This window comes from Halomonas caseinilytica (assembly GCF_001662305.1).
GTDB lineage: Bacteria > Pseudomonadota > Gammaproteobacteria > Pseudomonadales > Halomonadaceae > Halomonas > Halomonas caseinilytica.
In genome coordinates, this window is record NZ_BDEP01000024.1 from 1 (window position 1) to 55,662 (window position 55,662).

Genomic DNA, 55,662 nt, shown 5'->3' on the forward strand with positions numbered 1-55,662 from the left:
GCCAGGCGACTGTCGGATGCCACCCTGCCGCATCCCCTCCAGGGGCTGCTGGCGGCGTTGCGTTCCACTTCATCAACCGCATCTACGACGACCGACACCAAGAGGCTCAACCGATGACGTTCCCCGTTTCCCATCACGAGATTCGTGACCGTTTTTCCAGGGCCATGTCGGCCATGTACCAGGCCGAGGTGCCCCAGTACGAAACCCTGCTCGAGCTGGTCGCGGAGGTGAACCGCGAGACGCTGGCGCGTAACCCCGAACTGGCCGCGCGGCTCGAGGCCCACGACGAACTGAATCGCCTCGGTGTCGAGCGGCATGGCGCCATCCGGGTCGGCAGTGCCGAGGAACTTGCTATGCTGCGTCGACTGTTCGCGGTGATGGGCATGCACCCGGTGGGCTACTACGATCTCTCCGAGGCCGGCGTACCGGTGCATTCCACCGCCTTTCGCCCTATCGACGACGAGGCCCTGGCGCGCAATCCGTTCCGGGTCTTCACCTCGTTGCTGCGCCTGGAACTGATCGAGAGCGCCGAGCTGCGCGAGCGCGCCGCCGGCATTCTCGCCGAGCGCGATATCTTCACGCCCGGCGCCCGGGAGCTGATCGAGCTCAGCGAGCGGCAGGGCGGTTTGACCGACGAGCAGGCCGACCGATTCGTGGCCGAAGCCCTGGAGACCTTCCGCTGGCACCAGGATGCCACCGTGGACCTGGAGACCTATGAGGCGCTGCATGCCGAGCATCGGTTGATCGCCGATGTGGTCTGCTTTCATGGGCCGCACATCAATCACCTGACACCGCGGACCCTGGACATCGACGAGGTCCAGCGACGCATGCCGGCAGCAGGGATGAATCCCAAGGAGGTCATCGAAGGTCCTCCGCGTCGCGATTGCCCGATCCTGCTGCGCCAGACCAGCTTCAAGGCCCTGGAGGAACCGATCCGCTTTGCCGGCGAACGGCAGGGTACCCACACCGCACGCTTCGGCGAGATCGAGCAACGTGGCGTGGCGCTCACGGCAGAAGGACGGGCGCTCTACGATCGGTTGCTCACCGAATCGCGTCGGCGCACCAAGGGACTGGCCAATGCCGAGCACCAGCGCGTGCTGGCCGAGGTGTTCGCCGACTTCCCGGATACCGAGACTGAGCTGCGCCGCCAAGGCCTGGCCTTCTTCGAGTATCAACTGACCGAGGCCGGGCGCGAAGCCGGCACAGTCGCCGAGACCGAGCTGGAAGCGTTGATCGAACAGGGCCTGGTGACGGCGCGTCCGATCACCTACGAGGATTTCCTGCCGGTCAGTGCGGCCGGCATCTTCCAGTCGAATCTCGGTGGTAGCAGTAACGAGGCCTATGCCGGCAATGCCAATCGGGAGGCCTTCGAAGCGGCGCTGGGGGCCGAGGTGACCGACGAACTGGCCCTCTATGGCGAGCGCGAGAGGTCATCTCGTGAGGCGGTGCTGGAAGCGCTCGTCGGCTGATCGACTATATTGCCGACAGGGGGCGGCATGTGGTCGGAGGTGAACGGATGGCGCGGGACGATGCACCGGCGGGCAGGATCTCGCTGGACGTGGTGGAGGCGCAGGCAGGAGGGGACATCGGCCGCGTCGTCATGAGCGGAGTGGCTGGCCTGCCTGGAGGCAGCGTCGCCGAGTGTGCGCAGTTCCTGCAGCATGATGCCGATGGGCTGAGGCGCTGCTTCATATCGGCGCCCCATGGCACGCCATCCCACTGCCTCAACCTGATCGTGCCGCCGTCCGATGAACGGGCCGATGTCGGGTTGATCATCATGGGCACCATGGGCTATCCGGGATTCTCCGGATCAAACGCCATGTGTGCCGTGGCCGCTCTGGCCGAGGCGGGGAGGTTGCCGACCACCGAGGACGAACAGCGGCTGGTGCTGGAAACACCCGCCGGCCTTTCCACGCTGGACGTCGGCTGTCGGGCGGCGCGAGTGGAAACGGTCACGTACGAGGCCGTACCGGGCTTCGTCGCGACCGGGGAGCGGCGTCTGGACGTCGAGGGGTGGGGCACCGTGCCGGTCGAACTGGTCTATGGTGGCACCTCCTATGTAGTGGTTCGGGGTGCGGAGGTGGGCATCGACCCCGCTACGACCACCATCGAGTCGCTGAACCATTTCTGTGGGGCGCTCCTGGCGAGCCTGGATCCGGCGTGGCGCATCCACCATCCGTTGCTTGGCGACTTGCCGCCCCCTGCCCTGGTCTTGCTGGCGGGGGAACTCGAATCCTCGGCCGTCAAGGGAGTGCATGTGCCGCTTGCCGTCTACATGCACCCTGGCGTGATCTGTCGTGGGCCGACGGGGACGGGGACGACGGCCCTGCTGGCCTATCTGACGAAACGCGGTGAGCTTCCCCCCGGCACGACGGTGCGCACGCTCTCGCCGTTCGGTAATGCCTTCGAGGGAACGCTGCTGGGAGGCGCGCGAATCGGTGACTTCACTGGAGTGAGAACCGCGATCCGCGGGCATCCGCGCGTCCTGGCGCGTAGCCAGGTGTTCCTGGACGACGAAACCTTCTCCGGTGACGAACAAGGGTTCCGGCGGCTGTTCGACACCCCATCCGGCGAACGGTCGCCAATCTGACGTCATGAGGGATAAGGCATCTGTCCGGCCTTTATCGCACGGAACTCTGAGCATAACCTCGACGGATACAGCGCTTCGCAAGGACGTGCCATGCCGCTACTGGATAGCCTGTCGCCGCTCGATGGCGGCATCGACCTTCTGTTGATCCTGCTTTCGGTCCTGACGTCCATGATCAGTGCTTCGATGGGCGTCGGTGGCGGAACCCTGCTGATCATGACCATGGCACAGGTGATGCCCGGAGCAGCGTTGATCCCGGTACATGGCATGGTGCAACTGGGCTCCAACGGCGGCCGGGCGTTGATGATGCTACGTCACCTGACCTGGCCGATCCTGGCCGCCTTCGTTCCCGGTGCACTGCTCGGCGCCCTGGCGGCCAGCTGGATGTTGGTGCGCCTGTCGACCGGCGTGCTGGAGTTGACCATCGCCGGCTTCGTGCTCTTCACCCTCTGGGGACCTGGCCTGCCCAAGCGAAGTCTGGGACGGCTCGGCACCGCCATCGCGGGAGCCATCACGACCCTGCTGTCGAGCCTGGTCGGGGCCAGCGGGCCGATGGTCGCGGCCTTCATCAAGCAACACGGCGGCTCGCGCCAGGCCACTGTGGCGACCTTCGCTGCCTGCATGACCCTGCAACACCTCACCAAGGCCTTCGTGTTCGGCGTCGCCGGCTTCGTGTTTCATGATTGGCTCTGGCTGATCGCCCTGATGATTGCTGCCGGAGTGGTCGGCACCTGGCTGGGATTGCGGCTGTTGGGCCGGCTGTCGGAGCACCGTTTCGATGGCCTGTTTCGCTGGGGCCTGACGCTGCTGGCATTGCGCCTGATCTGGCTGGGGTTGCAGCGCCTCGGCGTCATAGGGTGACAGGCGGGGTGGGTCGTGAAGGCGACCAAGAACGAAGCCCGCGGCAGGGGCGGCGGGCCCGAAGGACGTCTAAAAAACGTGGATCTCATGAAAACGTCGATTTTTGTGGCCTTTTCCCCTGTACAGGGCGCTATTGTGGGTCATAATGCGCTTGTGTAGGGAAGCCACAAATTCAGGGGACACCCATGGGGCTCATGATGACACGGCGATGGTGCCTCGCCTTCATTCTGCTGTTGGCCGCTGCATTGCTGGCCGGCACCGCCCAGGCAAACAATCCGCGTTATGCCGGTATCATCATCGATACCGATACCAGTGAGATCCTCTACGCCGAGAACGCCGATGCACCGCGCTATCCGGCTTCTCTGACCAAGATGATGACACTCTACATGCTGTTCGAGAAACTCGATCAGGGTCGCATGACGCTGGGGCAACGCTTGCCCGTGTCATCCACCGCCGCCGGGATGCCGGCCACCAAGCTCTGGCTGAAACCGGGCGACAGTATTCCGGTGGAAAAGGCCATCCAGGCGCTGATCGTGCGTTCTGCCAACGATGTCGCGGTGGTGGTGGCCGAGGCGCTCGGTGGTAGCGAATCGCATTTCGCGCGGATGATGACCTCACGAGCCCATGAACTGGGCATGCAGAATACCACCTTCCGCAACGCCTCCGGCCTCCCGGACGACCGTCAGGTCACCACGGCCCGGGACATGGCACTGCTTGCCAGGCGTCTGATGCTCGATTTTCCCCAGTATTACCCCTACTTCTCCCTGGATCGCTTCACCTGGCGCGGCAAGACGCTGACGGGCCACAACAATCTGCTGAACAGCTATCCGGGGGCCGATGGCCTGAAGACCGGTTTCATCCGCGCCTCCGGCTTCAATGTGGCAACCTCGGCGAAGCGTGGCGACCGACGCATCCTCTCGGTGGTCATGGGGGGGTATACCGCCGCCTCCCGGGACGAGCACATGGCCAATCTGCTGGATCGTGGCTTTCTGCGTGCCTCGCTGCGCGACGGGCGTGGTTTCCTGGCCGATACCCGGATCACCAATGATTATCTATTGCCCGATGCGCAGCGTCCGATGTCACCGCCGTCCGGTCAGATGCTGGCGAGTGCCGACAATGCCTCCGCGGCCGACTCGCAGCCTGCCAGCTCGCCTTCCCAGGATGAGGTCATCGCGACGGCCGATACGGGCGTTGGGGGAGTGACATCGACACCCGAGCCGGTCTCGACCTCTGAACCGGCCATGGCGTCGGCGTCCGAGCGGAGTGCCTCGCCACGGCCGGCATCCACGGTGTCTGTTGCCTCGACGGCGCGCCATGATGCTGACCCGATCCGTCGCGTTGTCGATCAGCAAGAGGCGGCGTCGGCGAGCCCGGGAGGTTGGGGCGTACAGGTCGGTGCCTTCAGCAATGCCGATCATGCGCGGAGTCTGGCGGCCCGGGCCGCGGAACGCCTGACCGCCGAGCTGGCCGATGCCCGTGTGGCGGTCCCGCATGTCGCCGAGGCCGGCGTCTATCGGGCGCGACTGGTGGACATGCAGGAAGGGCAGGCGCGTAGCGCTTGCAGACGCCTGCAGGCACAGGGGATGGATTGCATGGTCGTGCAGGCCTCTCTCTAGTCAGGCAGCCCCTTCGGTAAGCGCTGAACGTCCATGGGCGGGGTTGTCGCCACCCGCCGAAGCCATTAGCTTGGTAGCCAAGTTGACATCGCCCCGCTGGCCTCGCCGGCGGGGTGGTTTTTTTGGTTCATCCACGAGGCCCGGCGCGGGGCAACAATGCTAGGGAGGTGAGATGTCATCATCGTTCAAGGGCATCTTGTGCATGTGCGGTGGGGTTCTGTGCCTGGCGCTGGGCGATGCCATTACCAAGTGGCTCGGCGAGACGCACTCTCCGTTGCAGATCATCTTCTTTCGTACCCTGGTGTCGCTGCCGCTGATTGCGCTGATCGCCCGTTTCAATGGCGGACTACGCAAGTTGTCGACGCGCCGCCCCGGCATTCATCTGATGCGTGGCCTGATCTTCACCGGGACCATGATCTGCTTCATGTGGGGGCTGACCCTGCTGCCGCTTGCCGAGACCACGGCCATCGCCTTTGCCGCACCGTTGTTCGTGAACCTGCTGTCGGTGCCGCTGCTCGGCGAGCGGGTCGATCGAACCACCTTGCTGGCCACTTGCCTGGGGTTTGTCGGCGTGCTGGTGGTGGTACGACCGGGAGGCAGCAGCTTCCAGCCGGCGGCTCTGATCGTGGTCGGGGCGGCGATCTTCTATGCCCTGACGATGATCACCGCGCGTCGTTATGGCGACCGCGAGCACCTCTGGGCCATGGTCTTCTATACCACCCTGGTGCCGATGCTGGTATCGGCGGTCACCCTGCCCTGGGTATGGCAGATGCCGGCGCCCATTCACTGGCCGTTCTTCCTGCTGGCTGGCGTGCTGGGGGTCGGTGCCATGATCGGGCTGACCCTGGCGTTTCGTTATGCGCCGGCGGCACTCGCCGCTCCCTTCGACTATACGGCGTTGCTCTGGGCCGTGCTGCTGGGCTGGTGGCTGTGGGATGAGGTGCCGGACCTGTGGGTGTTCGTCGGTGGTACCCTGATCATCGTCAGTGGTCTGGCAATCGCCTATCACGAGCGGCGGGTCGCTCTGAACCGCCGACCCACCGCCTGACGGCGAAGTCAGCGCCGGGGCATGCTGGAGGCCGCGGGCTGAAAGAAGTCCCGGGCCGCGGCCTCCGGGTCCGGCTTGCCGCAGATCGCCGAGATCACCGCCAGGCCATTGGCGCCGGTCTGGCGCACGGCCTCGACATGTTCGGCCTTCAGGCCGCCGATGGCCACCGTGGGCAGGGGGCTGGCATCGACCAGGGCGGCCAGGCCCTCGAAGCCGAGGGGGGCGGCGTGATCGTGCTTGCTGGGTGTGGCGAAGACTGGCCCCAGGCCCAGATAGTCGAGTTTGCCCGCTTCGATCCTGGCAAGCTGTTCGTGAGTCTGTACCGAGAGGCCGAGGGTGGCGTCCGGACCAAGGGCGGCCCGGGCGTCGTCGACGTCGCCGTCGTCCTGGCCGATGTGCAGGCCATCCGCGCCACTTGCCAGGGCCACTTCCAGCCGATCATTGATCAGCAGGGGAACACCGCTGCCCGCCAGGACAGTCTTCAAGCGTCGTGCCACCGGCACCAGCTCGGCATCGCTGGCGTGCTTGTCGCGCAGTTGCACCAGGGTCACGCCTCCGCGCACGGCGGCAGCAACGGTGTCTTCCAGCCCCCGTTCGGCGCACATTTCGGGGTCGGTGACCAGGTAGAGAGAAAGGTCAAGTCGCATGGGTGATCTCCAGTTGGGCACGGGCCGTCAGGGTGTTGGCGTCGAGGGCATGCAGGGCATCGAGGAAGGCCACGGCGAAACTGCCGGGACCCGAGGCATGCTCTCCGGCGATGCTGCCGGCCACGGCGTAGCTGGCCAGTGCCGCCACACAGGCGTCGAATGGCTCCTCGCCGATGGCCAGGTGGGCGCCCACCACGCCGGTCAGGGCACAGCCCAGTGTGGTGACGAGTGGCATGAGGGCATGCCCGCCGGCCACACGGGCCAGGCGCTTGCCGTCGGTGACGAGGTCGGTCTCGCCGGTGACCGCGACGACCGCGCCGGTACGTCGGGCCAGCACCACGGCGGCACGCTCCGCCGCCTCGGTGGTGTCGGTGCTGTCCACGCCCTGGCCACCACGGCCTTGTTCGGCCAGGGCCATGATTTCCGAGGCATTGCCACGCACCGCAGTCGGTGACAGTGCCAGCAGCCGGGCGCCGGCCTCGCGGCGCAGGGCCGTGGCTCCCACCGCCACCGGATCGAGCACCCAGGGCGTTCCGGCGTCAGTGGCGGCGCGGGCGGCATCTTCCATGGCATTCACCCAGTCGGGCGACAGCGTGCCGATGTTGAGCGTCACGGCGCCGGCCAGGGCGGCAAACTCCCCGACTTCCTCGCGCGCATGAGCCATGGCCGGCGAGGCCCCATGCGCCAGCAGCACATTGGCCATGGTGTTCATGGCGACATGATTGGTGATGTTGTGAACCAGTGGGCGGGTCTCGCGCACGCGGCCCAGGTGGTGAGCGAGATCGATGGTATGCATGGCGCCTCCCGGGCGGCGGGAGGTGCTGGCCCCGGAAGGGCCGGCACGACTCCCTCCGCCGGCATTATCCGGGTCAGGTGATGAGGGTGCGTCTCAGCCGGGCGGCATGGCGTCCGGCGCCCCTGTCGTCGACCTTCTACTATCCGTGCCCGGTCGGGGCCTGTAAAGAGGGGTCAGGCCAGTTGCAGGACGGCCAGGGTGAGCAGGCAGGCATGCGTGAGGCTGTGCAGCAGGGAGGCGGGGTTGGTGCTCGGGGTATCGGTATCGCCGTCTTCATCGGTGAAAAGCAGGATGGCAACGGCCGAGGCCAGGCCCAACAGCCCTAGCGGCAGACCACCGACTTCCCAGCAGGCGATCACCCAACCCAGGGCCAGCGTCAGGACGCCGGCCAGGATAAGGCCTCCGGCGCGATAGCGAGTTGCCTCGGAGGCGGGTAAAGCATGATGCGTCATCATCGTGCGTTCCTCACGCGTTGCAGCAAGGGAGCGCAAGCATAGCCCCCATTGTTTTAACGGGGCTTGAATGTTCAATGACAGCGTCATGAAACGGTGGCGACCTCGGCCGCCACCGTGTCGATCAAGAGCGCTTGGGCTGCTTGACCAGGCGCAGATAAGGCTTCTGCTCGTCCCAGCCTTCCGGGAAGAGCGTCTTGGCTTCCTCGTTGCTCACGGCGGGAACGATGATGCAGTCGTCGCCGTCCTGCCAGTTCACCGGGGTGGCCAGCTTGTGCTCGTCGGTGAGCTGCAGGCTGTCGAGCACGCGCAGCACCTCGGCGAAGTTGCGGCCGGTGCTGGCCGGGTAGGTGATGGTCAGGCGGACCTTCTTGTTCGGGTCGATGATGAAGACGCTACGCACCGTCAGGGTGTCGTTGGCATTGGGGTGAATCATACCGTAGAGGTTGCTGACCTTGCGGTCGCTGTCTGCCAGCAGCGGGAAGTTCAACCCTTGGCCCTGGGTTTCCTGAATGTCGCCGGCCCAGGCTTCATGATCCTCGAGCGGGTCCACGGACAGGCCGATCGCCTTGGTGTTGCGCTTGTCGAACTCTGGCTTGAGCCGCGAGACTTCGCCGAGCTCGGTGGTGCACACCGGGGTGAAGTCCTTGGGGTGCGAGAACAGGATGACCCAGTTGTCTCCGGCCCACTCGTGGAAATTGATGGTGCCAGCGGTGCTTTCCTGGGTGAAATCTGGCGCGATGTCGCCGAGTTGCAGTGACATGTCAGGCTCCTATCAGTTGAGTTGATGGCATCGAGAGACGGTGCCGGTTCGACGGCTTCAAGCATTGCACGATGAAGGCGCCGGTGGAAACAACCGCTGGCCATATGCTCAGTCGAATTCACGCTTAGCTTCGAGACGGCAGAGCGCAAGATGTAAGCGCAAAGAGGTCGTTTACGTGCGCCAAATGAGCCCCTCGAGCTGCAATTCAGCGCCGATATGGCCGAGCGAAGTCGTTCATAGACGCTCGCTAGGGCGCTGGGGCGGCGGCGCCGAGATATCGCTTCTGCCAGTATTCCAGCCCCACTGGTGTGGTCGTGACGCGTCGCCCGCGGCCGGGGGCGTGGATCATCTGGTCATGGCCCAGGTAGATGCCCACGTGACTGGCATCGCCGTCTCCGGCGGTGTCGAAGAACAGCAGGTCGCCCGGGCGCGCCTCATCGATCGGCGGCAGGGTCTCGAATTGCCGACGGGAGGTGCGCGGGACACTGATGCCCGCTCGGGCGTAGGCGAGTTGCACCAGTCCCGAGCAGTCCAGGCCTCTCGGTGTGTCGCCGCCGAAACGATAGGGCGTGCCGAGTGCCTGGCGCGCTTCGGAGAGGATCATGGCGCGCTCCATGGAGAGGTTGCCGTCATCGCGGGTGGCCAGGTCGGGGCCGGCGCAACCGGCCAGCCACAGGAGGAGCAACAGCGCCAGGGGCCATCTCGGCAGGTGTGGCGCGGAACGGTGCAGGTAGGTGGATCGTCGCGGCATGTGTGCTCCGAGCAGGGCTATCCAGATGTTTCGGCCGGTCGTCCCGAAACAGATTAGCCCGTGATGTCGGCGCTGGCGAGTATTAGCGGAAGGCGATGCGCGTGCCGTGAGTCAAGCGTTCCTCGGGTGTCATGGCGTGTCCTGGCACGCCGATCATTTCGTCGCCGCATTGATCGTCCCAGGTCAGGACGCCATGGGTCAGCCCGAGTTCGCCGAGGCGTTCGCGAATCTCACCGGTGCCCGAATAGGTGCAGGTATGCCCTGCCTTGTCGGTGAGGGTGGATACGCCGTTGGCATGGTGGAGGCGCACCGTGTAGATCCCATCCTGGGATTCCACCTCGACGATGGGCGAGAACCCGTGAGCCAGGGCGTGGGAGAGTTGCTTGTAGGTGATGCGATCACCCGGGGAGAGGTCGCTGGCGGCCATGATGAGCCCCTTCGCATGGTGGTCTCTTCCCTCAATGTAGAATCCCGTCGGGCGTATCGCCATTCTGCTCCTGGGGTGGAAATTCTGGTGTCTTGCCCCCATTCAGGCATCTCGATCCATATGCGAAGGAGAAGACCATGAGCTTCCAGGGTGAGCAATATCCCGGCGTGAAGTCGCCGGCTGCCGAGACCGATGGCTTCCGTCTGAATCACACCATGCTGCGCGTCAAGGATCCCCGGGCGGCGCTGGACTTCTACTCGCGTGTCTTCGGCATGCAGGTATTGCGCAAGCTGGATTTCGAGGAGATGCAGTTCTCCCTGTACTTTCTGGCCAAGCTCGAAAAAGGCGATGAGGTGCCGGAAGACAAGGCGGAGCGCAGCGTCTGGACCTTCAGCCAGAAGGGGCTGCTGGAACTGACCCACAACTGGGGTACCGAGGATCAGGCGGATTTCGCCTATCACGACGGTAACGCCGAACCTCAGGGATTCGGACACATCTGCTTTGCGGTGCCGGACCTGAAGGCCGCCGAGGCTTGGTTCGATGCCAATGAGGTCGAGTTCATCAAGCGCGCCGACCAGGGCAAGATGCCGGATGTGGTCTTCGTCAAGGACGTGGACGGCTACTGGATCGAGGTGGTCGAGGCCGCGCGGATGGCCGACAAGGGCGACTGACGCCAGGCGCCGAGAGGCGGGCTGCGAGGCCCGAACCGCCGCACCTGAACGCCACAGAGGCCGCCCGAGATAGGGCGGCCTCTTTCGTCGTACGGCTCTGAGTGGGGATCAGTGCTCGTGTTGTGACTCGGGCTTTGAAGCGCCTTCGGCTTCCGGGTCGGCCAGGGCGTCGTGCAGCACGCGAGCGTTGTGGCGCATCATGCCGATATAGGTGCTGGCTTCGCCCTCGGGCGACAGGGCGCCGGAGTAGAGTGTGCCGGCCACCGGGCGGCCGGTTTCCTCGGCGAGCTGGTCGATGATCGCCGGGCTGGTCATGCTCTCGTGGAACAGAGCCTGAACGTTGTTGGCTTTGATCACGTCGATCAATTCGGCCATATGGGCGGCGCTGGGTTCGGTGGCCGTCGTCAACCCAGCTGGTGACAGGAAGCTGACCCCATAGGCTTTCGAGAAATAGCCGAAGGAATCGTGGCCGGTAATGACGCTGGTGGATTCGGGCAGTGCCGCCATCTGCTCATGGATCTCGGCATCCAGGGCGTCCAGGTCAGCCATGTACGCTTCGGCACGTTGGCGATAGGCCGCTTCATGTGCCGGATCTGCGGCGATCAGGCCGTCGCGGATATTGGCCACATAGCGTTTGCCGAGCACCGGGTCCAGCCAGGCATGCGGATCTTGGCCGCCGTGATCATGATGGTGGTTGTGCTCGGCGTGGGCGTGGTCTGCATGCTCGTGACCACCATGGTCATGGCCCGAGTGGTCATGTTCGGCGTGGTCATGGCCAGAGTGATCGTGTCCGTCATGACCATGATCCGAGTGATCATGGTTGTCGCTGCCAGTGGCCTCCTGCCGAGAGGTGATGCCTTCCGTGGCCACGACCCGGGGGCCTTCGTAGTCGCCGGCATCCAGCAGACGTTCCATCCAGCCTTCGAAGTGCATGCCGTTGAACACCACCAGGTCGGCATTCGTCAGGTTCCGGGCATCGTCGGGGCGCGGTGAATAGACATGGGCATCGCTGTCCGGGCCGACCAGTGCGTCGACCTCGACGTATTCACCGCCGACCTGTTCGACCATGTCGGCCAGGATGCTGAAGCTGGCGATGACCTGCACGCGCTCCTCGGCCAGGGCGCTGGGCATGGCCAGGAGGGCGGATAGGCCGGCGATCAGTGCGGTGCGACGCTTGACGGGAGTGGCGGATGACATGGGGAGATCTCCTGAACGGTCAGTGGGGCTGGGGCGCGTTGAGAGGGGCGGCTCGACGGCGGTGACGAGCGATGAGGCTATGGTGGCGCCCGCACAACGCCGAGACGATGTAGGCAAGCCCCGCCAGCAGGATGATCGCCGGGCCGGAGGGCAGGCTGAAATGGTACGACAGCAGCAGGCCGCCCAGATTGGCGATCAAGGCGATGGCGATGGCGATGACGATCAAGCCCTCCAGGCGCTGACTCCAGAAGCGTGCGGTGGTGGCAGGCAGCATCATCAGCCCCACGGCCATCAGGGTGCCGAGGGTCTGAAAGCCGGCAGTGAGGTTGAGCACTACCAGGCCCAGGAAAACGCCATGCACCAGTCCGCCGCGTACGCCCTGCCCCCGGAGGAACAGCGGGTCGAGGCACTCGACCACCAGGGCGCGGAAGATGCCCGCCAGCGAAAGTACGATCAGTGTGGCGATGCTGGCGATCAACAGCAGGGCCGTGGTGTCCACGGCCAGTATCGAGCCGAACAGCACATGGGTCAGATCCACGCTGCTGCCGCCCAGTGATACCAGCATGACGCCCGCGGCCAGCGAGATCAGGAAGAAGCTCGCCATGGCGGAGTCTTCGCGGTGGCCGGTCATCTGCGAGACGCTGCCGGCCAGTACCGCCACGACCAGCCCCGACAGAATACCGCCCAGGCTCATGATCGGCAGCGAGAAGCCGGCGAACAGGAAGCCGAGCGCAATGCCGGGCAGGATGGCGTGCGACATGGCGTCACCGATCAGGCTCATGCCGCGCAACATCAGGAAGACCCCCAGCGGCGGGGCGGCCAGTGACAGGGCCAGGCCAGCGACGGCTGCCCGCCCCATGAAACCGTAATCGAAAGGTGCGAGCAGCCAGGCGTCAAGCAGTGCCAGCATGGGGAATATCCGAGAAATCGATGGGCAGGCGTGGGGCGCGGGCGGGCTGCCCCGTGTGGTAGTCGAGCAAGGCCTCGGGGCCGACCCAGCGGCCATGGCCGCCGGCCAGCAGCAGGACGTCATCGGCCAGGCGCGACAACTGTTCCATGTCGTGCAGTACCACCAGGATGGTCGTACCGGCGGCGGCCATGTCGCGCAGGACTTCCATCAGCACCTCGACGGTTTCGCCGTCAACGTTGGCAAAGGGCTCGTCTAGCAGCAGCAGCTCGGCTTCCTGCATCAGGGTGCGGCCGATCAGGGCACGCTGGCGTTGGCCGCCGGAGAGTTCGCCCAACTGGCGGTGGGCCAGGTGGGAAATACCCAGCCGGGCCATGATCTCCCGGCCCCGGCGATAATGCGCGGCACAATATCCCTTGAAGGCACCGTGGCTTGGCCAGGTGCCTGTCATGATCAGTTCCTCGACGCTCATCGGAAAGGTCAGGTCCAGGGCAAGCTGCTGGGGCAGCCAGGCGCAGCGCTCCCGTGATACGCCACATTCCACTCGGCCTGCGACCGGTGGCAGCATGCCCATGATCGCCGAGATCAAGGTGCTCTTGCCGGCACCATTGGCGCCGATCAAGGCGGTAATCGCGCCGTCCTGGAAGCGGCCATCCAGGTGTTCGAGAACGGTCTGCCCGCCTCGGGCCAACTGCAGGTCGTGGAGCTGCAGGCGCGCCATCAGCCCGCTCCTCCGAGTACCCAGGCCACCGCCAGCCATAACAGGGCCAGCGGTGCCGTGGCGAGCAGCAGGCGACGCGTCGCGGACAGCGACATCAAGGAAAAGTGGCACGGCCCTTCGGGGCGGTGACGGTGATTGCGATGCGCCATGGCGAGAAACCTCCGATAAGGCGCAGAAGTTATAACATAACATAACAGTCGAGGCCAATCGGACGGGGCTCTCGTCAGTGGCAGGCGGCCGCTGGTGATCCGTGCCGACAGTGGAGCTGCGTTGACATCATCAGAGAAAATTGTTGCGATGCAGCGCCTTTGGCCGGGTATAGTCTGGCCATGCGGCTATCTTTAGCCTGCATTCCCCCCTTTTCTTCCAACAAGATGAGTTCACTCTATGACCACGGATACGCACAAGGAGGTCGAAGAACGCGATCGTCTCAACCCGATCGTCTTCTACAGCTCCGTCGTCGGTATCGTCGTCTTTTCGTTGTGGACGATGCTGCGCACCGAGCAGGCCAATGCTGTAATCGGCGCCGTACTGGGCTGGATTGCCCAGACCTTCGGCTGGTATTACTTCCTGACCGTCGTGATCTATCTGGGCTTCGTGATTTATCTGGGCTTTTCTCGCTACGGCAAGATACGCCTCGGCCCGGAACACTCCCGACCCGACTTCAACCTTTTCTCTTGGTCCGCCATGCTTTTCTCGGCGGGTATCGGCATCGGGGTCATCTTCTTTGCCCTGGCCGAGCCAGTCACCCAGTTCTACAGCGCGCCGGAAGCCCCCGACGGACAGGTTGCCGCGGCACGTCACGCCATGCAGTTGACCTTTCTGCATTGGGGCCTGTCCGGCTGGGGCATCTATACCCTGGTAGGCATGTCGCTGGCGTTCTTCAGCTATCGCCATAATCTTCCGTTGACCATTCGGAGTGCCCTGTATCCGATCTTCGGGCAGCGCATCTATGGCATCATCGGGCATGTCGTCGATACGGCGGCCGTGCTCGGCACGGTATTCGGTATCGCCGCCAGCCTGGGAATCGGTGTCATCCAGCTCAACTTTGGCCTGGATTACATGTTCGGCATTCCCGAGAGTACCTGGACCCAGGTCGTGCTGGTGCTGGGCATCGTGCTGTTCGCCACCATTTCGGCGGTCACCGGGGTAGAACGCGGCATTCGACGTCTTTCCGAGTTCAACATTCTGCTGGCCGTACTGCTGCTGTTGTTCGTGCTGTTCGCCGGCAAGACCGTCTTCCTCCTCAATGCATTGGTGATGAACATCGGCGATTACCTCTCCGGTTTCGTCAGCATGTCGTTCAACACCTATGCCTTCGACCCGCCCGAGACCTGGCTCAATGCCTGGACGCTTTTCTTCTGGGCCTGGTGGATTGCCTGGGGGCCTTTTGTCGGTCTCTTCCTGGCACGTATCTCGCGCGGTCGTACTATCCGTACCTTCGTGTTGGGTACGCTGACGTTGCCGATCATCTTCATGATCCTGTGGATGTCGCTGCTGGGTAACAGTGCCATCGACATGGCCATGAACGGAGCGACCGACTTCGGCCAGCGCATCATGGAAAATCCGCCGGCGGGGATCTATCTGTTCCTCGAGGAGTACCCGGCTCCCATCGTCACCACCATGGCGGTCAGCATCCTGGCCATCGTGTTCTTCGTTACCTCGGGGGATTCCGGTGCCCTAGTACTGTCTAACTTCACTTCGATACTGAAGAACGTCAACTCCGACGCGCCGGTCTGGATGCGTATCCTCTGGTCGATGGTGATCGGGGTATTGACGCTCTCCTTGTTGCTGGCCGGTGGGCTGGGCGCCTTGCAGAGCGCCGTGGTCATTACCGGTCTGCCCTTCTCGATCGTGCTGTTCTTCATGATTGCCGGGCTGCACAAGGCGTTGAAGATGGAGGCCATCAAGGAGGACAGCCGCCTGCTCAGCCTGTCGGGCCACCTTTCCGGTCGCACTGGCGGCGAGCGTGGCAAGCGTGACAATTGGCAACACCGTCTCAGGCGAGCCATGAGCTTCCCCAACGAGAAGCAGGCCAAGCGCTTCATGAACGAGACGTGCCTGCCGGCACTGGAGGCCGTGCGTGACTCCCTGAGCGAGCAAGGTGTCGAGGTGGAGGTCAATCAGGGTGTGCAGAACGGCTACGACTACATGTCGCTGAACGTCGATCTGCAGGACGAACAGAACTTCACCTATCAGGTGTGGAGCCAGGGCTTCCCCACGCCAGGCTTCGCCATGCATACCCCTCAGGCGGGCAAACGCTACTATCGGGTCGAGGTTTATCTGATGGAAGGCAGCCAGGGATACGACCTGATGGGCTATAGCCGGGAGCAGGTGATCGAGGACGTGCTCGACCAGTACGAGCGGCACATGCAGTTCCTCCACCTCAACCGGATGGAGCCTGGCCATATCAACATGCCGGACAGCCCCGAGCAGCCACCGGCCTGATCCGCGCCGGCTCGTCCCGCTTCGCCGTCAGTCCTGCCCGGGGCTGGCGGCGTTTTCATGATGACTGTCGATGGGGTGGGGTTGCTAAACTGTGCGTCCACTTTTCTTTTCAAGGATGACGCGATGTTCCTCGAACGCGTAGTGCCGACGCTCGGCGCCCTGGGCGTGGCTGGCCTGCTGGCCCTGGCGGCCCCCAATGCCTTCGCTACCGGCAATACTGGCCTCTACCTCGGTGGCGGTGTCGGTCAGACGCATGGTGATGGCAACTTCGACGACGAAGCCGAGCACTGGAAGCTGGTGGGAGGGTACAACTTTGGCTGGTTGCCCTTCCTGGACGTGGGCGCGGAGCTGGCTTACGTCAACGCCGATACCCTCGACGGCGAGGCGAACGGCGACTCGGCCAGTCTCGATGTCGAGAGCGTTCAGGCCACCGGTGTACTGGGTTGGAGCCAGGGGCCGCTGGGCTTCTATGCCAAGGCGGGCATGGCCGATTGGGACGCCGAGCGGCACGGCCGTGGTGTCGGCGGCGACCTCTCCGGCACTGATCCCGTCTATGGTGTGGGGGCGCGATTCGGCCTGTTCGGCCTGACCGGACGCCTGGAGCTCGAACGTCTCGATACCGATGACATCGGCAATCTCGACATGGTGACGGCTGGCGTGGTCTACACGTTTTAACCCCGGCTCATCGATCGGTCCTGGAAGGCTTCAGGACCAGAGGATCCAGGAGGCCAATGACTCGCGGTTGGCGATCTCGATCTGCTGAGCGCGGGGATTGGCCTCCGCATGGTGCGGGTTGATGCCCAGTTCGCGCAGGGCATAGCGCACCAGGGGGCCGCGACAGTGCAGCTCCAGCTCGCCGTTGTACATGCCGTAATCCAGCGCCAGTAGATCCCGTTCGTCCTGGGGCAGGCGCCGGTCAGGAATCAGGCGCACCGCGACGCGGGTCTGCCAGCGTTCGTCATGCGCGGCATCATGCTGGCCGAGCATCGCACCGGCCTCCTCCGGCACGCCGCGAAAACGGCTCAGCACGAAATCCCGATAGTTGCGATGCTTCTCGCAGTAGGCTCGCACATGCCAGCGCCCGGCGGCGAACACCAGGGTGTGCGGCACGAGAATGCGCTCCTCTCCCGCCGGACTCGAGAAGGATGCATACGTCACTTCCAACCGGCGCCCCTCCCGGGCCGCCTTGACCACGGCGCGCACGACGCTTGGGGATATCGTCCGGCTTGGCATCGGCAACGACTCTGTGTTTGCCGCGCCCATGCCGAGCCCGGCGAAGGGCGATCCCAGAGAGTCGTGAGCGTTCAGCAGGTGTAGGTACTCATCAACCCGACCCTGGGTAAAGCGGGGCAGGAAGTTCGGACTCGGTAGAAAACCGTGGTGGGTATCGTCGTACCGTAGGTTCTCCGGCGCCAGATCCCGGTAACGTCGCAGCAACTTCTGTGCCTGCTGGCGACCGATACCGAACGCCTCGCCGATCTGTCCGGCCACCACGCGGCCTTCCCACAGTGCCAGAATCTCGATCAGCCGATAGCGTGCCAGGGTATCCCAGGCAAGGGGCATATGCGCATTCATGACGGCCTCCATCCATGGTTGCCACATTCGACCTTAATGATAGTGCCCCGGTTCGACGCCGGGTTGAAGAGTATTGTGGATGGATGTCCAGCGGTGGCGGAGACGGAGCGTCCGTGCTTGGATAGGGATGGTGTCGCGCTGTGGAGACAGGAATGCTGTATTACCTGTATTGGGGCAAGGCCAAGCCAGCGGAGGGTGGCGATCATTGTCATTTGCTGCCTTACCACAGCCTGGATGTTGCCGCTGTAGGATGGCTGCTTCTAGCGCCGGAACATCCTCTCACCAGGCGTCTGGCTGACGAGCTGGATATGTCACCAACTAACCTGCGGCGTTTCTTCGTTTTTCTGCTTGGGTTGCATGACGTTGGCAAGTTTTCCCGCACCTTCCAGGGGTTGGCACAGCCTGAAGGGGTAGTGCTAGTGCCGCCAATCAAGCGGCTAGCCTATACCGAGCGCCATGATCGCTTGGGAGCCGTGCTTTGGCAGTCACACTGGATGGAGTGGTGGCAGGATGGCGCCTTGGGCAGGGCCGGAGAATTGCCACCGCGACGTGAACGCCGACAGTTGGCTGAAACCTTGCGTGCCTTGCTGGCACCTATGTTCGGTCACCATGGCCAGCCGGTGGATGCCGGAGGGCTGGAGCTATCGGAGTTCTTCAAGCGTGACGATAGTGCCTCGGATAGCGAGGCCGCTCGAGCCTTCATCGCCGACTGGGCCGCTCTGATTGAACCCGATTGGCCGGTCGACAAGATGGTATCCCAAGCGTGGCGGGAAGCCTTTCTGGCGGTGAGCTGGACGGTGGCCGGTTGGGCGACCCTCAGCGACTGGCTGGGTTCCAATCGTGATCACTTCACCTACTGCCAGGAGGAGATGCCGCTGGCTGATTACTGGCCGATAGCGCTCGACCGGGCTGAGCGAGCACTCGAGGAGACCGGGTTCACTCAGCCTCCTGAGCCGGTGCCTTATGCCGGGCTGGCCAACTGGTTCGACGGCCAGTCGATCACGCCCGATCCCCGCACCTGCGGGGATAAACCGTCGTTGGGGAGCGGGTTGCCTTCATCGCCCTGCCGATCCCCGCACCTGCGGGGATAAACCGCTTGGTGGAAATCCTTCGAGGGTCGGGCGGTCCCGATCCCCGCACCTGCGGGGATAAACCGCGCTCAATTAGCGAGCGATTGAATGTGGTGGACCGATCCCCGCACCTGCGGGGATAAACCGTACGTGACGGACCCCCGAATTAAGCAATTGCTCCGCTCCCCGCACCTGCGGGGAATGACGTCAGCGATTATCTACGTAGAGATACGATATGGAGGATTTGCTCCCTCACTCCCCCCTCACTTCCTTCAACCGATCGGGGAAGTTGGTGAAGAGGCCGTCGACGCCCCAGTCGAGCAGTTGGCGCATCTGGTCTTTCTCGTTGATGGTGTAGACGTGCACCAGCAGGTCGTTGGCATGGGCCTGGTCGATGAAGTCGGCGTCGATGACCGGCTGACCGTCATAGAGGTAGTTGGGGCCGACCCCTACGGCGTAGTCGGCGATGGCCTGGAAGTCAGCGTCGGTGATGTCGGCCGGGCTGGGGGTGACGCCGGTCCATTCCTCGAGCGTCTCGCCGTCTTCGCTGGGGGAGTACCAGAGCAGCTGGATCAGCGGGATGTCGGGGTTGAGGTCGTGCACTTCCTCGAGGCTGGCCTGACTGAAGGACTGGATGACCACCGAGCCCGAGCGCACCAGGCCTTCGGCCTCGAGCTTGCTGACCAGGGCGTCCTGCAGCTCGGGGTAGTCCGCGGGGGATTTGGTTTCGATGTAGTAGCGCACGTCCTGGCCGTAGCGGTCGATGACCTCGTCCAGGGTGAGGAGCTCGGCACCGGCGTAGGCATCATCGGCGTGTTCCGGGTGGGCCGCGTTGAACCAGCTGCCGGCGTCCAGCGACTTGAGCTCATCGAGGCTGTGCGCCTTCACTGGCCCCTGGCCATCGGTAGTGCGGTCAAGAGTGGTGTCGTGAATGGTGACCAGTTGCCCATCGGCGCTCATGTGCACGTCCAGCTCGAGGTAGTCGGCGCCCATGGCCAGTGCCTGGTCGTAGGCCGGCCAGGTGTGCTCGGGAGCGTGGCCGCTGGCGCCGCGATGGGCGATCACCTGAAAGTCTTCGAGGTCCTGGCGCTGCTGTTCGAGCGCGTCGGCCTGGGCGGCCACTGGGGTCAGGAGAGTGGCGCCACCCAGCAGGGCGAGCGTGGACGAGAACACGGAGCGGTGGGTAAACATGGCTATCCTTTTATTGAACATTCGTGCAATAACCTAACCGGGCCATGGTGCTTCCTGCAAATCGGTGTTCTGGCCAGCCTGGCGTGTTTACATGGAGGCGACCGTCGACAACGCCCTCGAGGAGGAGAACATCATGTCAGCATCGTCTGCCTATCAGCGGGCGCTTGACGCCCTGGATGCCCTGCACGCGGAAGACCCGCGCCGGGTAGAGGTCGAGGGCCAGTCCCTGCCCAAGGAACTGTGGCACGCCGGCCGCATGAGCGCCTGGCTGGAGCGCCTCGAGGCCTCTCCCGACGAACTCGTTCGCCTGGCGGTACGCGGCCAGCACCTGCAGCGCTGGCAGATACCGCGCGACGCTTATCCCGAGGGCCGCGTAGGGTATCTCACCTGGCGTCGCGACCAGGGGCAGCGTGCCGGCGAGATCACGGCGACGCTGATGCGCGAGGCGGGCTTCGACGAGGAGGATGCCGAGCGCGTGGCGCGCATGATCCGCAAGCAGGGCCTGGGGCGTGATGCCGGCACCCAGGCGGTGGAGGACTGCGCTTGCCTGGTGTTCCTGGAGAACTACTTCGCGGATTTCTCGCGTCAGGTGGAGCGCGACCACCTGATCCGCATCGTGCGCAAGACGTGGGGCAAGATGTCGCCGCAGGCGCGCGAGCTGGCCCTGGGGCTGCCGATGAGCGATGAGGCCAGGGAGATCGTGGAGGCCGCGCTCCGTACTTGATCGCCTTGACAGATTGTCGTCCCCTGGCCAAGCTTAAAAATGATAATTGTTATCATCTATGGGGCCGATCAGGATCGGCCCGGCGAGCGAGCAACGCGAGGGAGAGTGACATGGCCTATCACATCAAGACGGCGTTTCGCGGTACGAATCCCATCCTGCAGATCTGCGATGTCAGCTCGGGCTCGGTACGCATGGCCTGGGAATATCCCAGGGACGACCTGGAACGCGACGAGGACCCGGAGCTGCTGGCAATGCGCCGGGAAGAGGCCATCCATGATCTCTTCCGGCGCTTGTTCCTGCTGACTACCGAGCAGTATCTCAAGGGCGAGCTGGACCCCATGCCTCGGCTGGGCGCCTGGCGTCGCGCATCTCGGCCCCGTGCGGAGTGATCGTTCGGTCGTGGGGCGGCCGCCACCTGCCGGGGCGGGTGGCGGCCTGCTGGCTTCACGCTGGCGGGGAGGGCTCAGCGCGAGGTCTTGGCGTTGTAGACGCTCTCGTCCAGCTCGCCTTCGCTCTTGCCGACCAGGGTCGTGACCATCAGGTCACCGGCCACGTTCACGCAGGTACGGGCCATGTCGAGGATACGGTCGATACCGGCGATCACAGCGATGGCTTCCAGTGGCAGGCCGATCTGGGCCATGACGATCGACAGCATGACCAGGCCTGCGCCGGGCACGCCGGCAGTGCCGATCGAGGCCAGGGTGCCGGTGACGATGATCATGCCGTAGTCCGCCATGCTCAGGTCCACGCCCAGCAACTGGGCGATGAATACAGCGACCACGCCCTGGTAGATGGCGGTGCCGTCCATGTTGATGGTCGCGCCCACCGGCAGCACGAAACCGGCGACACCTTCCGAGACACCGAGGTTGTTCCGGGCGCATCGCAGCGAGACCGGCAGGGTGCCGGAGGATGAGGCCGAGGAATAGGCCACCACCAGGGCATCGAGGATGCCGCGCAGGTAGCGCAGCGGGTTGAGGCGGCCGAGCAGGGCCAGCAGCCCGGAATAGACCAGCAGCACGTGCAGGACGCTGGCCAGGTAGGCCACGCCGATCACCTTGGCCAATGGCAGCAGCACCTCCAGTCCATAGCTGCCTGCCACGTGGGCGATCAGCCCGAAGACCCCGAAGGGCGCGAAGCTCATGACGATATTGGTCAGCTTGACCATCGCTTCGGCGAAGCTTTCGAAGACCTTCACCACGGGTTCGCCCTTCTCGCCGATCAGCGTCAGCGAGATGCCGAGTCCGATGGCGAAGACGATGATCTGCAGGATGTTGCCGCTGGCCAGGGCGTCGATCGGGTTCTGGGGGACCAGACCGACCAGAATCTCGCGCAGGCTCGGCGCTTCCTTGGCCTCGACTCCGGAGTCGAAGCTCATCTCCAGGCCCACGCCGGGCTGGAACAGCCAGGAGGCGAACAGGCCGATGGCGATGGCAAAGGCCGTGGTCAGCAGGTAAAGCGCAATGGTGCGCAGGCCGATGCGCCCCATCTTCTGTGGATCGCGCATGGCGGTGATGCCGACCACCAGGGTCGAGAACACCAGTGGCACGATCAGCATCTTGATGGCGTTGATGAAGATATCGCCGAGGGGCTTGAAGAGGCTGGCCTGTTCGCCCATCAGGGCGCCGACCAGTACACCGAGCACCAGGCCGGCGAGGATTTTCTGCCACAGAGGGATGCGCTGCCAGAGGTTGGGGCTGGCCGCAGGAGGTTGATCGGTCAAGGGGAGCTCCTTTCTAAAGAATCGTGGTCAGTCGATAAATTCGGATGTCGGCAGGCGATTCTACAGAAAGGCGTCTCGCGGGACTTGCAGAAATGCGTCCCCTTGGATGTCGGTCCGTCGTTACAGCACCTCGTCGAGCAGGGCGTGGAAAGCGGCCCAGGATTTCTCGTCGGCGCGAGCCTGGTAGCGATCGCTGCCGATGACGGTGAAGGCATGAGGCGCGCCGGAGTAGATCTCGATCTCGTAGGGGGCGCCGGCGGCTTCCAGCTCCTCGGCGAGAGTGGCGACATCCGACATGCCGATGGAGGTATCGGCACCGCCGTGGGCGATCAGGATGGGCGGCGTGTCGGCGGAATACGACTGGCCCTCCGGCGTGTCGAGGCCGCCATGGAAGGTGGCGAAGCCGCGTACGTCCTCGGCTTGCCCGGAACGGGCCATTTCCAGCACCACGGCGCCACCGAAGCAATACCCCATGACCACGGTTGGCTGGGCGACGCCCTGGCGGCGCGCCTCCTCCAGGCCGGCCTGGGTCAATCGGCGCATGCGCTCGCGATCGTCGTAGAGCCGCGCGGTCTCGGCCTTCCGGGCATCGGTTTCCACGGGGCGATTGCCCTTGCCGTAGAGATCAATGGCGAAGGCGTCGTAGCCCTGGGCGGCGAGCATGTCGGCGCGTTGGCGCTCGTAGTCGGTCAGGCCGTCCCAGTCGTGGATGATCAGCACGGTGCCCCGGGCCTCGTCGGGGGCGCTGGCTAGATAACCGCTGAAGGTCTCGTCGCCTACCTGGTAGTCGATGCGCTGGCCGTCGGGTTTCTCGGCGAGGGCGGTGCCGGTGAATCCGCCGAGCAGCAGGCTGGCGAACAGGCCGGCAAGCGGCAGTGTCGCGATGCGTCTCATCGTCGGGCTCCCATCCGGGGTGGATGATCAAGCGTTGCGGCGCCCCTTGAGGGCGTGAGACCTCAGTATAGGACGACAACCCCGCACGGCGCCGAGCGTTGGCAGTGTCAGCTTGTGTTTTGTCGTCTCCCCTTCCAGATTGTGGAGGTGTGATCCTGTGTAACCAGACGCGAGACGAACAATCATGAACAAGCGCATTCTAGCGATGGCGGTGGCGGCGTCCTCCGTAGCATTTGCCGGCCTGGCCCAGGCCGAGGTGAAGATAGGGTTCCTCGGTGGCTTCACCGGGGGCATCGAGAGCCTGACGCCGCCGATCTATGACGGCGCTCAGCTGGCGGTGAAGCAGATCAACGAACAGGGCGGCCTGCTGGATGGCCAGGACATCGTCATGCCCACCGGTGATACGACCTGTTCCGATGCCTCGGCGGCATCCAACGCGGCCGACCGCATGGTCAACACCGAGCAGGTCACGGCCATCGTCGGTGCCCTGTGCACCGGGGCCACCGTCGCCGCGGCCAACAACGCGGCGGTTCCCGGTGGCGTGACCATGGTCTCGCCGGCCTCCACGGCACCGGCAGTGACCGATATCGACGACAACGACCTCGTGTTCCGCACGGTGCCTTCGGATGCCTTCCAGGGCAAGATGCTGGCCAAGCTGCTGCTGGACAAGGGCATCGAGGAAGTCGTGGTCACCTACGTCAATAATGACTACGGCAGCGGCCTGGACGAGGCCTTCACGAAGGCCTTCGAAGCAGGTGGCGGCACGGTGGCCGAGAACTTGCCCCACGAGGACAATCGCTCCGACTACCGGGCGGAGCTGGGTCGCCTCTCCGCCACCGGCGTGCCGAACCTGGTGGTGCTGGCCTATGCCGATACCTCGGGCCAGACGGTCGTGCGCCAGGCCTATGAGAGCGGCATGTTCACCCAGTACATCGGGGCCGACGGCATGGTCGGCGACAGCCTGGTCAATGCCATCGGTGCCGATGTGCTCGACGGCATGGTCGCCACGCGGCCGGGCAGCCCGGACCTTCCCGGCACCGAGATCTTCAACGAAGCGGCCAAGGCGGCCGAGATCGATCCCAGTGCGGTGTTCGCTGCCCAGGCCTACGACGCGGCCTTCCTGCTGGGCCTGGCGATCGAACAGAACGGCAATGCCGAGCGCGAGGGGCTCTCGGAAGCTCTACGCAGCGTCGCTTCGGCGCCGGGCGAGGTCATCCTGCCGGGAGAATGGGAAAAGGCCAAGGAGCTGATCGCGGCCGGCACCGAGATCAACTACGAGGGCGCCTCGGGGACCCACGAGTTCGACGAGAACGGTGACGTGCCGGGCGTGGTGCTGGAAATGGTGGTCGAGGACGGCGCCTTCACCAGTCAGGGATTTGTCAGCGAGGACAACGCGACGGATGACAGCGAATCGAGCGAGGGCAGCGATTCCTGAGATGATTCGGTAGGCTCATCGTCGAGCCATCTCCAAGCCCGCAGGCCCCGCCGAGTCATCTCGGCGGGGCCTTTTCGCCTGTGGCCTGCCGAGGTCAGCCGTGATGGCGAACCTTCTCCGGCAGCATGCCCTTGGGCGCGAAGCGCAGCACCAGGCTGATCAACAAGCCGATCACGAAGACCCTGGCCTGCAGGGCGCGACTGTCGAGGTTGGTAGGCACGTCCCAGCCGAAGGTGTCGGCACCGAAATGGGCCGCCCACTCCAGCACGGAGAGGGCCAGTGGTCCCGACATGATCCAGATGATGTAGACCGCCACGGCACCGAAGATGGTGCCCAGGTTGTTGCCCGGACCGCCGAGGATCACCATCACCAGCACCAGGAAGGTGTGGTTCAGGGGCAGATAGCCCTGGGGGTCGAAGATGCTGTTGAAGCTGGCCAGCACGGCCCCACCGATGCCCATCAGGATGCAGCCCAGCACGAAGATCTCCAGGCGGCGCTTGTTGATGTTCTTGCCCATGGCGGCAGCCGAGACTTCGTTGTCGCGAATGGCGCGTATCATGCGCCCCCAGGGGGCATTGTAGGCTCGGTGCAGCAGAAAGAAGATCACCGCGATGATCACGGCGGTGACCGAGAGGTACAACGCCCGGGCCAGGGTGAAGCCGACCTCGGAAGGGCCTGGAATCGGCCAGGGCAGCGGGGAGACGGTGGCGGTACCTCGGGTCAGCCAGTCCGCATTCTTGAGAAAGGCCTTGATGATCTCGGCGATGCCGATGGTGGCAATGGCCAGATAGTCGCTGCGCAACCCCAGGCAGACGTGGCCGATGAAATAGCCGATCCCGCCGGCCAGGGCGCCACCGACGATCCAGCCGAACCACACGGGAAGCGCCATGCCGCCGATGAAGCCGGCCTGTGATTCGATCTGGCCGGCGATCTCACGAAAGTTGCTGATCACCACCATGTAGAGCACCACGCCGAGGATCACGGCGATGGCGGTGCGCAGTGTCCTGGGCACGCCGATGCGGTTGAGTCGTGAGGCGGCGATGACCAGCGCGATGGCGCCGACCATGTACAGCAGGGCCATCCCCAGCTCGCCGGGCAGTTCGCTGTTCCAGAAGGCATCGTTGACGGGAATGCTGAAAAACATGGCGCAGAAGCCACCCAAGGCGACGAAGCCCATGACACCGGCGTTGAACTGCCCGGCGTAGCCCCATTGAATGGTCAGGCCCAGGGCCAGGATGGCGTAGCAGGCCGATTCCACCAGCATGCGGGTGCCGTAGGCGGGCCCCATGGCGGCGTAGACGACCAGCACCACGGCCAGCAATCCCAGGAAGAGAAGCAGTTCGCGCAAGGGAAAGCGGCGTGGCGCCGCGACGGTATCGGCGCGTTGTTGGCTCGGAGGATGTGACTGGGTCATGTGATCACCTTGCCCTTGAAGATGCCCGTGGGGCGCCACACCAGGATGGCGACGAGGATGAAGAAGGGCACCACGATCTTGTATTCGGTGCCGACGAAGGCCAGGTTGCTCGGCAGCGACAGCCACTCGGGTAGGCTGTCGCGGAAGGGGCGCAGCAGCAGGCTCCAGTTGAAGACTGCCAGGGCTTCGGCGAAGCCGACCATGAAGCCGCCGGCGATGGCGCCGAAGGGATGGCCTACGCCGCCGACGATGGCGGCGGCGAAGATCGGCAGTAGCAGGAAGAAGCTGAGATCAGGCTTGAAGGTCACGTCCATCGATAGCAGGGTGCCGGCGATGGCGGCCAGCCCACCGGCGAGCACCCAGGTCACCGCCACGATGGTATTGGTGTTGATGCCCGAGGCCTGAGCCAGGTCGGGATTGTCGGACATGGCGCGCATGGCCTTGCCCAGCCGCGAGCGACTGAGAAAGAGGTGCAGGGCCACCACGCAGATGATCGTCAGCGCGAACAGGTAGAGCTGTGGCTCGGTGATCACCACCGGCACCCGCACGCCTTCGATGGGAAGGGGCAGGCGGAAGATCTCCTTGCGGTCGTCCACGTAGAGACTGGAGCCGCCGGTACCGGCGAACAACCGGATCAGCCCTTGCAGCATCAGGGTCACGCCCAGCGAGGCGATCACCATGACGATGGGCTTGACGCCATGGGCGCGCAGCGGCTTGTAGAAGGTGCGGTCGATGCCCACGGCCAGGCACGCGGTCAGCGCCATGGCCGGGGGCATCATGAGGATCGGTGTCGGCACGCCGATGGCACTTCCCGCGCTCGGGAAAAGCGTCGTGAGCAACAGCACCATGAAGGCGCCGAAGGTCATCATGTCGCCATGGGCGAAATGGGCGAAGCGCATGATGCTGAAGATCAGCGTCACGCCCACGGCTCCCATGGCATAGATCGAGCCGGAGACCGCACCGGCGATCATCACGTTGTTGATGAAGAAGACGAGTTCGTTCAAGGCACAGCCTCCAGATGATTCCGTCGACGTTGAGCGAGGCTCAGCCGCCCAGAAAACTCTTGGCGACGTCCGGGTCGGCCAGCAGGGCCGCGCCGGTGTCGGTGAAACGGTTCTGGCCGGCGGCCAGCACGAAGCCCCGGTCGGCGATGCCAAGCGCCTGCCTGGCGTTCTGCTCGACCATCAGGATGCCCACGCCGGTGGCGTTGATCTCCTTTACCCGGGCGAATATCTCGTTCATGTAGCGTGGCGAGAGCCCGGCGGTGGGCTCGTCGAGCAGCAGCAGATCGGGTTCGGGCATCAGGGCGCGGCCCATGGCGACCATCTGGCGCTGGCCGCCGGACAGCTCGCCGGCGGGCTGGTGGCGCTTGTCGTAGAGTGGCGGGAAGATGTCATAGATACGCGCGAGCATGCGCTTGACACTGTCGGGCTTGAGGTAGGCGCCCATCTGCAGGTTTTCCTTCACCGTCAGGCTCGGGAAGACGTTGTGTTCCTGGGGCACGAAGCCCATGCCGCGTCGTACCAGCCTGTTGGGCGGCTGGTTCTGGATGGGGTCGCCATTCAGCAGGATCTCGCCCTGGTTGACGTTGAGCAGGCCGAAGATCGCCTTGAGCATGGTCGACTTGCCGGCGCCGTTGGGGCCGACGATGACGCCGACCTCGTTGGCCTCGATGGTCATGTTCACCCCGTTGAGGATGTTCATGCCGCCATAGCCGCTGTGCACATCGCGTGCGTCGAGTAGAGGCATAGGAAAGGAGTCTCTGCGTTAGCGGCGCCATCCCGGTGGTGGCCGCTTTGTTGTTATTCAGGCGTCGTCCGAAATGGGCGCGCTGCCCTCAGGCAACGTCGGCACCGAAGTAGGCCTCGATCACCCGCTTGTCGTTGCGTATTTCCTCGATGCTGCCTTCCACCATCACGCTGCCTTGGGCCAGAACGATCACCGGATCGCAGAGACGAGCGATCATGTCCATGTCGTGCTCGATGACCAGGAAGGTGTAACCCATTTCCCGGTTGAGGCGCTCGATGTTGCCCATCAAGTCACCGAGCAGGGTGCGGTTGACGCCGGCGGCGATTTCATCGAGCAGCACGACCCGCGCGTCGGTCATCATGGTGCGGCCGAGCTCGAGGAGCTTCTTCTGGCCGCCGGAGAGGTTGCCGGCCAGCTCGTTGCGGACATGGTGCAAACCGATGAAGTCGATGACCTCCAGGGCGCGTCGGCGAACTTCGGCCTCCTCGCGTCCCACGCGGCCGGGTTTTAGCCAGGTGCTGAACAGGTGTTCACCGGCCTGGCGGGGCGGCACCATCATTAGGTTTTCCAGTGCCGTCAGGTTGGTGAACTCATGGGCGATCTGAAAGGTGCGCAGCAGGCCCTTGTGGAAAAGCTCGTTGGATGGGCAGTTGGTGATGTCCTCGCCGTCGAGCCAGACGCGACCGCTGTCCAGCGGCAGGGCGCCGGCGATGATGTTGAACAGGGTTGACTTGCCCGCGCCATTGGGGCCGATCAGGCCGGTCACCGAACCCTGCTTGACCTGAATCGAGCAGTCGTCGATCACCTTCAGGCCGCCGAAGGCCTTGTTGACGTTTTTTACATCGATGATGGCAGACATGATGGTGGTTCCGTCGGTGTTGTTCGTTGTTATGTCCCGAGGGCCGAGCCTGCTGGCCCGGCGCGTTGCGTCGGTCGTCTCCTCAGGGGCCTTGATGCTTCTCCGTCAGGAAGGTGCGGCTGGCGGCGAAGGCGCCCACGATCACCACGGCGCCGATCAGGGGCAACAGATAGCCCTCTACCTGCGGGATGGCCCGCAGGAACACGAAGGCCACCGCCGCCGGGGAAACGAAGCGCACCAAGAAGCGCCAGGTATGCAGCCAACCCTCGCTGGTGCGCAGTTCTTTCATGACTTCGCCATGGGTCAGGGCCCAGCCGGCGAACAGGGCGATCAGCAGGCCGCCGAGGGGCATGAGGACATGGGTCAACAGCTCCAGCAGCCGGAAGGCGCTGAGCCCGAGGAGTTCGTGGAAGGGGCTGTCGTCGGCCCAGACATTGAAGCTGAAGACGGTGAGCAGGCCCAGTGCCCAGCTGGCGATGGCCATCATGGCCACTGCCTGGGCACGATTGAGGTCGAAGCGCTCCACCAGGAAAGCGGCGACCGGCTCGATCATGGAGATTGCCGAGCTGATGGACGCACCGAGCACCAGGATGAAGAAGACGGCGCCTACCAGCGGGCCGCCGGGCATCTCGGCGAAGGCCAACGGCAGCGTGACGAACATCAGCCCTGGCCCCTCGGCGGGGTTGAGGCCGGCACCGAAGACCAGCGCGAAGATCGCCAACCCCGCAATCAGTGCCACGGCGGTGTCGATCACGACAATGGCCAGGGCTGTGCGGCTCAGTGAGGCCTCACCGGGCATGTAGGCGCCGTAGGCCATGATCGCCCCCATACCGAGGCTCAAGGTGAAGAAGGACTGTCCCATGGCGGCCAGCCAGCCTTCGAGGCTGAGGTCGCCGAGCTGCAGGGTGAACAGGAAGTGCGTCGCGGCTCGCATGTCGCCGTTCATGGCGCTGTACGCCAGGATGACCAGCAGGAGCGCGAGCAGGGCCGGCATCAGCACGCGCAGGCCGTTCTCGATGCCACGGTGGATGCCGAGTCCGACGATCAGGCCTGAGGCCGCGATGAAGAGCGTGTGGTAGAGCGTCAGCAGGGCCGGTGATGCCAGCAGGGTATCGAAGCCGCTGGCGATGGTCGCGGCATCGGCTCCGGCCAGTGAGCCGGTGATCATGCGCCAGGTGTAATGCAAGGCCCAGCCGGCGATCACTGAATAGAAGCTGAGAATGATGAATGCCGAGGCGGCGCCCAGCCAGCCGATCGACTCCCAGGCGCGCGAGGTGTCGTGGGTGCGGCTCAGAAAGCGCATGCCCATGATCGGACTGCGGCGGCTGCTGCGTCCGAGCAGGATCTCGGCAATCAGGATGGGGACGCCGACGGCGAAGAGCGTCACGGCATAGATCAGCAGGAAGGCACCACCGCCATTCTCGCCGGCCAGGTAGGGAAAGCGCCAGAGGTTGCCGAGCCCTACCGCAGAGCCGACGGCAGCCAACAGGAAGGTTCCCTTGTGCGTCCAGATGTTGTGCGTACTCATCGAGGTCCTGCGATTGCCCAGGGCTGGAAGAATCCCGCGCAGGGGGGCGTCTGCCGAATCGCCGTCAACTTTGCGTCACCGGGGTGGTCCTTGGCTAGAGGGCGAGCGTTTAGGCGTCGTTGGCGGCGGTGGATGGTAACCGCGCTCGGAATCAGTCCTGTTCCTCTGCATCGTCCTCGTGGGGATGGTTCGGCTCCATGGCACGGTCGCTATCGGCGAGGCGTACAGTATCGCCCAGCTCGAGCTTGCCGGCGCTCTGCAGGCGGCGGCCGTTGTCCGGCGCGATCAGCGCCACGACCTCGCCAATGCTGGTGCCGTCCACGTAGGCTTCTACCTTGATCCGGACGATCGTGCCCTGGTGGCGTGCCGAAAGGATATCGCCAGGACCGGGGTCGGTGTGATGGCTGGGGTTCTTGGCGAAGTATTGCATCACGCTGTCGTCACCGGGGGCATCCCAGTCGATGTGCTTGTGCATGGCGTTGCCTCAGGCTGCAGGAATGTTCTCTTAGATTAGTCGTTGTCGGGCGGGGGACAAAAGGGCGTCGCTCCGGCCATGAGGAGGAATCCTTGATGGACGTGCCGACGCGGCGGCCATACGCTGGGTGGAACGTCGGCCGTCATGGAAAGGAGTTAGCATGCTGCATCGAACCATCATCGCCACGACCGTGGCGCTCATGCTCACGGGATGCGCAGGATCGGCATCGACCGCCCCGCCTCGGACCGAGGCGCCCAAGCCGCCGACCATGAGCCAGGCAGAGGATGCCTGCGGGGCCCGACAGGTACAGGATCATGTGGGCGAAGCCTATACGGAGGCCCTGGGGGAACGCCTGGAACAGGAAAGCGGAGCGGGTGATGTGAGAGCGAAGCGACCGGGCCAGGCCTATACGATGGAATTTCGCGCGGATCGCCTCGATGTGAATCTGGACGATGCCGGCGTGATTCGCGCCATCCGCTGCGGATAGGGGCCGTCCTTGCCGGGGAAGGGAGGCGTGATACGCCCTCGACGCCGTAGTTGACGGCTTCTGTTGCCGTACCGGCTCGGTGGTCGAGCCGGCCCGCTACAATAACGTGGAAACGCAGACGAGCCGGAGGGGCATCCCCTCCGGCTCGTCCAGTTGGCGCCAGGCGTTGCGCCGTTACTTCTTCTTGGCGCGCTTGCGCTCGTTTTCGCTGAGCAGCTTCTTGCGCAGGCGAATGTGGTGGGGAGTGACCTCCACCAGTTCATCGTCATCGAGGAACTCGATGGCCTGCTCCAGGGTGAAGCGCACCGGCGGTGTCAGCACCAGGGCCTCGTCGCTGCCCGAGGAGCGCATGTTGTCGAGCTTCTTGGCCTTGGTGGGATTGACCACCATGTCCTCGGCGCGGTTGTTGATGCCGACCAGCATGCCCTCGTAGACCTCGGTGCCGTGCTCGATGATCAGCTTGCCGCGATCCTGCAGGGCGAACAGCGCATAGGCCAGGGCCTTGCCGCTGACCATCGACACCAGCACGCCGTTGCGCCGTTCGACGGAGGCGTCGGGTTTGAGCGGACCATAGTGGTCGAAGCGGCTGGTCAGGATGCCGGTGCCCGACGTCAGGGTCAGGAACTGGCCCCGGAAGCCGATCAGGCCCCGCGCTGGGATGATGAAGTCCAGGCGCACCCGGCCCTTGCCGTCGGGGTTCATGTTCTTGAGCTCGCCCTTGCGATAGCCGAGCTCTTCCATGATGGCGCCCTGGTGCTCCTCCTCGCAGTCGATGATGACTTCTTCGTAGGGCTCCTGCGAAACGCCGTCGATCTCGCGGATGATGACTTCGGGACGCCCCACCGCCAGCTCGAAGCCTTCGCGGCGCATGCTCTCGATCAGCACCGAAAGGTGCAGCTCGCCACGACCGGAGACCTTGAACTTCTCGGGGCTGTCGCCCTGCTCGACGCGCAGCGCCACGTTGTGGATCAGCTCCTGCTCGAGACGGTCTCGGATGTTGCGGCTGGTGACGAACTTGCCGTCCTTGCCGGCAAAGGGCGAATCATTGACCTGGAAGGTCATGGACACCGTGGGCTCGTCGACGGTCAGCGCCGGCAGGGCCTCGACGTCGGCCGGGTCGCACAGCGTATCGGAGATGGCCAGGTTCTCGATGCCGGTGATGCAGACGATATCGCCGGCGGTGGCCTCTTCGGTCTGTACCCGCTCCAGGCCGAGGTGGGTCATCACCTGGCCGATCTTGCCGCGCCGGGTGTTGCCCTCCTTGGAGACGATCGTGACCTGCTGGTTCGGCTTGACGCTGCCGCGGGTGATGCGGCCCAGGCCGATGACGCCGACATAGCTGTTGTAGTCCAGCGCCGAGATCTGCATCTGGAAGGGCGCTTCCAGTTCGACCTTGGGCGGCTCGACGATGTCGACGATGGCCTGGAACATCGGCGTCATGTCATCGGTGAGCTGATCCGGCTCGGGACCGGCCACGCCGTTGAGCGCCGAGCAGTAGATGATCGGGAAGTCGAGCTGCTCGTCGCTGGCGCCGAGGTTGTCGAACAAGTCGAAGATCTGGTCGATGACCCAGTCCGGGCGAGCACCCGGGCGGTCGATCTTGTTGACCACCACGATCGGCTTGAGGCCCTGATCGAAGGCCTTCTGGGTGACGAAGCGGGTCTGCGGCATGGGGCCATCGACGGCGTCCACCATCAGCAGGACCGAGTCGACCATCGACATCACACGCTCGACCTCGCCGCCGAAGTCGGCGTGTCCGGGCGTGTCGACGATGTTGATGTGGTACTCGCGCTCGTCGGGTCCCTCCCAGCGGATCGCCGTGTTCTTGGCCAGGATGGTGATGCCGCGCTCCTTCTCCTGGTCGTTGGAGTCCATGATGCGTTCCTGGCCCTCAGCCTTGCGGTCCAGGGTGCCGGACTGCTGGAGGAGCTTGTCGACCAGGGTGGTCTTGCCGTGGTCGACGTGAGCGATGATGGCGATGTTGCGAAGATTCTCGATCACGACGGGATCCTGCTGGGAAAAGTGGGGCCGCATTATAGGGTCAGGGCCGTGACGCTACCAGCCTTGTGGTGGGAAATCCGTTTCCGAACGATGTTGAAGCCGCTGCGACAGGGATTCCAGCATGCGTGCACTGATTTGGTGCTTTGCTCGTTATTACGCTTCATTTTGGTTCATTGCGAGGCATTCGTGCCGCCTCAATATCGGGCGTCCGACGGACGAATCAGGCCGGGGAGAAACGCGAGAGACAATTTTCCTCTGCGAGATCAGCATGCTATGAAGGGCGAAAAAATGGATGCGCCATCTTGGCACACTTCCTGCTTCATCGTAGCAAACGCCATGGTCGCCTCGGGCGTCGTGGGCAGCTGGCTTACGGCATGCTACAACGTTCGCAGCACCCGACCAGCGATCAACGATGCTTTGAATACGTTTCCAAGTTAACGAGCCAAGCTCACTGTGGAGGACCTCATGTCTGACAAGACGCTCGCCCTGATCGAAGAACATGATGTGAAGTGGGTCGACCTGCGCTTCACCGACACCAAAGGCAAGGAACAGCACGTCACCATTCCGGCTCGCGATGTGGACGAGGAGTTCTTCGAGAACGGCCAGATGTTCGACGGCTCCTCCATCAATGGCTGGAAGGGGATCAACGAGTCGGACATGATCCTGCGTCCGGAGGACGGCACCGGCTTCCTCGACCCCTTCACCGAAGACGCCACCCTGGTGTTGCGCTGCGACATCATCGAGCCGGCCACCATGCAGGGCTATGAGCGCGACCCGCGTTCCATCGCCAAGCGCGCCGAGGCGTACCTGCAGTCCTCCGGCCTGGGCGATACCGCCTTCTTCGGTCCGGAGCCCGAGTTCTTCGTCTTCGACGAAGTGCACTGGAAGGCCGACGCCGAAGGCGCCATGTACAAGATCACCTCCGAAGAGGGGGCCTGGGCCACCGACCGCCACGTCGAAGGTGGCAACCTGGGTCACCGTCCGCGGGTCAAGGGCGGTTACTTCCCGGTGCCGCCGGTGGACAGCTTCCACGATATCCGTGGCGCGATGTGCAACACCCTGGAAGCCATCGGCCAGACCGTCGAGGTGCATCACCACGAGGTGTCCAACGCCGGCCAGAACGAGATCGGCGTCAAGTTCAACACCCTGGTGAAGAAGGCCGACGAGCTGCAGGAAATGAAGTACGTGGTGCACAACGTGGCGCATGCCTACGGCAAGACCGCAACCTTCATGCCCAAGCCGATAGTCGGTGATAACGGTTCCGGCATGCACGTCCACCAGTCCTTCTGGAAGGACGGCCAGAACCAGTTCGCCGGTGACGAGTACGCCGGTCTCTCCGAGATGGCGCTGTACTACATCGGCGGCATCATCAAGCATGCCCGTGCCCTGAACGCCTTCACCAACGCGTCGACCAACTCCTACAAGCGCCTGGTGCCGGGTTTCGAGGCGCCGGTGATGCTGGCCTACAGCGCGCGTAACCGTTCTGCGTCCATCCGCATCCCCTACACCGCGAGCCCGAAGGGCAAGCGCATCGAGGCCCGCTTCCCGGACCCGACCGCCAACCCCTACCTGTGCTTTGCGGCGATGCTGATGGCCGGCATCGACGGCATCAAGAACAAGATCCATCCCGGCGATGCCATGGACAAGAACCTCTATGACCTGCCGCCGGAAGAAGGCAAGGCCATCCCGACCGTGGCCGAGAGCCTCGATCAGGCGCTGGAAGCCCTGGATGCCGATCGCAGCTTCCTCACCGAGGGCGGCGTCTTCACCGACGAGATGATCGATGCCTACATCGAGCTCAAGTCCGAGGACATCGAGCGTCTGCGCATGACGACGCACCCGGTCGAGTTCGATATGTACTACAGCTGCTGATCGCCGGCGCGACGCCGCCACGCGACATCGAGATAGAGGCACGCCTAGGGGCGTGCCTCTTTTTTTGTGCCAGCCGCATACTTGTGCCAGCCGAATTCTTTTGCTGGCCGATTTGCAGCAACCGATTCATGCGACATATCTGTGGAGTATCGCCGGGCATATCGGGGCTCGCGACCCGATCGGGCAGCGCCTAGTCTTCAACTCGAGGGCAGGATGCCCGATACCCGATACTTGGGAGGGTCCATGGACAGGCCGATGATCGTGTTGCTGCTGTATCTCTTGATGATGACCCAGGCTGCGGGGGACCAGACGCTCTATCGCACCACCGATGCGCGAGGGCATGTGTCCTTCAGTGATGACCCCTCGAGAGGTGGCGAGCCGGTCGAGCTTGCGCCGATCAGCGTGGTGCCGTCGCTGCCACCGCCACCGGCATCGACGAGCACCGCTTCGGGCCGCGACGGCATGGATACACCTTCCCGGATATACGATGCCTTCGCGATTGCGGCGCCTGCCGATGGGGCCACCTTGCCGACCGGGGCCGCGGGCGATGTGCGGGTGCGGCTCGAACTGCGGCCGGCGCTGCGTGAGGGTCACCTGCTGCGACTGCGGCTCGATGGAAACATCGTGCGGCCCGCAGCGCGCCAGCCTGTCATCGAGCTCACCAATCTGTCGCGTGGCGAGCATCATTTGCGGGCGGAACTGCTCGATGCTCGAGGGCAGGTGTTGCAGCGTACGTCGGCGGTGACGCTCTATGTGCAGCGGGCCAGCGTCAACATGCTGCGGAATCCCCATCATGTCCACTCCCGCCCTCAGGCCGTCCGCTGAGGGTGCACGGGATGGCCCAGGATCGTGCATGCACCATAGTAGTGCACTAGGATGGTGCACAGTGCCGGTGCCTGCTGTCGGCTCGTGCCCATATGCCGGCCGTGCCGAAGTGGCGCGCTTCTTGCACCGGACTACTCCAGTTGGAAACTTCTTCGTGCATCGCGGGATCGTTCATGTATCAACGCTTGATGGAACACCTCACCACAGCCGTCCTGTTGCTGGATGGCCGGCTGCGGCTGCAGTGGATGAATCCGGCGGCCGAGGCGCTGCTGGCGCTCAGCCGGTCGCGGGTGGCGGGCCAGCCCCTGCCGGAGCTGGTGGTGGGCGAGGAGGACATAGGTGAGCTGCTGGCCAAGGCGCGAGACGAGTTCCATCCCTTCACCCAGCGCGAGGCACGCCTGACACTGGTCACCGGCGACGTGCTGACCGTGGACTATACCGTCACGCCCCTGACCCGGGACGAGCTCCTGCTGGAAGTGGAGCCGCGCGACCGCCTGCTGCGCATTTCCCGGGAGGAGGCGCTGCAGACGCGCCAGGAAACCATCAAGGTACTGGCGCGAGGGTTGGCCCATGAAGTCAAGAACCCCCTCGGAGGCATTCGCGGCGCGGCCCAGTTGCTGGAGCGCGATCTCGACAGTCCGCAGCTTACCGAATTCACACGGATCATCATCGAAGAGGTCGACCGCCTGCGCGATATGGTGGATGCGATGCTCGGGCCCAATCAGGTCGAGCGCCATGAGCCGCTGAACATCCATAAGGTGCTCGAACGGGTACGTTCGCTGCTGGCCGTCGAGCATCCCAGCGTGACCATCATCCGCGATTACGATCCCAGCCTGCCGGATCTCATCGGCGACGAATCGCAGATGATTCAGGCCATGCTCAATGTCGCACGCAATGCCGTCGAAGCCATGACGGAATCCGATGTGCCGGCCCCCAGCCTGATGTTGCGGACGCGCGCCCGGCGGCAGTTCACCCTGGGAGCCGAGCGGCATCGGCTGGTCTGCGAGGTGTCGATCATCGACAACGGGCCGGGCATTCCCGAGCGACTGCGCGAAACCCTGTTTTATCCGATGGTCTCGGGACGTGCCGAGGGCAGTGGGCTGGGGCTGTCCATCGCCCAGTCGATCCTCCATCAGCACCAGGGGCTGATCGAATGCGACTCCGCGCCTGGCCACACCGAATTCCGCCTGCTGATACCGCTGGAGAAAACTCATGAGTGAAGCCGCTCGCGTCATGATCGTCGACGACGATCGCGCCATTCGCTGGGTGCTGGAGCGAGCCCTGGCCCAGCCCGACCTGGAGGTCGAATGCGTCGAGCGCGCCGACCGGGTGTTGCCGCGTCTGCTCGAGGAGCCGCCCGATGTACTGGTCACCGATATTCGCATGCCGGGTATCGATGGCCTGGACCTGATGGCCCGGGTGCGCGAAGCGCATCCCGACCTGCCGGTGATCGTGATGACCGCGCATTCGGATCTCGACAGCGCCGTGGCCTCCTATCAGGGCGGCGCCTTCGAATACCTGCCCAAGCCCTTCGACGTCGACGAGGCGCTGGCCCTGGTGCGCCGCGCCGTGGCCCATGCTCGGGAGCGCCAGCGGCCGGTCACGCCCCCGGAGGGCCTCGAGACCGAGATCATCGGCGAGGCGCCGGCCATGCAGGAGGTGTTTCGCGCCATCGGCCGGCTCGCTCAGTCGCACATCACGGTGCTGATCAACGGCGAGTCGGGCACCGGCAAGGAGCGCGTGGCCCAGGCGCTGCACCAGCACAGCCCTCGGGGCGGCCGTCCCTTCATCGCCCTGAACATGGCGGCGATCCCCCGCGATCTGATCGAATCCGAGCTGTTCGGCCATGAAAAGGGGGCCTTCACCGGCGCCACGGCTCAGCGACAGGGACGTTTCGAGCAGGCTGATGGCGGTACCCTGTTCCTCGACGAGATCGGTGACATGCCCGCCGAGACCCAGACCCGCTTGCTGCGGGTGCTGGCCGACGGCGAGTTCTACCGGGTCGGCGGTCATACGCCGGTCAAGGTGGATGTGCGCATCATCGCCGCTACCCATCAGCATCTCGAGGAGCTGGTGGACGACGGGCGCTTTCGCGAGGATCTCTTCCATCGCCTCAACGTGATCCGCATTCACCTGCCGAAGCTCGCCGATCGTCGCGAGGATATTCCCCGCCTGGCACGCCACTTCCTCGCCGAGGCCGCCAAGGAACTGGCAACCGACGTCAAGGTGCTGACCGAGGAAGCCGAGGAGCACCTGACACGCCTGGCCTGGCCGGGCAACGTGCGCCAGCTCGAGAACACCTGCCGCTGGTTGACGGTGATGGCCTCCGGGCGCGAAGTGCTGGTGGAGGACCTGCCGCCCGAGTTGCGCGACGGAGAGGGAGGCGGGGCCTCCGGCGACTGGCGGACGGCCTTCCGCGACTGGGCGGACCGTGCCCTGGCCGCCGGCCATACCCACCTGCTGGAAGAGGCGGTGCCGGACTTCGAGAAGATCCTCATCGAGACCGCGCTCAAGCATACCGGCGGACGCAAGGGCGAGGCCGCCGAACTGCTGGGGTGGGGGCGCAATACGCTGACCCGCAAGCTCAAGACGCTGATGCCGGAAATGGCGGAGGATTGAGCGACGAGCGAGAGGCGCCGAGTCGATCGGCGCCCCTCGTCGTTTCAGGATCGCTCACTGGCTGAGCAGCACCTGGTCAGCCGCGGGCGAGCGGTTGAGTGCGTTTCTCGAGCCAGGCCAGCGCCTCGCCCTCGAGCTTGGGTGCGAGGCGCTCACGTACTTCGGCGTGGTAGGCGTCGAGCCACTCGATCTCACTGTCGTCGAGCAGGGCGGGCTCGATGCAGCGGGTGTCGATGGGGCACAACGTCAGCGTCTCGAAGCGCAGGAAGTCGCCGAACTCGCTCTCCGCGGCGGGGCGATTGGCGACCAGGTTCTCGATGCGGATGCCCCACTTGCCGGGGCGGTACACGCCGGGCTCGATGGAGGTGATCATGCCAGGCTGCATGGCGGTATGCGGCGCCACTGGCGCATGCCAGGCGATTACCTGGGGGCCTTCGTGGACGTTGAGGAAGTAGCCCACACCATGGCCGGTGCCGTGGCCGTAGTCGCGGCCGCTGGTCCACAGCGGCGCACGAGCGATGGCATCGAGCTGCGCCGAGGGAATGCCGCGCGGAAAGTGCGCCCGCGACAGCGCGATGGTGCCCTTGAGCACCAGGGTGTAGTCCTCGCGATGCGCGTCATTGATCTTGCCCACCGGGACCACGCGGGTGATGTCGGTGGTGCCGCCCGGGTACTGGGCGCCGGAGTCGATCAGCAGCAGGCCGTTGCCTTCGATGGTGGCATGTGCCGCCGGCGTGGCGTGGTAGTGCGGCAGGGCGCCATTGGCGTTGAAGGCGGCGATGGTGGAGAAGCTGCGGCTGACGAAGCCTGGGCGTGCCGCACGGGCAGCGGTCAGCTTGTCGTCGACGGTCAGCTCGGTGACGGTCTCGCCCCGTGCCAGGGCATCTTCCAGCCAGGCGAAGAACTCGCACAGCGCCGCGCCGTCTTCTTCCATGGCCTGGCGCACGTGCTCCAGGTCGGCGTCGCTCTTGCGGCCCTTGGCCAGGGTGCTGGGCTGGAAGGCCTCGATCAGGGGGGCGCCGTCCGGCAGGGCCTGGCGGGTGCCGAGGGTTAGGCGTGCCGGATCGATCAACACCCGTGACCCTTCGGGCAGTTCGGCCAGCCGTGAGGCCCAGTCGGCATAGGGCGCGACCTGGATACCGTCGGCGGCGAGCGATTCGCGCAGGGTGGCGTCGAGCTTGCCGGGAGCGACGAACAGCGTGGCCGTCTCGCGCCCGACCAGCAGGTGGGCGAGGAAGACCGGATTGAAGTCCACATCGGCACCGCGTAACTGGGTCAGCCAGGCGATGTCGTCGAGGGTCGAGATCGGGTGCCAGTCGGCTCCGTGCTCGGCCATGGCCTCGCGCACCCGGGCCAGGCGCTCGGCGCGGCTCTCGTTCAGGTAGGCGCTGTCGTGGGCATAGAGCGGTGCCTCGGGCAGCGACGGGCGATCCGGCCAGATGGCATCGAGCAGGTCCAGGTCGCCGCGCAGCCGAATACCGGCCGGCGACAGCGTCTCTTCCAGGCGCCGGGCGCTGGCCAGGGCGACGACATCGGCATCGAAGCCCAGAGTGGCGCCGGATTCGAGGTTGTCGGCCAGCCATTGCATGGGGGCATCGCCTTGGCCGGGATGCAGCTTCATCAGCTCGATACCGCTGCCGGCCAGTTGCTCCTCGGCCTGTACCCAGTAGCGGCTGTCGACCCAGACGCCGGCGGCGTGTTCAGTAACCACCAGGGTGCCCACCGAGCCATCGAAACCGGACAGCCAGGCCCGGCCGGCCCAGTGTTCCGGCAGGTACTCGGAATTGTGCGGATCGGACGAGGGCAACCACCAGGCGTCGATGCCGTGTTCGCGCATGGCGTCGCGCAGGGCCGCCAGGCGTGCCGCCGGGGTGGAAGGGGCTTCACTGGACATGGTCAGGCTCCGGTTGAATGAGTGGGAGATGTCGGCTCGGCGTTCGTTTCGCCCTTGAGCATACGCTTGATGAGCGGTGTCAGCAGTGCCAGAACGATGGCGCACAGCACCAGGGCGATGGCTGAGCGGCCGAACAGGTCGGGCAACTGCTGGAGCTCCTCGCCGTTGACATGCCCGCCGATCAAGCCGGCCACCAGATTACCGAGTGCCAGGGACGTGAACCACAGGCCCATCAACTGGCCGCGCAAGCGCATCGGCGCCAGCTCACTCATGGTCGAGAGACCCACCGGGCTCAGGCACATTTCGCCGAGGGTCAGCAGCAGGAAGCTGGTGGTGATCCACAGTGGCGAGACTCGGGTGTCGCCGCTGATTACCTGCTGGGCGGCCAGCATCATCAGGCCAAAGCCGGCAGCGGCGAACAATAGGCCGAGGGTGAACTTGGCCGCACTGCTCGGCTCCAGGCCACGACGCCCCAGTGCCGGCCACAGCCAGCCGAACAGCGGGCCGAGCAGAACGATGAAGATCGAATTGAGCGACTGGAACCAGACGGTGGGGATCTCCCAGCCGAACAGGGCGCGGTCGGTATAGTCGTGGGCGAACAGGTTGTAGGAGGTGGGCTGTTGCTCGAAGGAGGCCCAGAAGAAGGCCGAGGCCACGATCAGCAGGAAGGCCACGACCACGCGGGCGCGCTCGCGATTGTCGAGGCCGGCGAAGCATAGCAGGTAGAGAAAGAAGGCCAGCGCGCAGACGATGATCACGCTGGTCATGCCCTCGGCGATGGCGACGGGGTCCAGGGTAATCGCGCCGGTGGCGACCAGGGCCACGAACAGTGCCGTCAGGGCAGACAGCACGGAGACGGCCAGACCCACGCCGCGGCGGCGCACGGCCGGTGCATCCCAGCTGGCCTTGCGATCGCGCAGGCTGTCGGAGCGGCGCATGGCGGGAATCGCCCATAGCCGGAAGATCAGCAATGCCGCCAGCATGCCGAGCCCGCCGAGGCCAAAGCCCCAGTGCCAGCCGTGTTCGCGCATCAGCAGGCCGGTGAACAGCGGCGCGAGCAGCCCGCCGATGTTGATGCCCATGTAGAAGATCGCGAAACCGCCGTCGCGGCGCGCATCGCCCTCGTCGTAGAGGCTACCCACCATCACCGTGATGCAGGTCTTGAAAAGCCCCGAGCCGAGCACGATCAGCAGCAGGCCGATGAAGAACATCGTGGCGCCCCACAGGGCGGAAAGCGCGATGGCCAGGTGGCCCAGAGCGATCAGGATGGAGCCGTACCAGACGGCGCGCTGCTGGCCGAGCCAGTTGTCGGCAAGCCAGCCACCGGGCAGCGCCGAGAGATAGATCGCCCCGGCGTAGATGCCGACGATGGCGGAGGCATCCGCGCGACTGAAGCCCAGACCGCCGTCGTAGAGGCTGGCCGCCATGAACAGCACCAGCAGCGGGCGGATGCCGTAGTAGGAGAAGCGCTCCCACATCTCGGTGAAGAAGAGCGATCCCAGGGCTCTGGGATGGCCGAAGAAGCCGTTGTCGCGTCGGGACGCGCTGTCCGGCGTCGGGGAGGTTGAATGCATGAGACCGTGCCTTGTGATGATGAGCGAACCGTTCCAGGTGCCGAGCGCAGGAGGCCGAGCGGCGATGCGTTCATCGCCGCCACTGGCGGAGAACGGTGTTCGCTTAGATAAGGAAACGTCGATGGGCGCACGACATTGATGATTTATTCTGTCGATGTCGCCTTTGGCAGGGAATTCTATGGCAGATGCTTAGCGAGCGAAATGCTCCGGTGGCGATACGTCAAAAGGTGACGCGATCCTGTAAGGAAAACCCGGGCCAGTGGAATGGGCATGCGGGTTGGCGGTTCATCAACAAAAGGCGAATGTGAGCCGGCTGATCCGGTGCCTATAGTGGGGGCGTTGAGCCCTGCGGGGCATTCGCCGACAGGAGCCCGTCATGTTTGCCACCGCCAGCACCGAGTGTCCGCCGCGACGGGTGCAGGTCACCGAGGTCGGGCCACGCGATGGGCTGCAGAACGAGCCGGTGATCTTGAGCACCGCCGAGAAGCTCGAGCTGATCCATGCCTTGCTGGATGCCGGCGTGAGAGCCTTCGAGCTGACTTCCTTCGTCAGTCCCAGGGCGGTGCCGGCGCTGGCCGATGCCGATGAACTGGCGGCCGCACTGCGCGAGCGCCGAGACGTGCATCTTTCTGCACTGGTGCCCAATCCACGTGGTGCTGAGCGGGCGCTGGCAGCCGGTGTGGATGCTGTGGTGTTGTTCGTCTCGGCATCGGAGACGCACAACACCAAGAACGTCAACCGCTCGGTGGCGGCGTCGCTGGAAGGCTTCGAGGCGGTGGCCAGGGCGCTGGAAGGCAGCGGCATCGAGCTGCGCGGTGCGATCGCGACCAGCTTCGGCTGCCCCTTCGAGGGCGAGGTGGCGGTGAGCGATGTCGGACGCATCGCCCGGCGCTTCGCCGCGCTCGGCGTTCGTCATGTCTCGCTCGGCGACACCACCGGCATGGCCACGCCGCCGCTGGTTACCGAGCGCATACGGCATTTGCGCGAGGTTGCGCCGGAGATCGTGCCGACGTTGCATTTCCACAATACCCGGGGCATCGGGCTGGCCAATGTCATGCAGGGGCTGGCGCTGGGCGTGGATCGCTATGAAAGCGCCATCGGCGGACTGGGCGGTTGTCCCTTCGCGCCCGGTGCCTCGGGCAACATTGCCAGTGAGGACCTGCTCTACCTGCTCGACGAGATGGGCATCGAAACGGGCCTCGACCTCGAGGGCATGATCGAGGCCGCCGGGGTCGCCTCGCGCCTGATGGGGCGCCCCTTGCCGGCTCAGGTGTCCAGGGCCGGGCCACGCCTGGCGCTCAGTGACTGTTCCGCTGTTCCTACCGCAAGAGGATGAAGATGTCGGATACGCTGCCCCACGCCGAGGGCGCCCTGCAGGGCATTCGTGTCATCGACCTGACCCGGGTGATCTCCGGGCCGTTCTGCACTCAGATGCTCGGCGACCACGGGGCCGAGGTGATCAAGATCGAGCCGCCCGGGCGCGGCGACATCGTGCGTTCCCAGGGCAACATGGTGAACGGCTTTAGCTGGTATTTCGCCCAGTTCAACCGCAACAAGCGCTCGCTGACGCTGGACCTGCGCCAGGAAGAAGGCAGGGCGATTCTGATACGCCTGCTGGAAGATGCCGACGTGCTGGTGGAAAACTTTCGTCCCGGCGTCATGGGCAAGATGGGGCTCGACGATGCCACGCTGCGCGAACGCTTCCCGCACCTGGTGGTCGGGCGCATCAATGGCTTCAGTTCCACCGGTCCCTATCGGGACCGCCCCGCCTACGATTTCATCGCCCAGGCGATGAGCGGTTTCATGGGCGTCAACGGGCCGGCCGATGGCGAGCCGATGCGTGCCGCGCCGCCGATCAGCGACATGGTGGCCAGTCAGAACCTGGCCTTTGGCATTAGCGCGGCGCTGGTGCGGCGCGAACGCACCGGGCAGGGCGACATCGTCGAGACAGCGCTGACCAACGGTCTGATCAGCATGATGGGCTACCTGGCGGCGGAGTACTTCGCCACCGGCGAGGTGCCCCGGCGCACCGGCAACGACCATCCCATGCTCTATCCTTACGGTCTGTTCCAGGCCAGCGACGGCGAGGTGGCCATCGCGCCTAGCAACGACATCATGGTCGAGCGATTCCTCGGTGCCCTGGACATGCGCTCGCTGCTGGAAGACGAGCGCTTTGCCGACAATCGGCGGCGCATGGCCAACCGCGAGGCGTTGCGCGAGATCCTGAACCGGGTGATCGAGCGGCGCAGCGTGGCGGAATGGATCGAGCATCTCAACGAGGCCGGTGTGCCTTGCGGGCGTGTCCACGACCTGCGCGACACCTTCGAGGATCCCCAGGTCCAGGCTCAGCAGATGACCCTGGAGCTCGACCAGGGCGCACATGGCAAGGTACCCACGACCGGCTTCCCGGTGAAGATGAGCGAGGCCCCGGCGGCGTTGCATCACCCCGTGCCGGGGCTTGGCGAGCATTCCGAGGCCATTCTCGCCGAACTGGGGCTGAGCGACGCGGAACTCGCGGAGTTACGGAAAAAGGGCGTCACCTAGCAACTCAAGTCACGATCGATACAACAAGAAGGAGCGACGATATGCCGATTTCGACCCAGAAGACGTTGCGAAGCCTTGGCGCCTCGGCTTTGCTGGGGCTTGGCCTGGCGGTCAGCCTGCCGAGCCAGGCGCTGCCCATCGACGAATGCATCGCACCTGCCGATCCGGGTGGCGGCTGGGACTTCACCTGCCGTTCGGTAGGCAAGCTGATGCGCGAACTGGACCTGGTGGACGGCAATGTCCAGGTCACCAATATGCCGGGCGGGGTCGGCGCCGTGGCGTTTTCCAACGTGGCCGGCAAGCGGGCCGACGACAGCAACCTGATGGTCGCCACCAGTACCGTCGGGGTGACCCAGATCGCCCAGGGGCGTTATCCAGGTGGCGCCGACACCATGCGCTGGCTGGCCATGCTGGGAACCGACGTGGGCGTCATCCTGGTCGATGACGAGAGCCCCTACGAGACCCTCGACCAGTTGCTCGAGGCCATCGTCGAGGATCCGGCCTCGGTGGCCATGGCCGGCTCCAGCGGTGCTGGTGGTTGGGACCACATTCGCGCCTTGCGGCTGGCCAAGGCGGCCGGGCTGCCCGGTGACCAGATCGGGGCGCTGCGCTGGGTGCAGTTCGATGGCGGAGGGCCGGCCGTGACCCAGATGATGGGCGGACACGTGGATGCCGTGTCCACCGATCTCGGCGAGATCGCCGGCTTCATCGAGTCCGGTGATGTCCGTGCCCTGGCCGTGCTTTCCGAGGAGCCGCTGCCCGAGCCCTTCGAGACGCTGCCGACGGCCGTGTCTCAGGGCTATGACGTGACCGGCTACAACTGGCGCGGCTTCTATACCGGCGGCGAGGTGTCGGACGAAGACTACGCCGCCATGGTCGAGACCCTCGAGACCCTCTACGAGAGCGACGAATGGAAGGACGTCGCGGCGCAGAACGGCCTGGTGCCGCTGTGGCGGGGTGGTGAGGAATTCAACGACTTCGTGCGTGAATCGATCGACGATGTCGAGGCCATTTCCCGAGAGATCGGAGTCATTCAGTGAGTGATGAGGTGTCGGCCACATCGACTGCCCACGGCGACCGCATCGCCGGAGTGGTGCTCGCCGTGCTGGCGGCAGGCGCCTGGTGGCATGCGCAGACCTTCGTTACCGGCTTCATGCAGCCGGTGGGGCCGGGCGTCTTCCCACGATTGGTCAGCGTGCCGCTGGGGCTGCTGGCGGTCTACCTGATCGTTCGTCCCGGCCTCGATCATCGCTGGCCGGGCGCGGCGGCGCTGTGTCGCCAGCTCGGCGTGCTGCTGTTGCTGGGCGGGTATGCCGCCTTCCTCGAATCCTGGGGCTTCTTGCCTTCGACCCTGGTGGCCACCGTGGTGCTGATGCGCCTGTTCGGGGCGAGCTGGCGCCAGGCCCTGCCGTACGGCGTGCTGCTGGGGCTGGCGCTCTATGCCCTGTTCGAATTCGCCCTGGGGATTCCCTTGCCCAACATACCCGGCTTGAGTGTGTAGCGTTCCGATATGGAAATTCTCGCGTTTCTTGCCCATGGTTTTGCGGTGGCGCTGCAACCCGAGCATCTGCTGCTGGCGTTGATCGGCTGCACCATCGGCACCCTGATCGGCGCCCTGCCGGGACTCGGACCGGTCAACGGCGTGGCGCTGCTGATTCCGCTGGCCTTCAACTTCGGCCTGGCTCCCACCGCGGCGCTGATCCTGCTGGTCAGTGTCTACTATGGCTGCATGTACGGTGGGCGGATCAGTTCCATCGTGCTCAATATTCCCGGCGACGAGCCGGCGATGATGACGACGCTGGATGGCTATCCGATGGCCCGCGCCGGTCGTGGCGGCGAGGCGCTGGGGCTCTCCGCCGTGGCGTCCTTCGTCGGCGCGACCGTGGCTACCATCGGCCTGACGCTGTTCGCGCCCCTGCTGGTGAAGGTGGCGATCCGCTTTGGCCCCGCTGAGTACTTCGCCCTGTTCGTGCTGGCCTTCGCCACCATCGGTGGGGTGACCAGCGGAAGCTTCACCAAGAGCTTCATCGCCGCCTGCCTGGGCCTGCTGCTGGGTACCGTGGGCATCGATCCGGTGTCGAGCGTGGCGCGCTACACCTTCGGCTGGTACGAGCTTTACGACGGTATCGACTACATCGTTGCCCTGGTCGGCCTGTTCGCGGTCTCCGAGTGCCTGTTGTTCCTGGAGCGCGACCGCGACAAGGCGACCGCCGCGATGCGGATCGGTTCGGCCATTCCGGGCATGCGACGGTCGTTTGCCTGTGCCCCGACCATCGGGCGGGGTTCGGTGATCGGCTTCATCTCGGGCGTGCTGCCTGGCGCCGGGGCCTCGCTCGGCAGCTTTCTCTCCTACGTGCTGGAGAAGCGCTGGTGGGGCGCCAAGGGCAAGTTCGGCGAGGGCGACCCACGGGGTGTGGCGGCACCGGAGGCGGGCAACAATGCCGCCGCCGGGGGCGCTCTGATTCCCATGCTCTCGCTAGGCATTCCCGGCAGCGGCACCACAGCGATCCTGCTGGCGCTGCTGCTGTCGATGAACATCACGCCGGGCCCGCTGCTCTTCGAGCAGCAACCGGACATGGTCTGGGGGCTGGTGGCGGCGCTGTTCATCGGCAACGTCATGCTGCTGGTGCTGAACATCCCGTTAGTGGGCTTCTTCGCCAAGGTGCTCCAGGCACCATCCTGGTTCTTGATGCCGATGGTGACGCTGGTGGCGTTCGTCGGCATCTATTCGCTCAACAACAGCCCCTTCGATCTCTACATGATGCTGGCCTTCGGCGTGCTCGGCTATGTGCTGCGCAAGCTCGATATCCCCACGGTGCCGGTGGTGCTCGGCCTGCTGCTGGGCGGCCAGATGGAGTTCAACCTGCGGCGCGCCATGTCCATCTCCGGGGGCGACTGGAGCATCCTGTGGAGCAGCGGCATCTCGATCGGCATCTATCTGTTCGCCATTGCCTTGCTGCTCGCCGGGCTGGTCTACGCACTGTTGATCCGCAAACGGCTGGAATAAGCGAAAAAGCGCGGCGGATGACTGGGCGAGTCGCGCTCCCGGTGCCAGAATGGGAGCCTCAAGGAGGTCGCCCATGACGCAGATGACCTGGGAGCGCCTGCTCGACCCGGCCCGGCTGCACGACGAGCGCGGCACGGCACGGGGCGAGATCGGTCGCAGCCCGTTTCACAAGGATCACGATCGCATTGTCTTCGCTGGTTCCTTTCGCCGCCTGGGCCGCAAGACCCAGGTGCATCCCCTGACCGACAACGACCATATTCATACTCGTCTGACGCACTCCCTGGAAGTCGGCTGCGTGGGCCGCTCGCTCGGCATGAGCGTCGGCGAGGAACTGCGTCATCGCCTGCCGGCGGGTATCACGCCGGCGGATCTCGGCGTCATCGTCCAGGCCGCCTGCCTGGGGCACGATATCGGCAATCCGCCCTTCGGCCATGCCGGCGAATATGCCATTCGCGACTGGTTCAAGCGTGCCGAGGCCGATGGTAGCGGCCTGCTCGATGGTCTCTCCGAGATGGAGCGGGAAGATCTGCTGACCTACGAGGGCAATGCCCAGGGCTTTCGCATCGTCACCCAGATCGAGTACAACCAGTTTCGCGGCGGCATGCGGCTGACCGGTGCGACCCTGGGCACGCTGCTCAAGTACCCCTGGACGGTGGCCCACGGCGGGACTGCCGGCAAGTTCGGTTGTTATCAGAGCGAGTTGCCGCTGTTGCAGCAGGTGGCCGAGCGCCTGGGGTTGCTGCCCCAGGGCGAGAATCGCTGGTGCCGGCATCCGCTGGCCTGGCTGGTGGAGGCCGCCGACGATATCTGTTATGCCCTGCTCGATCTCGAGGATGGCCTGGAGATGGGCATCCTGCGCTTCGAGGAAGTGGCCGAGGTGCTGATCCAGATCGCCGGCGGGGAACCCCCGGACTACGCCACTATGCAGAGCGAGGGCGTCTCCCAGCGCCGGCGGATCGCCGCCCTGCGCGGGGCTGCCATGGAGCAGGCGGTCAACGAGGTGGCCAAGGTCTTCGTCCAGCACGAGGGCGAACTGCTCGACGGCACGCTGCGGCATGACCTGCTGGAGCTCTGCCATCCGGACCTGGACTGGGGCGTCAAGTCGGCCAAGGATCTGGCGCGCAAGCGCATCTTTCGCAACGAGCGCAAGGCCAAGCTGGAGATCGGCGCCTACACCACGCTGGGTATCCTGCTCGAGGCCTTCATCGGTGCCGCCCACGAGCTTCACCACACTGGTCATTCCGACTTCAAGCACCAGCGGGTGCTGGCGCTGATTGGCGAGAACACGCCCCTGCCGTCATGGTCGCTCTACGACAGCTATCGGCGCATGCTGGATTTCATCGGCGGCATGACCGATCACTTCGCCGTCGACCTGGCGCAGGAGATGGGCGGGCGCCTCAAGGGCGATTGAGTCTCATGCCGTGAGGCAAAGCGGCGGCTCGCCGTCCGGGTCGCGGTCATCGTCATGGATGCCCAGCACGCGCTGGATGGCCGCGCCGATACGCTTGCTGCTGTCGGCGATGCCCTGGTTGCCGAACAGCCGGTTGAACTCGAGCACATAAGGATGCCCGTCGACCATGGCGATATCGAAGCCGGCATGGTCGATATCCAGTTCCCTGGCGAGGCGCCGGGCCAGGGCGATGGCGGCCTCGGGGATGGCCGTGTGGTCGATGTGGCCGCCCTGGCTGACGTTGGCGCGGTATCCTCCGAGGGGCGTCACGCGCCAGTAGGCAGCGATCAGCTCGCCGCCGACGAGCACGATGCGCAGGTCGCGGTCGATGGGCAGGTGCTGCTGGGCGTAGAGTACCGTTTCCTCGGCGACATGGGTCAGCAGTTCCTGGCGGGACGCGATCAGACGCACGCCTTCGCCCATCGAGCTCTTGATGTGCTTGGCGATGAAGGGATAACCGAAGCGGGCCTCGACCCGTGCCAGGGAGGCCGGCGAGGTGCCGAGGATCTCGGTGGCCGGCACATGCTCGGGAGCCAGCGCCAGGAAGGCGCGGGTCTGCTCGACCTTGTCGTGACCCAGATGATAGCTGGCCGGGCTCGGGAAGAGGCGCGCGCCGAGGCCATAGATCAGACTGTTGACCTGCCAGTACTCGGGAAACAACAACCAGTCGGCCTGGCGGATTTCCTCGATATGGTCGAACATGCGCTCGGGCTTGATGTAGCGCACGCCGGGAATGCCCAGGGTTCGAAAAACATCGAATGTGATGAGTTTCATGGATGCAATGTCATTATCTCCTTTGAAGCGGGCGGATTATTATCCGCGGGGCCGGTTCTGGCAAGTGCTGCTGACGATACTGCTGCTGGGCATGGCCTGGGCCGGCGCCTCCCAGGCCAGGGCCGAGGTGCCGTCGATCGAGGCGAGCGGCTTCGACCACTACACCCTGGCGCTGACCTGGCACCCTGGCTTCTGCGCCAGTCGTTCCCGACCACCCCGGGAGTGTCGCGAGCCGGTGTTGCGGCGCGGCACTGAGGCGGGCTTAGTGCTTCACGGGCTCTGGCCCTCGTTGCCACATCGGCTGAGCGAACGTGGTGTCGAACGTCGACGCTGGTGGCGCCAGGGGTGCTTCATCGAGCGCCCGCGGCCCGGCGGTGGCTTCTGTCGCCATCCTGATCTCGAACTGTCCGAGGGCCTGGCGAAGGATCTGGGCGACGTCATGCCGGGGCGGGCCAGTTGCCTGGGGCGCTATCAATACGCCAAGCATGCGGCCTGTCTGGATGTGACGGCGGAAGATCTGTTCGACACCTCGGTGGCCTTGGTGGAGGCCGTCAATGCCAGTGCCTTCACCAATTTCCTGGTGATTCATCGCGGCGGCGAGGTGGCGCGTAACGCCCTGATCGAGGCCTTCGAGGGAGCCTTCGGGCCGGGCACTGGCCGGGCCTTGCGCCTGGAGTGCGCTGGGCGTGGCAATCGTCTGCTGACCGAGGTGCGGATCGGCATCGATGCCCGGTCGTTGGCGGAGTTTCCCGACTCGGGTAGTCTGGTGAGGCTAGGACGCGGTGATTGCGCCTCTCGTGTCAGGATAGCGACGTTCGATTGAGCGCCATCCTGGCAACGCGCTGGCGCAGGGCGCGAATCACGGCATCGTGGGTCGCGGTGTCGAGCTCGCCGGGGTGTTGCAGCGGCAGTTGATCCGCCAGACCGTCGCCGCTGACCACCAGCAGGTCGCTGGCAGCGGCGTCCTCGATGCGCCAGCCCGGCAACACCAGAACGCCCTGCACTGGCACCGTCCGGCCCACTTCCCGTTCCAGCCAGGTCGCCAGCCAGCGCGCGGCGCGTCGGGTCTCTCGCAGGGGGCGGCGCTCCTTCCAGCCGGGAAAGCGCAGCCGCTCGCTTTCCACGACGACGACATTGCGTTCCTCTCCCGAGGGCAGCACGGCCGGCGTGCGGGCACGCGTCTCGATAGCGAAGACGCCATGGGGCGTGACCGCCACGTGATCCAGCGTACCGTCGCCCCCCGGAACGTCATGGAACACATAGTAGGGGTGGGCTTCGGGACGGATCAGGCGCGATAGTTCCTGGCCCACGGCCAGCTCGCAGGCCAGGCCCAGCTTGAGGCGACGGATGCGCTGGAAATCGCGGATCAGGCGCAGGCAGAAGACCAGCACCAGCAGGGTGGAAAGTGCGCCGTAAAGTCCCCACTCCAGCCAGTTCTGGCGGCTGGCGAAGAGCATGCGGCCCATGCCGTAGACCATCGGTACCAAGGTGATGATGGGGCCCAGGGCGCCGTTGAGAAAGAGGCTGGCGAAGGCACGGTCGAGGCGGTCGCGCAGTGACTGGCCCGGTTCGCGCAGGCGATGGGCGTCGAAAGGCGAGCTGACCCGGGCGTCGTGCAGGTTGCGCAGGGCCACCACGATCACCGCGGTCGCCGCCAGGGGGAACAGGAAAATCAGTGGAAGCAGGTATTCCAGCCAGGCCATCGGGAGTCCTTGCCCGTGGGGAGATTCGGCCATTCTAGACAACCTTGCCCCTCCAAGGCCATGCTCGGGGCTCGATGGGGCGGATGATGATCGAGCGTCGCATGGCGCGGCGTCCCTCGCCGGGCGCAACGGCGGCAGCCCGGCTCGCAGGACAACTGGAGGACAGCATGGTGCATGAAGACATCAAGGCACTGGCAGCGTTCATGGCGCGCATGCCAGGGCTGGCGGTACTGACCGGTGCCGGTGTCAGCACGGCTAGCGGCATTCCCGACTACCGTGACGACAGCGGCGATTGGAAGCGTTCGCCGCCCATGCAGCACCAGACATTCATGGAAAGCCATGCCGCCCGCCAGCGCTACTGGGCGCGGGCCCTGGTCGGGTTCCGCACCCTGCGCGAGGCGAGCGCCAACCCGGCGCACCACGCGCTGGCCGAACTCGAGGCAAGAGGGCATGTGGCGGGCGTGATCACCCAGAATGTCGATGGTCTGCACCGGCAAGCCGGCTCCCAGCGGGTGATCGACCTGCATGGCCGGGCCGATGTGGTACGTTGCATGGGCTGCGGCGCGCTTCGCAGGCGCCATGACCTGCATGACGAGCTGGGCGAGCTCAATCCCGACTGGCTCGAGCTGGGCGCCAACGTCGCCCCGGATGGAGACGCCGACCTGGAGCGCGATTTCGCCGATTTTCGCGTCCCTTCATGCGGACGGTGCGGCGATGGCATCTGGAAGCCGGACGTGGTGTTTTTCGGTGACAGCGTGCCCCGAGACACCGTGGAAGAGGCATTCTCCCTGCTGGACGAATGCCGGGGCCTGCTGGTGGTGGGTTCCTCGCTGATGGTCTATTCCGGGTACCGCTTCGCTCGGCGAGCGGCTCGGGACGGCAAACCGATGGCCTGCCTCAATCTGGGCCGAACCCGGGCCGACGCGCTGTTCGACCTCAAGGTGACCACCAGTGCCGAAACCGGGCTGACGGCGCTGTTAGAGGTGCTGGAGGAAAAGGCGCTTCGCCCAGCCGATCGGGCTTGATTCGGAAAGTCGACGACCCCGACACGTTTCCCACTAGCCGCCGGCCAGCTTGACCTTGTAGCCGCGCTTCTCCAGTTCTCCCTTGAGCACTTCGCGCTGATCGCCCTGGATCTCGATCACGCCATCCTTGAGTGCCCCGCCAGTGCCGCAGCGCTTCTTGAGGTCCTTGGCCAGCGCCTTGAGGTCGGCGCTCTTGAGCGGTACGCCTTCGACCAGCGTCACGCCCTTGCCCTTGCGGCCCTTGGTCTCGCGGCGCAGACGGATGATGCCGTCGAGCGTCGCCAGGCGTTCTTCCTCGGCCGCCTCGGCGCAGCGGCAGTTATCCAGCGGCTGTCGGCACTCGGGACAGGTATCGCCGTGTTCGGTGGAATATACCAGGCCGCGCAGCTGGTCCTGAAGGGATGCCATGTCGGGCTCCTTGTCTGGAACGAAACTCACGAACCATGATATCTCAAGCGCGGCGGGTCAATCGGACTCTCCTGTCTCGCCATTCGGGGCGTGGCACTTCACGAGGTGGGACGCGTCGAGATCGGCGAGCCGTGTCTCGCCCAGCAGGCCGAGCGTCCGGTCGATTTCTCGGCGAAGGATGTCCAGGGCGTGCTCGACGCCAGGCTGTCCGCCCGCTGCCAGGCCATACAGGGTGGCGCGACCCAGCCAGACCGCATCCGCGCCGAGCGCCAGTGCCTTGACGATATCCGTGCCTCGCCGAAAGCCGCTGTCGACGAACAGCTGGCAGCGTTGGCCAACGCGCTTTCGGGTGTCGGCGAGGATGTCCAGTGGCGAGAGGGCGTGATCGAGCTGTCGTCCCCCGTGGTTGGAGAGCACGATGCCGTCGATGCCCGAGGCGGCGGCCTGGGCTGCTTCCTCCGGCGACAGGAGGCCCTTGATGATCAGCTTGCCCTGCCAGATATCGCGCAGCCAGGCGATGTCGTCCCAGTTCAGGGTCGGGTCCAGCTGCTGGCCGATGATGGCCGAGGCGCCCTGCACGGACTGCTGGCCAGGAGGCAGCAAGTCGTCGAGGTTCTTGAAGGTGGGCGGGCCATCCGGGATCAGGACGTCGGCGATCCAGCGCGGACGCGAGCAGAGGTGAAGAAGGTTACGCCAGTCGGGCTGCATGGGCCGGCGAAAGTTGCGCAGGTCCCATTCGCGGTTGCCATAGATCGCGCTGTCCGTGGTGATCACGATGGTCTCGTAGCCCGCGGCATGGCAGCGCTCGACCAGCTTTCTGACATAGTCGCGATCGCGGTAGAAGTAGATCTGCATCCAGGCCCGGAGCCCCTCGACGGTGGCAATCTCTTCCAGCGAGGTCGTGGCGACGTTGCTCAGCACGAAGGGAATGTCCTGCCGGGATGCCGCCGCCGCCAGCTTGAGATCCCCATCGCGCGTCAGCATGCCGTTGTAACCGGTAGGCCCGATGACCAGAGGCATGGCATGGCGCTGGCCGAGTATCGTCGTCGACAGGTGTCGGGCGTCGACCCGAGTCAGGGTCCGGGGATGAAACAGGTAATCGCGGAATACTGTGCGGTTGCGATGTAGCGTCCGCTCGTCATCGGCACCGCCTTGCAGGTACTCGAACACGAAGTTGGGCAGCCGCCGCTGTGCGATTCGCTCCAGGTCGGCGATGTTGAGTGCCCGACGGTAGTCGGTACCGGGGTAGGGACGGCGTTTCACGGGCTCCTCCAGCGATCGATAGTCATACTAAGGTCTAGGTCGGGAGTGCTTTCGATCTTTTCACCATACTACCATACTAGTTGTATCAGATAGGCGTGGTGTTGCATCCGCGCCGAGGGAATCGGGACAAAACGCATGAATTCGACATTGCAAGCGCTATGGCAGGACACCCGCGACAGCGACTCGGTTCGCCAACGCCTCCATGAGGTGCTGCGCCAGTCGATCATTCGCATGGAGCTGGCGCCGGGGCAGGCGCTGTCGGAAAAGGAGCTCGCCGAGACGTTCTCGGTGAGCCGCCAGCCGGTCCGCGAGGCCTTCATTCGACTCTCGGAAGCCGGGTTGGTCGAGGTGCGTCCGCAGCGGGGCACCTTCGTGGTCAAGATCTCGCAGCAGGCGGTGCTCGAGGCGCGCTTCGTGCGCGAGGCGGTGGAAGTGGCCGTGGCCCGCGAGGCCGCCAGCCGAGGACTGGATCGGCCGGTACTCGCAGAGTTGCGCGAACTGATCGAGCGCCAGCGTCGCTGCATCGAGCCGGCCGATCACGATCGTTTCTTTCAGCTCGACGAGGGCTTTCATCGCACCCTTTCGCTGGGCATCGGCCAGCAGGCCGCCTGGAAGGTGACCGAAGAGGTCAAGGCGCAGCTCGATCGCGTGCGCTACCTGAGCGTTCCCGAGAGCACGCCCATCGACAAGCTCGTCGAACAGCATGCGGCCATCATCGATGCCATCGAGTGGCGCGATGCCGAAGCGGCGGCGGAGGCCATGCACATTCACCAGTCCGAGATCCTGCAGTCTTTGCCCGACCTGGTGCGCCGCTTCCCCGAGATGTTCCAGCCCACCCAGACACCAGCGTTCGCCGAGGAGAGCCAGGCATGAAGATCGAGAAGGCCTATACCATCGTCACCGCGCCGGGGCGCAACTTCGTCACTCTCAAGATCGTCACTGACGAGGGGGTCTACGGTATCGGCGATGCCACCCTCAATGGTCGCGAGATGGCGGTGGTGGCCTACCTCGAGGAGCATGTGATTCCGGCCTTGATCGGCCGTGATCCCCAGCGCATCGAGGATATCTGGCATTACCTGTATCGCGGTGCCTACTGGCGGCGGGGGCCGGTGACCATGAGCGCCATCGGCGCGGTGGACCTGGCGCTGTGGGACATCAAGGCCAAGGCCGCTGGTATGCCGCTGTACCAGTTGCTGGGCGGCAAGAGCCGCGAGCGCGTGATGACCTATGCCCACTGTACCGGCAAGGACATCGATGCCTGTCTCGAGGAGGTCGAAGCGCACGTCAGGCAGGGCTATCGCGCGGTGCGTGTGCAGGCCGGTGTGCCTGGCATCCCCACCATTTATGGGGTTGCCAAGAAGGAGGGCGAGCGCTATGAACCGGCGGATTCCGACCTGCCTGCCGAACATGTATGGAGCACCGAGAAGTATCTGAATCATGTGCCCAAACTGTTCGCTGCGGTACGCGAACGCTTCGGCGACGACCTGCATGTGCTGCACGATGTCCACCACCGCCTGACGCCCATCGAGGCGGCGCGGCTGGGCAAGGCGGTGGAGCCCTACCACCTGTTCTGGCTGGAGGACTGCGTGCCGGCCGAGAATCAGGAAAGTTTCCGCCTGATTCGCCAGCACACCACCACCCCGCTGGCGGTAGGCGAGGTGTTCAACTCGATCCACGATTACCGGGAGCT

At 64.9% G+C, this 55,662-nt stretch carries 54 protein-coding genes and 1 riboswitch (1 of these 55 only partly in view); of the genes, 27 read left to right on the forward strand and 27 right to left on the reverse strand.

What is annotated here, in order from left to right; translation table 11 throughout:
* The first annotated feature begins 113 nt into the window (after window positions 1-113).
* From hglS to A9O65_RS14865, 5 genes are all read left to right on the forward strand, one after another.
* Window positions 114-1,469: a 2-oxoadipate dioxygenase/decarboxylase HglS gene (gene hglS / locus A9O65_RS14845; RefSeq protein WP_064702500.1), complete on the forward strand. Its 1,356-nt coding sequence runs from the start codon at window positions 114-116 to the stop codon at window positions 1,467-1,469.
* A 47-nt stretch (window positions 1,470-1,516) separates the two neighbouring features.
* Window positions 1,517-2,590 carry a proline racemase family protein gene (locus tag A9O65_RS14850; RefSeq protein ID WP_064700969.1) on the forward strand — a complete coding sequence of 358 codons (1,074 nt, stop codon included), beginning with the start codon at window positions 1,517-1,519 and terminating at the stop codon, window positions 2,588-2,590.
* A gap of 90 nt (window positions 2,591-2,680) precedes the next feature.
* Window positions 2,681-3,448 carry a sulfite exporter TauE/SafE family protein gene (locus tag A9O65_RS14855; protein WP_064700968.1) on the forward strand — a complete coding sequence of 256 codons (768 nt, stop codon included), beginning with the start codon at window positions 2,681-2,683 and terminating at the stop codon, window positions 3,446-3,448.
* 194 nt (window positions 3,449-3,642) lie between these two features.
* Window positions 3,643-5,064 carry a serine hydrolase gene (locus A9O65_RS14860; RefSeq protein ID WP_369691744.1) on the forward strand — a complete coding sequence of 474 codons (1,422 nt, stop codon included), beginning with the start codon at window positions 3,643-3,645 and terminating at the stop codon, window positions 5,062-5,064.
* Between the two features lie 172 nt (window positions 5,065-5,236).
* Window positions 5,237-6,112 (forward strand): DMT family transporter, encoded by an 876-nt coding sequence (locus A9O65_RS14865; RefSeq protein ID WP_064700966.1) that lies wholly within the window; start codon window positions 5,237-5,239, stop codon window positions 6,110-6,112.
* Between the two features lie 8 nt (window positions 6,113-6,120).
* Here A9O65_RS14865 and thiE read toward each other — a convergent pair whose 3' ends face one another.
* The 6 genes from thiE to A9O65_RS14895 form a co-directional block, all read right to left on the reverse strand.
* Window positions 6,121-6,759, reverse strand: a complete 639-nt coding sequence (gene thiE, locus A9O65_RS14870) for a thiamine phosphate synthase (protein WP_064700965.1) — start codon at window positions 6,757-6,759, stop codon at window positions 6,121-6,123.
* The gene (thiM, locus tag A9O65_RS14875; RefSeq protein ID WP_064700964.1) at window positions 6,749-7,555 is read right to left on the reverse strand and encodes a hydroxyethylthiazole kinase; all 807 of its coding nucleotides are present in this window, start codon (window positions 7,553-7,555) and stop codon (window positions 6,749-6,751) included. The genes thiE and thiM overlap by 11 nt, the downstream gene beginning before the upstream one ends.
* Before the next feature lie 33 nt (window positions 7,556-7,588).
* Window positions 7,589-7,689: riboswitch (TPP riboswitch) on the reverse strand.
* Between the two features lie 39 nt (window positions 7,690-7,728).
* A complete protein-coding gene (locus A9O65_RS14880) occupies window positions 7,729-8,010 on the reverse strand; it encodes a hypothetical protein (RefSeq protein WP_064702502.1) in 282 nt (93 codons plus the stop codon).
* 121 nt (window positions 8,011-8,131) lie between these two features.
* Window positions 8,132-8,770: a peroxiredoxin gene (locus tag A9O65_RS14885; protein ID WP_064702503.1), complete on the reverse strand. Its 639-nt coding sequence runs from the start codon at window positions 8,768-8,770 to the stop codon at window positions 8,132-8,134.
* A 247-nt stretch (window positions 8,771-9,017) separates the two neighbouring features.
* Window positions 9,018-9,521, reverse strand: coding sequence for a C40 family peptidase (locus A9O65_RS14890; protein WP_064702504.1), 504 nt, complete (start codon window positions 9,519-9,521; stop codon window positions 9,018-9,020).
* Window positions 9,522-9,603: 82 nt separating this feature from the next.
* Complete coding sequence (locus A9O65_RS14895) at window positions 9,604-9,948, reverse strand: DUF6482 family protein (RefSeq protein ID WP_064700976.1); 345 nt, start codon at window positions 9,946-9,948, stop codon at window positions 9,604-9,606.
* A 137-nt stretch (window positions 9,949-10,085) separates the two neighbouring features.
* On the opposite strand from A9O65_RS14895, the gene gloA reads away from it, so the two are divergent.
* Window positions 10,086-10,619 (forward strand): lactoylglutathione lyase, encoded by a 534-nt coding sequence (gene gloA / locus A9O65_RS14900; protein ID WP_064702505.1) that lies wholly within the window; start codon window positions 10,086-10,088, stop codon window positions 10,617-10,619.
* Between the two features lie 108 nt (window positions 10,620-10,727).
* Here gloA and A9O65_RS14905 read toward each other — a convergent pair whose 3' ends face one another.
* From A9O65_RS14905 to A9O65_RS17380, 4 genes are read right to left on the reverse strand one after another with little or no spacing between them, the layout of a single operon-like run.
* Window positions 10,728-11,816 carry a metal ABC transporter substrate-binding protein gene (locus A9O65_RS14905; RefSeq protein ID WP_064702506.1) on the reverse strand — a complete coding sequence of 363 codons (1,089 nt, stop codon included), beginning with the start codon at window positions 11,814-11,816 and terminating at the stop codon, window positions 10,728-10,730.
* Between the two features lie 19 nt (window positions 11,817-11,835).
* On the reverse strand, window positions 11,836-12,726 hold the full coding sequence (locus A9O65_RS14910; RefSeq protein WP_064700958.1) for a metal ABC transporter permease: 891 nt from the start codon (window positions 12,724-12,726) through the stop codon (window positions 11,836-11,838).
* Window positions 12,710-13,444 carry a metal ABC transporter ATP-binding protein gene (locus A9O65_RS14915; RefSeq protein WP_064700957.1) on the reverse strand — a complete coding sequence of 245 codons (735 nt, stop codon included), beginning with the start codon at window positions 13,442-13,444 and terminating at the stop codon, window positions 12,710-12,712. The genes A9O65_RS14910 and A9O65_RS14915 overlap by 17 nt, the downstream gene beginning before the upstream one ends.
* Window positions 13,444-13,593 (reverse strand): hypothetical protein, encoded by a 150-nt coding sequence (locus A9O65_RS17380; RefSeq protein WP_170825751.1) that lies wholly within the window; start codon window positions 13,591-13,593, stop codon window positions 13,444-13,446. The genes A9O65_RS14915 and A9O65_RS17380 overlap by 1 nt, the downstream gene beginning before the upstream one ends.
* 238 nt (window positions 13,594-13,831) lie before the next feature.
* On the opposite strand from A9O65_RS17380, the gene betT reads away from it, so the two are divergent.
* Window positions 13,832-15,892, forward strand: a complete 2,061-nt coding sequence (gene betT, locus A9O65_RS14920; protein ID WP_064700956.1) for a choline BCCT transporter BetT — start codon at window positions 13,832-13,834, stop codon at window positions 15,890-15,892.
* Between the two features lie 123 nt (window positions 15,893-16,015).
* The gene (locus tag A9O65_RS14925) at window positions 16,016-16,567 is read left to right on the forward strand and encodes an outer membrane beta-barrel protein (protein ID WP_064700955.1); all 552 of its coding nucleotides are present in this window, start codon (window positions 16,016-16,018) and stop codon (window positions 16,565-16,567) included.
* Window positions 16,568-16,597: 30 nt separating this feature from the next.
* On the opposite strand, the gene A9O65_RS14930 is transcribed toward A9O65_RS14925, so the two are convergent.
* Window positions 16,598-17,467, reverse strand: coding sequence for a WYL domain-containing protein (locus A9O65_RS14930; protein WP_082920189.1), 870 nt, complete (start codon window positions 17,465-17,467; stop codon window positions 16,598-16,600).
* Window positions 17,468-17,619: 152 nt separating this feature from the next.
* Here A9O65_RS14930 and A9O65_RS17600 point away from each other — a divergent pair, with 152 nt between their 5' ends.
* Window positions 17,620-18,558, forward strand: coding sequence for a CRISPR-associated endonuclease Cas3'' (locus tag A9O65_RS17600; protein ID WP_437438258.1), 939 nt, complete (start codon window positions 17,620-17,622; stop codon window positions 18,556-18,558).
* A 231-nt stretch (window positions 18,559-18,789) separates the two neighbouring features.
* Here A9O65_RS17600 and A9O65_RS14935 read toward each other — a convergent pair whose 3' ends face one another.
* Window positions 18,790-19,728 (reverse strand): glycerophosphodiester phosphodiesterase, encoded by a 939-nt coding sequence (locus A9O65_RS14935; protein ID WP_064702508.1) that lies wholly within the window; start codon window positions 19,726-19,728, stop codon window positions 18,790-18,792.
* 133 nt (window positions 19,729-19,861) lie between these two features.
* Here A9O65_RS14935 and A9O65_RS14940 point away from each other — a divergent pair, with 133 nt between their 5' ends.
* Entirely contained in the window at window positions 19,862-20,452 is a 591-nt protein-coding gene (locus A9O65_RS14940) for a DUF4202 domain-containing protein (protein WP_064702540.1), read from the forward strand.
* 110 nt (window positions 20,453-20,562) lie between these two features.
* Window positions 20,563-20,841: a hypothetical protein gene (locus A9O65_RS14945; protein ID WP_064702509.1), complete on the forward strand. Its 279-nt coding sequence runs from the start codon at window positions 20,563-20,565 to the stop codon at window positions 20,839-20,841.
* A gap of 74 nt (window positions 20,842-20,915) precedes the next feature.
* On the opposite strand, the gene A9O65_RS14950 is transcribed toward A9O65_RS14945, so the two are convergent.
* Entirely contained in the window at window positions 20,916-22,172 is a 1,257-nt protein-coding gene (locus A9O65_RS14950) for a dicarboxylate/amino acid:cation symporter (RefSeq protein ID WP_064700947.1), read from the reverse strand.
* A gap of 120 nt (window positions 22,173-22,292) precedes the next feature.
* Window positions 22,293-23,066, reverse strand: a complete 774-nt coding sequence (locus A9O65_RS14955; protein ID WP_064700946.1) for a dienelactone hydrolase family protein — start codon at window positions 23,064-23,066, stop codon at window positions 22,293-22,295.
* Window positions 23,067-23,247: 181 nt separating this feature from the next.
* Here A9O65_RS14955 and A9O65_RS14960 point away from each other — a divergent pair, with 181 nt between their 5' ends.
* The gene (locus A9O65_RS14960; RefSeq protein WP_064702510.1) at window positions 23,248-24,501 is read left to right on the forward strand and encodes an ABC transporter substrate-binding protein; all 1,254 of its coding nucleotides are present in this window, start codon (window positions 23,248-23,250) and stop codon (window positions 24,499-24,501) included.
* A 94-nt stretch (window positions 24,502-24,595) separates the two neighbouring features.
* On the opposite strand, the gene A9O65_RS14965 is transcribed toward A9O65_RS14960, so the two are convergent.
* The 6 genes from A9O65_RS14965 to A9O65_RS14990 all read right to left on the reverse strand — a co-directional run bounded on the left by A9O65_RS14965 (window position 24,596) and on the right by A9O65_RS14990 (window position 30,526).
* Window positions 24,596-25,915, reverse strand: coding sequence for a branched-chain amino acid ABC transporter permease (locus A9O65_RS14965; RefSeq protein ID WP_064702511.1), 1,320 nt, complete (start codon window positions 25,913-25,915; stop codon window positions 24,596-24,598).
* Window positions 25,912-26,919 carry a branched-chain amino acid ABC transporter permease gene (locus A9O65_RS14970; RefSeq protein ID WP_064702512.1) on the reverse strand — a complete coding sequence of 336 codons (1,008 nt, stop codon included), beginning with the start codon at window positions 26,917-26,919 and terminating at the stop codon, window positions 25,912-25,914. The genes A9O65_RS14965 and A9O65_RS14970 overlap by 4 nt, the downstream gene beginning before the upstream one ends.
* A gap of 40 nt (window positions 26,920-26,959) precedes the next feature.
* A complete protein-coding gene (locus A9O65_RS14975; protein ID WP_064702513.1) occupies window positions 26,960-27,664 on the reverse strand; it encodes an ABC transporter ATP-binding protein in 705 nt (234 codons plus the stop codon).
* 88 nt (window positions 27,665-27,752) lie between these two features.
* Window positions 27,753-28,523 (reverse strand): ABC transporter ATP-binding protein, encoded by a 771-nt coding sequence (locus tag A9O65_RS14980; protein WP_064702514.1) that lies wholly within the window; start codon window positions 28,521-28,523, stop codon window positions 27,753-27,755.
* Window positions 28,524-28,605: 82 nt separating this feature from the next.
* Window positions 28,606-30,051: a sodium-dependent transporter gene (locus tag A9O65_RS14985; protein ID WP_064702515.1), complete on the reverse strand. Its 1,446-nt coding sequence runs from the start codon at window positions 30,049-30,051 to the stop codon at window positions 28,606-28,608.
* Between the two features lie 151 nt (window positions 30,052-30,202).
* Window positions 30,203-30,526, reverse strand: coding sequence for a hypothetical protein (locus A9O65_RS14990; protein ID WP_064700939.1), 324 nt, complete (start codon window positions 30,524-30,526; stop codon window positions 30,203-30,205).
* A 160-nt stretch (window positions 30,527-30,686) separates the two neighbouring features.
* Between A9O65_RS14990 and A9O65_RS14995 the strand changes: the two genes are divergently transcribed.
* Window positions 30,687-31,013, forward strand: a complete 327-nt coding sequence (locus A9O65_RS14995; protein ID WP_064702516.1) for an I78 family peptidase inhibitor — start codon at window positions 30,687-30,689, stop codon at window positions 31,011-31,013.
* 174 nt (window positions 31,014-31,187) lie between these two features.
* Here the strand turns inward: A9O65_RS14995 and typA are convergent, their stop codons facing one another.
* Window positions 31,188-33,014, reverse strand: coding sequence for a translational GTPase TypA (gene typA / locus A9O65_RS15000; RefSeq protein WP_064700937.1), 1,827 nt, complete (start codon window positions 33,012-33,014; stop codon window positions 31,188-31,190).
* Between the two features lie 465 nt (window positions 33,015-33,479).
* On the opposite strand from typA, the gene glnA reads away from it, so the two are divergent.
* From glnA to ntrC, 4 genes are all read left to right on the forward strand, one after another.
* Window positions 33,480-34,886, forward strand: a complete 1,407-nt coding sequence (gene glnA / locus A9O65_RS15005; RefSeq protein ID WP_064700936.1) for a glutamate--ammonia ligase — start codon at window positions 33,480-33,482, stop codon at window positions 34,884-34,886.
* A 243-nt stretch (window positions 34,887-35,129) separates the two neighbouring features.
* Window positions 35,130-35,711, forward strand: a complete 582-nt coding sequence (locus A9O65_RS15010; RefSeq protein WP_064702517.1) for a DUF4124 domain-containing protein — start codon at window positions 35,130-35,132, stop codon at window positions 35,709-35,711.
* Between the two features lie 173 nt (window positions 35,712-35,884).
* A complete protein-coding gene (glnL, locus tag A9O65_RS15015; RefSeq protein ID WP_064702518.1) occupies window positions 35,885-36,931 on the forward strand; it encodes a nitrogen regulation protein NR(II) in 1,047 nt (348 codons plus the stop codon).
* Window positions 36,924-38,330, forward strand: coding sequence for a nitrogen regulation protein NR(I) (gene ntrC, locus A9O65_RS15020; RefSeq protein ID WP_064700933.1), 1,407 nt, complete (start codon window positions 36,924-36,926; stop codon window positions 38,328-38,330). Before glnL ends, ntrC begins: the two co-directional genes overlap by 8 nt.
* A gap of 76 nt (window positions 38,331-38,406) precedes the next feature.
* Here ntrC and A9O65_RS15025 read toward each other — a convergent pair whose 3' ends face one another.
* Both A9O65_RS15025 and A9O65_RS15030 read right to left on the reverse strand, forming a co-directional pair.
* Window positions 38,407-40,224, reverse strand: a complete 1,818-nt coding sequence (locus A9O65_RS15025) for an aminopeptidase P family protein (protein WP_064700932.1) — start codon at window positions 40,222-40,224, stop codon at window positions 38,407-38,409.
* Between the two features lie 2 nt (window positions 40,225-40,226).
* Window positions 40,227-41,798 (reverse strand): peptide MFS transporter, encoded by a 1,572-nt coding sequence (locus A9O65_RS15030; protein WP_064702519.1) that lies wholly within the window; start codon window positions 41,796-41,798, stop codon window positions 40,227-40,229.
* A 376-nt stretch (window positions 41,799-42,174) separates the two neighbouring features.
* Between A9O65_RS15030 and A9O65_RS15035 the strand changes: the two genes are divergently transcribed.
* The 6 genes from A9O65_RS15035 (at window position 42,175) to A9O65_RS15060 (ending at window position 48,760) form a co-directional block, all read left to right on the forward strand.
* Entirely contained in the window at window positions 42,175-43,134 is a 960-nt protein-coding gene (locus tag A9O65_RS15035; protein ID WP_064702520.1) for a hydroxymethylglutaryl-CoA lyase, read from the forward strand.
* Between the two features lie 2 nt (window positions 43,135-43,136).
* On the forward strand, window positions 43,137-44,342 hold the full coding sequence (locus A9O65_RS15040; RefSeq protein WP_064702521.1) for a CaiB/BaiF CoA transferase family protein: 1,206 nt from the start codon (window positions 43,137-43,139) through the stop codon (window positions 44,340-44,342).
* A 41-nt stretch (window positions 44,343-44,383) separates the two neighbouring features.
* The gene (locus A9O65_RS15045) at window positions 44,384-45,382 is read left to right on the forward strand and encodes a Bug family tripartite tricarboxylate transporter substrate binding protein (RefSeq protein WP_064700928.1); all 999 of its coding nucleotides are present in this window, start codon (window positions 44,384-44,386) and stop codon (window positions 45,380-45,382) included.
* Window positions 45,379-45,843 carry a tripartite tricarboxylate transporter TctB family protein gene (locus A9O65_RS15050; RefSeq protein WP_175473468.1) on the forward strand — a complete coding sequence of 155 codons (465 nt, stop codon included), beginning with the start codon at window positions 45,379-45,381 and terminating at the stop codon, window positions 45,841-45,843. Before A9O65_RS15045 ends, A9O65_RS15050 begins: the two co-directional genes overlap by 4 nt.
* Before the next feature lie 9 nt (window positions 45,844-45,852).
* Window positions 45,853-47,349: a tripartite tricarboxylate transporter permease gene (locus A9O65_RS15055; protein ID WP_064700927.1), complete on the forward strand. Its 1,497-nt coding sequence runs from the start codon at window positions 45,853-45,855 to the stop codon at window positions 47,347-47,349.
* A gap of 73 nt (window positions 47,350-47,422) precedes the next feature.
* Window positions 47,423-48,760 carry a deoxyguanosinetriphosphate triphosphohydrolase gene (locus A9O65_RS15060; protein ID WP_064700926.1) on the forward strand — a complete coding sequence of 446 codons (1,338 nt, stop codon included), beginning with the start codon at window positions 47,423-47,425 and terminating at the stop codon, window positions 48,758-48,760.
* 3 nt (window positions 48,761-48,763) lie between these two features.
* Here A9O65_RS15060 and A9O65_RS15065 read toward each other — a convergent pair whose 3' ends face one another.
* Window positions 48,764-49,573, reverse strand: a complete 810-nt coding sequence (locus A9O65_RS15065) for an ATP-grasp domain-containing protein (RefSeq protein ID WP_064702522.1) — start codon at window positions 49,571-49,573, stop codon at window positions 48,764-48,766.
* A 7-nt stretch (window positions 49,574-49,580) separates the two neighbouring features.
* Here A9O65_RS15065 and A9O65_RS15070 point away from each other — a divergent pair, with 7 nt between their 5' ends.
* Entirely contained in the window at window positions 49,581-50,396 is an 816-nt protein-coding gene (locus A9O65_RS15070; RefSeq protein WP_254783132.1) for a ribonuclease T2 family protein, read from the forward strand.
* Here A9O65_RS15070 and A9O65_RS15075 read toward each other — a convergent pair.
* A complete protein-coding gene (locus A9O65_RS15075) occupies window positions 50,374-51,276 on the reverse strand; it encodes a nuclease-related domain-containing protein (RefSeq protein ID WP_064700923.1) in 903 nt (300 codons plus the stop codon). The genes A9O65_RS15070 and A9O65_RS15075 overlap by 23 nt on opposite strands.
* Window positions 51,277-51,443: 167 nt before the next feature.
* Here A9O65_RS15075 and A9O65_RS15080 point away from each other — a divergent pair, with 167 nt between their 5' ends.
* Window positions 51,444-52,301 carry an NAD-dependent protein deacetylase gene (locus A9O65_RS15080; protein ID WP_064700971.1) on the forward strand — a complete coding sequence of 286 codons (858 nt, stop codon included), beginning with the start codon at window positions 51,444-51,446 and terminating at the stop codon, window positions 52,299-52,301.
* Window positions 52,302-52,334: 33 nt separating this feature from the next.
* On the opposite strand, the gene A9O65_RS15085 is transcribed toward A9O65_RS15080, so the two are convergent.
* A complete protein-coding gene (locus A9O65_RS15085; RefSeq protein ID WP_064700922.1) occupies window positions 52,335-52,709 on the reverse strand; it encodes a translation initiation factor Sui1 in 375 nt (124 codons plus the stop codon).
* Window positions 52,710-52,766: 57 nt separating this feature from the next.
* Window positions 52,767-53,972 carry an alpha-hydroxy acid oxidase gene (locus tag A9O65_RS15090; RefSeq protein ID WP_064700921.1) on the reverse strand — a complete coding sequence of 402 codons (1,206 nt, stop codon included), beginning with the start codon at window positions 53,970-53,972 and terminating at the stop codon, window positions 52,767-52,769.
* Between the two features lie 135 nt (window positions 53,973-54,107).
* Here A9O65_RS15090 and A9O65_RS15095 point away from each other — a divergent pair, with 135 nt between their 5' ends.
* Both A9O65_RS15095 and manD read left to right on the forward strand, forming a co-directional pair.
* Complete coding sequence (locus tag A9O65_RS15095) at window positions 54,108-54,845, forward strand: GntR family transcriptional regulator (protein WP_064700920.1); 738 nt, start codon at window positions 54,108-54,110, stop codon at window positions 54,843-54,845.
* Window positions 54,842-55,662, forward strand: the 5' portion of a protein-coding gene (manD, locus tag A9O65_RS15100) for a D-mannonate dehydratase ManD (RefSeq protein ID WP_064702524.1). The gene runs 391 nt beyond the window's last position; only the first 821 of its 1,212 coding nucleotides appear in the window; it begins with the start codon at window positions 54,842-54,844; the stop codon falls past the right edge of the window. Before A9O65_RS15095 ends, manD begins: the two co-directional genes overlap by 4 nt.

Bases quoted from the DNA above. Each gene is read 5' to 3' on its own strand.
- hglS (WP_064702500.1), top strand. From the start codon at position 114: ATGACGTTCCCCGTTTCCCATCACGAGATTCGTGACCGTTTTTCCAGG.
- A9O65_RS14850 (WP_064700969.1), top strand. From the start codon at position 1,517: ATGGCGCGGGACGATGCACCGGCGGGCAGGATCTCGCTGGACGTGGTG.
- A9O65_RS14855 (WP_064700968.1), top strand. From the start codon at position 2,681: ATGCCGCTACTGGATAGCCTGTCGCCGCTCGATGGCGGCATCGACCTT.
- A9O65_RS14860 (WP_369691744.1), top strand. From the start codon at position 3,643: ATGATGACACGGCGATGGTGCCTCGCCTTCATTCTGCTGTTGGCCGCT.
- A9O65_RS14865 (WP_064700966.1), top strand. From the start codon at position 5,237: ATGTCATCATCGTTCAAGGGCATCTTGTGCATGTGCGGTGGGGTTCTG.
- thiE (WP_064700965.1), bottom strand. From the start codon at position 6,759: ATGCGACTTGACCTTTCTCTCTACCTGGTCACCGACCCCGAAATGTGC.
- thiM (WP_064700964.1), bottom strand. From the start codon at position 7,555: ATGCATACCATCGATCTCGCTCACCACCTGGGCCGCGTGCGCGAGACC.
- A9O65_RS14880 (WP_064702502.1), bottom strand. From the start codon at position 8,010: ATGATGACGCATCATGCTTTACCCGCCTCCGAGGCAACTCGCTATCGC.
- A9O65_RS14885 (WP_064702503.1), bottom strand. From the start codon at position 8,770: ATGTCACTGCAACTCGGCGACATCGCGCCAGATTTCACCCAGGAAAGC.
- A9O65_RS14890 (WP_064702504.1), bottom strand. From the start codon at position 9,521: ATGCCGCGACGATCCACCTACCTGCACCGTTCCGCGCCACACCTGCCG.
- A9O65_RS14895 (WP_064700976.1), bottom strand. From the start codon at position 9,948: ATGGCCGCCAGCGACCTCTCCCCGGGTGATCGCATCACCTACAAGCAA.
- gloA (WP_064702505.1), top strand. From the start codon at position 10,086: ATGAGCTTCCAGGGTGAGCAATATCCCGGCGTGAAGTCGCCGGCTGCC.
- A9O65_RS14905 (WP_064702506.1), bottom strand. From the start codon at position 11,816: ATGTCATCCGCCACTCCCGTCAAGCGTCGCACCGCACTGATCGCCGGC.
- A9O65_RS14910 (WP_064700958.1), bottom strand. From the start codon at position 12,726: ATGCTGGCACTGCTTGACGCCTGGCTGCTCGCACCTTTCGATTACGGT.
- A9O65_RS14915 (WP_064700957.1), bottom strand. From the start codon at position 13,444: ATGGCGCGCCTGCAGCTCCACGACCTGCAGTTGGCCCGAGGCGGGCAG.
- A9O65_RS17380 (WP_170825751.1), bottom strand. From the start codon at position 13,593: ATGGCGCATCGCAATCACCGTCACCGCCCCGAAGGGCCGTGCCACTTT.
- betT (WP_064700956.1), top strand. From the start codon at position 13,832: ATGACCACGGATACGCACAAGGAGGTCGAAGAACGCGATCGTCTCAAC.
- A9O65_RS14925 (WP_064700955.1), top strand. From the start codon at position 16,016: ATGTTCCTCGAACGCGTAGTGCCGACGCTCGGCGCCCTGGGCGTGGCT.
- A9O65_RS14930 (WP_082920189.1), bottom strand. From the start codon at position 17,467: ATGAATGCGCATATGCCCCTTGCCTGGGATACCCTGGCACGCTATCGG.
- A9O65_RS17600 (WP_437438258.1), top strand. From the start codon at position 17,620: ATGCTGTATTACCTGTATTGGGGCAAGGCCAAGCCAGCGGAGGGTGGC.
- A9O65_RS14935 (WP_064702508.1), bottom strand. From the start codon at position 19,728: ATGTTTACCCACCGCTCCGTGTTCTCGTCCACGCTCGCCCTGCTGGGT.
- A9O65_RS14940 (WP_064702540.1), top strand. From the start codon at position 19,862: ATGTCAGCATCGTCTGCCTATCAGCGGGCGCTTGACGCCCTGGATGCC.
- A9O65_RS14945 (WP_064702509.1), top strand. From the start codon at position 20,563: ATGGCCTATCACATCAAGACGGCGTTTCGCGGTACGAATCCCATCCTG.
- A9O65_RS14955 (WP_064700946.1), bottom strand. From the start codon at position 23,066: ATGAGACGCATCGCGACACTGCCGCTTGCCGGCCTGTTCGCCAGCCTG.
- A9O65_RS14965 (WP_064702511.1), bottom strand. From the start codon at position 25,915: ATGACCCAGTCACATCCTCCGAGCCAACAACGCGCCGATACCGTCGCG.
- A9O65_RS14975 (WP_064702513.1), bottom strand. From the start codon at position 27,664: ATGCCTCTACTCGACGCACGCGATGTGCACAGCGGCTATGGCGGCATG.
- A9O65_RS14980 (WP_064702514.1), bottom strand. From the start codon at position 28,523: ATGTCTGCCATCATCGATGTAAAAAACGTCAACAAGGCCTTCGGCGGC.
- A9O65_RS14985 (WP_064702515.1), bottom strand. From the start codon at position 30,051: ATGAGTACGCACAACATCTGGACGCACAAGGGAACCTTCCTGTTGGCT.
- A9O65_RS14990 (WP_064700939.1), bottom strand. From the start codon at position 30,526: ATGCACAAGCACATCGACTGGGATGCCCCCGGTGACGACAGCGTGATG.
- A9O65_RS14995 (WP_064702516.1), top strand. From the start codon at position 30,687: ATGCTGCATCGAACCATCATCGCCACGACCGTGGCGCTCATGCTCACG.
- glnA (WP_064700936.1), top strand. From the start codon at position 33,480: ATGTCTGACAAGACGCTCGCCCTGATCGAAGAACATGATGTGAAGTGG.
- A9O65_RS15010 (WP_064702517.1), top strand. From the start codon at position 35,130: ATGGACAGGCCGATGATCGTGTTGCTGCTGTATCTCTTGATGATGACC.
- glnL (WP_064702518.1), top strand. From the start codon at position 35,885: ATGTATCAACGCTTGATGGAACACCTCACCACAGCCGTCCTGTTGCTG.
- ntrC (WP_064700933.1), top strand. From the start codon at position 36,924: ATGAGTGAAGCCGCTCGCGTCATGATCGTCGACGACGATCGCGCCATT.
- A9O65_RS15025 (WP_064700932.1), bottom strand. From the start codon at position 40,224: ATGTCCAGTGAAGCCCCTTCCACCCCGGCGGCACGCCTGGCGGCCCTG.
- A9O65_RS15030 (WP_064702519.1), bottom strand. From the start codon at position 41,798: ATGCATTCAACCTCCCCGACGCCGGACAGCGCGTCCCGACGCGACAAC.
- A9O65_RS15035 (WP_064702520.1), top strand. From the start codon at position 42,175: ATGTTTGCCACCGCCAGCACCGAGTGTCCGCCGCGACGGGTGCAGGTC.
- A9O65_RS15040 (WP_064702521.1), top strand. From the start codon at position 43,137: ATGTCGGATACGCTGCCCCACGCCGAGGGCGCCCTGCAGGGCATTCGT.
- A9O65_RS15045 (WP_064700928.1), top strand. From the start codon at position 44,384: ATGCCGATTTCGACCCAGAAGACGTTGCGAAGCCTTGGCGCCTCGGCT.
- A9O65_RS15055 (WP_064700927.1), top strand. From the start codon at position 45,853: ATGGAAATTCTCGCGTTTCTTGCCCATGGTTTTGCGGTGGCGCTGCAA.
- A9O65_RS15060 (WP_064700926.1), top strand. From the start codon at position 47,423: ATGACGCAGATGACCTGGGAGCGCCTGCTCGACCCGGCCCGGCTGCAC.
- A9O65_RS15065 (WP_064702522.1), bottom strand. From the start codon at position 49,573: ATGAAACTCATCACATTCGATGTTTTTCGAACCCTGGGCATTCCCGGC.
- A9O65_RS15070 (WP_254783132.1), top strand. From the start codon at position 49,581: ATGTCATTATCTCCTTTGAAGCGGGCGGATTATTATCCGCGGGGCCGG.
- A9O65_RS15075 (WP_064700923.1), bottom strand. From the start codon at position 51,276: ATGGCCTGGCTGGAATACCTGCTTCCACTGATTTTCCTGTTCCCCCTG.
- A9O65_RS15080 (WP_064700971.1), top strand. From the start codon at position 51,444: ATGGTGCATGAAGACATCAAGGCACTGGCAGCGTTCATGGCGCGCATG.
- A9O65_RS15085 (WP_064700922.1), bottom strand. From the start codon at position 52,709: ATGGCATCCCTTCAGGACCAGCTGCGCGGCCTGGTATATTCCACCGAA.
- A9O65_RS15095 (WP_064700920.1), top strand. From the start codon at position 54,108: ATGAATTCGACATTGCAAGCGCTATGGCAGGACACCCGCGACAGCGAC.